General features: G+C 45.0%; 53 protein-coding genes (1 of these 53 running past the window's edge). 27 read left to right on the plus strand and 26 right to left on the minus strand.

All coding sequences use genetic code 11. The annotated features are described in order from the left end of the window. The first annotated feature begins 176 nt into the window (after nucleotides 1–176). From FHQ23_RS07540 to FHQ23_RS07575, 8 genes are all read left to right on the plus strand, one after another. Complete coding sequence (locus FHQ23_RS07540; RefSeq protein ID WP_139613773.1) at nucleotides 177–968, plus strand: MIP/aquaporin family protein; 792 nt, start codon at nucleotides 177–179, stop codon at nucleotides 966–968. A gap of 28 nt (nucleotides 969–996) precedes the next feature. Continuing rightward, entirely contained in the window at nucleotides 997–2,505 is a 1,509-nt protein-coding gene (gene glpK / locus FHQ23_RS07545; RefSeq protein ID WP_139613774.1) for a glycerol kinase GlpK, read from the plus strand. Nucleotides 2,506–2,541: 36 nt separating this feature from the next. Then, nucleotides 2,542–2,754 (plus strand): YgjV family protein, encoded by a 213-nt coding sequence (locus FHQ23_RS07550; protein WP_139613775.1) that lies wholly within the window; start codon nucleotides 2,542–2,544, stop codon nucleotides 2,752–2,754. A 227-nt stretch (nucleotides 2,755–2,981) separates the two neighbouring features. Then, complete coding sequence (locus FHQ23_RS07555) at nucleotides 2,982–3,563, plus strand: LemA family protein (protein WP_139613776.1); 582 nt, start codon at nucleotides 2,982–2,984, stop codon at nucleotides 3,561–3,563. A gap of 15 nt (nucleotides 3,564–3,578) precedes the next feature. Further along, nucleotides 3,579–4,034: a TPM domain-containing protein gene (locus tag FHQ23_RS07560; protein ID WP_139613777.1), complete on the plus strand. Its 456-nt coding sequence runs from the start codon at nucleotides 3,579–3,581 to the stop codon at nucleotides 4,032–4,034. Next, nucleotides 4,031–4,825 (plus strand): TPM domain-containing protein, encoded by a 795-nt coding sequence (locus FHQ23_RS07565; RefSeq protein ID WP_139613778.1) that lies wholly within the window; start codon nucleotides 4,031–4,033, stop codon nucleotides 4,823–4,825. The genes FHQ23_RS07560 and FHQ23_RS07565 overlap by 4 nt, the downstream gene beginning before the upstream one ends. A 125-nt stretch (nucleotides 4,826–4,950) precedes the next feature. After that, the gene (gene grxD, locus FHQ23_RS07570; RefSeq protein ID WP_139608378.1) at nucleotides 4,951–5,289 is read left to right on the plus strand and encodes a Grx4 family monothiol glutaredoxin; all 339 of its coding nucleotides are present in this window, start codon (nucleotides 4,951–4,953) and stop codon (nucleotides 5,287–5,289) included. 179 nt (nucleotides 5,290–5,468) lie between these two features. Continuing rightward, nucleotides 5,469–7,652 carry a Tle-like phospholipase domain-containing protein gene (locus tag FHQ23_RS07575; protein ID WP_139613779.1) on the plus strand — a complete coding sequence of 728 codons (2,184 nt, stop codon included), beginning with the start codon at nucleotides 5,469–5,471 and terminating at the stop codon, nucleotides 7,650–7,652. Between the two features lie 67 nt (nucleotides 7,653–7,719). Here FHQ23_RS07575 and rnb read toward each other — a convergent pair whose 3' ends face one another. From rnb to FHQ23_RS07605, 6 genes are all read right to left on the minus strand, one after another. Beyond that, on the minus strand, nucleotides 7,720–9,687 hold the full coding sequence (gene rnb / locus FHQ23_RS07580) for an exoribonuclease II (RefSeq protein ID WP_139613780.1): 1,968 nt from the start codon (nucleotides 9,685–9,687) through the stop codon (nucleotides 7,720–7,722). Nucleotides 9,688–9,760: 73 nt separating this feature from the next. Further along, entirely contained in the window at nucleotides 9,761–10,549 is a 789-nt protein-coding gene (gene fabI / locus FHQ23_RS07585; protein ID WP_139613781.1) for an enoyl-ACP reductase FabI, read from the minus strand. A 139-nt stretch (nucleotides 10,550–10,688) separates the two neighbouring features. Next, entirely contained in the window at nucleotides 10,689–10,967 is a 279-nt protein-coding gene (locus FHQ23_RS07590; protein WP_139613782.1) for a hypothetical protein, read from the minus strand. An 11-nt stretch (nucleotides 10,968–10,978) separates the two neighbouring features. Then, nucleotides 10,979–11,371, minus strand: a complete 393-nt coding sequence (locus FHQ23_RS07595; protein WP_176552278.1) for a phage holin family protein — start codon at nucleotides 11,369–11,371, stop codon at nucleotides 10,979–10,981. A gap of 62 nt (nucleotides 11,372–11,433) precedes the next feature. Then, nucleotides 11,434–11,745, minus strand: coding sequence for an ElaB/YgaM/YqjD family protein (locus FHQ23_RS07600; protein ID WP_132967453.1), 312 nt, complete (start codon nucleotides 11,743–11,745; stop codon nucleotides 11,434–11,436). Nucleotides 11,746–11,853: 108 nt separating this feature from the next. After that, nucleotides 11,854–12,609 carry a Nif3-like dinuclear metal center hexameric protein gene (locus tag FHQ23_RS07605; protein ID WP_139613827.1) on the minus strand — a complete coding sequence of 252 codons (756 nt, stop codon included), beginning with the start codon at nucleotides 12,607–12,609 and terminating at the stop codon, nucleotides 11,854–11,856. Nucleotides 12,610–12,830: 221 nt separating this feature from the next. On the opposite strand from FHQ23_RS07605, the gene FHQ23_RS07610 reads away from it, so the two are divergent. After that, on the plus strand, nucleotides 12,831–12,989 hold the full coding sequence (locus FHQ23_RS07610) for a DUF1328 domain-containing protein (protein WP_139608386.1): 159 nt from the start codon (nucleotides 12,831–12,833) through the stop codon (nucleotides 12,987–12,989). A 65-nt stretch (nucleotides 12,990–13,054) separates the two neighbouring features. On the opposite strand, the gene ssb is transcribed toward FHQ23_RS07610, so the two are convergent. Further along, entirely contained in the window at nucleotides 13,055–13,555 is a 501-nt protein-coding gene (ssb, locus tag FHQ23_RS07615) for a single-stranded DNA-binding protein (protein WP_139613784.1), read from the minus strand. Nucleotides 13,556–13,722: 167 nt separating this feature from the next. On the opposite strand from ssb, the gene uvrA reads away from it, so the two are divergent. Next, on the plus strand, nucleotides 13,723–16,554 hold the full coding sequence (uvrA, locus tag FHQ23_RS07620; RefSeq protein WP_139613785.1) for an excinuclease ABC subunit UvrA: 2,832 nt from the start codon (nucleotides 13,723–13,725) through the stop codon (nucleotides 16,552–16,554). A 168-nt stretch (nucleotides 16,555–16,722) separates the two neighbouring features. Here the strand turns inward: uvrA and FHQ23_RS07625 are convergent, their stop codons facing one another. Further along, nucleotides 16,723–17,301, minus strand: a complete 579-nt coding sequence (locus FHQ23_RS07625; RefSeq protein WP_139613786.1) for a TetR/AcrR family transcriptional regulator — start codon at nucleotides 17,299–17,301, stop codon at nucleotides 16,723–16,725. 245 nt (nucleotides 17,302–17,546) lie between these two features. On the opposite strand from FHQ23_RS07625, the gene FHQ23_RS07630 reads away from it, so the two are divergent. The 6 genes from FHQ23_RS07630 to FHQ23_RS07655 all read left to right on the plus strand — a co-directional run bounded on the left by FHQ23_RS07630 (nucleotide 17,547) and on the right by FHQ23_RS07655 (nucleotide 25,170). After that, a complete protein-coding gene (locus FHQ23_RS07630) occupies nucleotides 17,547–19,580 on the plus strand; it encodes a TonB-dependent receptor (RefSeq protein ID WP_139613787.1) in 2,034 nt (677 codons plus the stop codon). 2 nt (nucleotides 19,581–19,582) lie between these two features. Continuing rightward, nucleotides 19,583–21,370, plus strand: a complete 1,788-nt coding sequence (locus FHQ23_RS07635) for an ABC transporter ATP-binding protein (RefSeq protein ID WP_139613788.1) — start codon at nucleotides 19,583–19,585, stop codon at nucleotides 21,368–21,370. Then, nucleotides 21,367–23,154 carry an ABC transporter ATP-binding protein gene (locus tag FHQ23_RS07640; RefSeq protein WP_139613789.1) on the plus strand — a complete coding sequence of 596 codons (1,788 nt, stop codon included), beginning with the start codon at nucleotides 21,367–21,369 and terminating at the stop codon, nucleotides 23,152–23,154. Before FHQ23_RS07635 ends, FHQ23_RS07640 begins: the two co-directional genes overlap by 4 nt. A gap of 3 nt (nucleotides 23,155–23,157) precedes the next feature. After that, nucleotides 23,158–24,375, plus strand: a complete 1,218-nt coding sequence (locus FHQ23_RS07645) for an MFS transporter (RefSeq protein ID WP_139613790.1) — start codon at nucleotides 23,158–23,160, stop codon at nucleotides 24,373–24,375. A 158-nt stretch (nucleotides 24,376–24,533) separates the two neighbouring features. Further along, nucleotides 24,534–24,767, plus strand: a complete 234-nt coding sequence (locus tag FHQ23_RS07650) for a type II toxin-antitoxin system Phd/YefM family antitoxin (RefSeq protein ID WP_139613791.1) — start codon at nucleotides 24,534–24,536, stop codon at nucleotides 24,765–24,767. A gap of 19 nt (nucleotides 24,768–24,786) precedes the next feature. Further along, the gene (locus FHQ23_RS07655) at nucleotides 24,787–25,170 is read left to right on the plus strand and encodes a type II toxin-antitoxin system VapC family toxin (protein ID WP_267963661.1); all 384 of its coding nucleotides are present in this window, start codon (nucleotides 24,787–24,789) and stop codon (nucleotides 25,168–25,170) included. Nucleotides 25,171–25,218: 48 nt separating this feature from the next. Here FHQ23_RS07655 and FHQ23_RS07660 read toward each other — a convergent pair whose 3' ends face one another. The 9 genes from FHQ23_RS07660 to FHQ23_RS07700 form a co-directional block, all read right to left on the minus strand. Next, complete coding sequence (locus FHQ23_RS07660) at nucleotides 25,219–25,911, minus strand: aspartate/glutamate racemase family protein (RefSeq protein WP_139613793.1); 693 nt, start codon at nucleotides 25,909–25,911, stop codon at nucleotides 25,219–25,221. A 15-nt stretch (nucleotides 25,912–25,926) separates the two neighbouring features. After that, the gene (locus tag FHQ23_RS07665) at nucleotides 25,927–26,259 is read right to left on the minus strand and encodes a c-type cytochrome (RefSeq protein WP_139610784.1); all 333 of its coding nucleotides are present in this window, start codon (nucleotides 26,257–26,259) and stop codon (nucleotides 25,927–25,929) included. Nucleotides 26,260–26,305: 46 nt separating this feature from the next. Beyond that, entirely contained in the window at nucleotides 26,306–26,785 is a 480-nt protein-coding gene (locus FHQ23_RS07670; protein WP_139610778.1) for a TlpA family protein disulfide reductase, read from the minus strand. Next, nucleotides 26,782–27,486 carry an ABC transporter ATP-binding protein gene (locus tag FHQ23_RS07675; RefSeq protein ID WP_139613794.1) on the minus strand — a complete coding sequence of 235 codons (705 nt, stop codon included), beginning with the start codon at nucleotides 27,484–27,486 and terminating at the stop codon, nucleotides 26,782–26,784. The genes FHQ23_RS07670 and FHQ23_RS07675 overlap by 4 nt, the downstream gene beginning before the upstream one ends. Before the next feature lie 41 nt (nucleotides 27,487–27,527). Beyond that, complete coding sequence (locus tag FHQ23_RS07680) at nucleotides 27,528–28,643, minus strand: ABC transporter permease (RefSeq protein WP_442805399.1); 1,116 nt, start codon at nucleotides 28,641–28,643, stop codon at nucleotides 27,528–27,530. 1 nt (nucleotide 28,644) lies between these two features. Then, nucleotides 28,645–29,973 (minus strand): ABC transporter permease, encoded by a 1,329-nt coding sequence (locus tag FHQ23_RS07685; protein WP_139613796.1) that lies wholly within the window; start codon nucleotides 29,971–29,973, stop codon nucleotides 28,645–28,647. 2 nt (nucleotides 29,974–29,975) lie between these two features. Further along, nucleotides 29,976–31,397: a Fe-S-containing protein gene (locus tag FHQ23_RS07690; protein ID WP_139613797.1), complete on the minus strand. Its 1,422-nt coding sequence runs from the start codon at nucleotides 31,395–31,397 to the stop codon at nucleotides 29,976–29,978. A gap of 110 nt (nucleotides 31,398–31,507) precedes the next feature. Then, a complete protein-coding gene (locus FHQ23_RS07695) occupies nucleotides 31,508–32,035 on the minus strand; it encodes an iron transporter (RefSeq protein ID WP_139613798.1) in 528 nt (175 codons plus the stop codon). 18 nt (nucleotides 32,036–32,053) lie between these two features. Beyond that, a complete protein-coding gene (locus FHQ23_RS07700; protein ID WP_139613799.1) occupies nucleotides 32,054–33,985 on the minus strand; it encodes an FTR1 family iron permease in 1,932 nt (643 codons plus the stop codon). 469 nt (nucleotides 33,986–34,454) lie between these two features. On the opposite strand from FHQ23_RS07700, the gene FHQ23_RS07705 reads away from it, so the two are divergent. Then, nucleotides 34,455–35,666, plus strand: coding sequence for an aromatic amino acid transport family protein (locus FHQ23_RS07705; protein ID WP_139613800.1), 1,212 nt, complete (start codon nucleotides 34,455–34,457; stop codon nucleotides 35,664–35,666). Nucleotides 35,667–35,750: 84 nt separating this feature from the next. Here FHQ23_RS07705 and FHQ23_RS07710 read toward each other — a convergent pair whose 3' ends face one another. Further along, nucleotides 35,751–36,677 carry an NAD(+) kinase gene (locus FHQ23_RS07710; protein WP_139613801.1) on the minus strand — a complete coding sequence of 309 codons (927 nt, stop codon included), beginning with the start codon at nucleotides 36,675–36,677 and terminating at the stop codon, nucleotides 35,751–35,753. A gap of 177 nt (nucleotides 36,678–36,854) precedes the next feature. On the opposite strand from FHQ23_RS07710, the gene grpE reads away from it, so the two are divergent. The 4 genes from grpE (at nucleotide 36,855) to FHQ23_RS07730 (ending at nucleotide 40,260) form a co-directional block, all read left to right on the plus strand. Then, on the plus strand, nucleotides 36,855–37,442 hold the full coding sequence (grpE, locus tag FHQ23_RS07715) for a nucleotide exchange factor GrpE (RefSeq protein WP_139613802.1): 588 nt from the start codon (nucleotides 36,855–36,857) through the stop codon (nucleotides 37,440–37,442). A gap of 157 nt (nucleotides 37,443–37,599) precedes the next feature. Beyond that, a complete protein-coding gene (locus tag FHQ23_RS07720; protein ID WP_139609132.1) occupies nucleotides 37,600–38,091 on the plus strand; it encodes a CvpA family protein in 492 nt (163 codons plus the stop codon). 38 nt (nucleotides 38,092–38,129) lie between these two features. Continuing rightward, nucleotides 38,130–39,644 (plus strand): amidophosphoribosyltransferase, encoded by a 1,515-nt coding sequence (gene purF, locus FHQ23_RS07725; RefSeq protein ID WP_139613803.1) that lies wholly within the window; start codon nucleotides 38,130–38,132, stop codon nucleotides 39,642–39,644. Then, entirely contained in the window at nucleotides 39,634–40,260 is a 627-nt protein-coding gene (locus FHQ23_RS07730; protein WP_139613804.1) for a UbiX family flavin prenyltransferase, read from the plus strand. The genes purF and FHQ23_RS07730 overlap by 11 nt, the downstream gene beginning before the upstream one ends. Here FHQ23_RS07730 and moeB read toward each other — a convergent pair. Further along, the gene (gene moeB / locus FHQ23_RS07735) at nucleotides 40,257–40,979 is read right to left on the minus strand and encodes a molybdopterin-synthase adenylyltransferase MoeB (protein ID WP_139613805.1); all 723 of its coding nucleotides are present in this window, start codon (nucleotides 40,977–40,979) and stop codon (nucleotides 40,257–40,259) included. The genes FHQ23_RS07730 and moeB overlap by 4 nt on opposite strands. A 13-nt stretch (nucleotides 40,980–40,992) precedes the next feature. Next, entirely contained in the window at nucleotides 40,993–42,225 is a 1,233-nt protein-coding gene (gene moeA, locus FHQ23_RS07740; protein WP_176552279.1) for a molybdopterin molybdotransferase MoeA, read from the minus strand. Between the two features lie 143 nt (nucleotides 42,226–42,368). On the opposite strand from moeA, the gene folE reads away from it, so the two are divergent. The 4 genes from folE (at nucleotide 42,369) to mreD (ending at nucleotide 45,912) form a co-directional block, all read left to right on the plus strand. Then, nucleotides 42,369–43,025: a GTP cyclohydrolase I FolE gene (folE, locus tag FHQ23_RS07745; protein ID WP_132967482.1), complete on the plus strand. Its 657-nt coding sequence runs from the start codon at nucleotides 42,369–42,371 to the stop codon at nucleotides 43,023–43,025. A gap of 228 nt (nucleotides 43,026–43,253) precedes the next feature. Next, nucleotides 43,254–44,306 carry a rod shape-determining protein gene (locus FHQ23_RS07750; RefSeq protein WP_132967502.1) on the plus strand — a complete coding sequence of 351 codons (1,053 nt, stop codon included), beginning with the start codon at nucleotides 43,254–43,256 and terminating at the stop codon, nucleotides 44,304–44,306. 74 nt (nucleotides 44,307–44,380) lie between these two features. Next, complete coding sequence (gene mreC, locus FHQ23_RS07755; protein ID WP_139612316.1) at nucleotides 44,381–45,424, plus strand: rod shape-determining protein MreC; 1,044 nt, start codon at nucleotides 44,381–44,383, stop codon at nucleotides 45,422–45,424. Next, a complete protein-coding gene (mreD, locus tag FHQ23_RS07760; RefSeq protein WP_139613807.1) occupies nucleotides 45,424–45,912 on the plus strand; it encodes a rod shape-determining protein MreD in 489 nt (162 codons plus the stop codon). Before mreC ends, mreD begins: the two co-directional genes overlap by 1 nt. Nucleotides 45,913–45,941: 29 nt before the next feature. Here the strand turns inward: mreD and FHQ23_RS07765 are convergent, their stop codons facing one another. The 5 genes from FHQ23_RS07765 to sucA all read right to left on the minus strand — a co-directional run bounded on the left by FHQ23_RS07765 (nucleotide 45,942) and on the right by sucA (nucleotide 52,800). Continuing rightward, nucleotides 45,942–46,454, minus strand: coding sequence for a ClbS/DfsB family four-helix bundle protein (locus tag FHQ23_RS07765; protein WP_139613808.1), 513 nt, complete (start codon nucleotides 46,452–46,454; stop codon nucleotides 45,942–45,944). Between the two features lie 91 nt (nucleotides 46,455–46,545). Then, nucleotides 46,546–47,415: a succinate--CoA ligase subunit alpha gene (gene sucD, locus FHQ23_RS07770; protein WP_139613809.1), complete on the minus strand. Its 870-nt coding sequence runs from the start codon at nucleotides 47,413–47,415 to the stop codon at nucleotides 46,546–46,548. After that, nucleotides 47,416–48,582 (minus strand): ADP-forming succinate--CoA ligase subunit beta, encoded by a 1,167-nt coding sequence (sucC, locus tag FHQ23_RS07775; protein ID WP_132967486.1) that lies wholly within the window; start codon nucleotides 48,580–48,582, stop codon nucleotides 47,416–47,418. A gap of 105 nt (nucleotides 48,583–48,687) precedes the next feature. Beyond that, a complete protein-coding gene (odhB, locus tag FHQ23_RS07780; protein WP_139613810.1) occupies nucleotides 48,688–49,908 on the minus strand; it encodes a 2-oxoglutarate dehydrogenase complex dihydrolipoyllysine-residue succinyltransferase in 1,221 nt (406 codons plus the stop codon). A gap of 66 nt (nucleotides 49,909–49,974) precedes the next feature. Then, nucleotides 49,975–52,800, minus strand: coding sequence for a 2-oxoglutarate dehydrogenase E1 component (gene sucA, locus FHQ23_RS07785; protein ID WP_139613811.1), 2,826 nt, complete (start codon nucleotides 52,798–52,800; stop codon nucleotides 49,975–49,977). A gap of 366 nt (nucleotides 52,801–53,166) precedes the next feature. On the opposite strand from sucA, the gene FHQ23_RS07790 reads away from it, so the two are divergent. After that, nucleotides 53,167–54,450, plus strand: a complete 1,284-nt coding sequence (locus FHQ23_RS07790; protein ID WP_139613812.1) for a citrate synthase — start codon at nucleotides 53,167–53,169, stop codon at nucleotides 54,448–54,450. A 173-nt stretch (nucleotides 54,451–54,623) separates the two neighbouring features. Here the strand turns inward: FHQ23_RS07790 and dksA are convergent, their stop codons facing one another. Next, entirely contained in the window at nucleotides 54,624–55,073 is a 450-nt protein-coding gene (dksA, locus tag FHQ23_RS07795; protein WP_132968186.1) for an RNA polymerase-binding protein DksA, read from the minus strand. 367 nt (nucleotides 55,074–55,440) lie between these two features. On the opposite strand from dksA, the gene FHQ23_RS07800 reads away from it, so the two are divergent. Further along, nucleotides 55,441–57,671: the 5' portion of a DNA internalization-related competence protein ComEC/Rec2 gene (locus FHQ23_RS07800; protein ID WP_139613813.1), read on the plus strand. The gene runs 166 nt beyond the window's last position; only the first 2,231 of its 2,397 coding nucleotides appear in the window; the start codon lies at nucleotides 55,441–55,443; the stop codon falls past the right edge of the window.

The following is a 57,671-nucleotide window of genomic DNA, read 5'->3' on the forward strand; positions in this document are numbered from 1 at the left end:
GACCCTAGTAACCAAGTGAAATTATTATTGAATAAATAGTTTGAGGTTCATCACAAACTGATAACAATACCCTTTCTAAAAATAATAATATTCGCTAGATTATCGCTAAATTTTCTAAAAGGAAAATTTATATTGTTCGTTTGGTGATTGTTTTACTAGCGTATGGAGAGATTCAAATGGAAAGATCGCTTAAAGCAGCTTGTATTGGTGAGTTTTTAGGAACTGGGCTGTTGGTTTTTTTTGGTGTAGGCTGTGTGGCTGCACTCAAAGTAGCGGGTGCAGGATTCGGGCAGTGGGAAATCAGTATCATGTGGGGGATGGGGGTCGCTTTAGCCGTTTATGCGACTGCAGGGGTTTCAGGCGCGCATTTGAATCCGGCAGTGACGCTTGCGTTATGGAAATTTGCTTGTTTTGATGGCAAGAAAGTGCTGCCTTATATCCTGTCACAAATCGCCGGGGCCTTTTGTGCAGCAGCTATGGTGTATTTTTTATACCGTAACTTATTTATTGAATGGGAAACAGTCAATAATATTGTGCGCGGCAGTCAGGAAAGTTTAAGCTTAGCCGGTACATTTTCTACCTATCCGCATCCGCAGCTTGGCTTTATACAAGCATTTGCGGTAGAAATGGTGATTACCGCCGTGCTGATGGCGCTGATTTTAGCCTTAACCGATGATGGTAACGGGTTGCCAAGAGGCCCGTTAGCGCCGTTATTAATCGGGATCTTGATTGCGGTTATCGGTGGTTCGATGGGACCGTTGACTGGGTTTGCGATGAATCCGGCACGGGATTTTGGTCCAAAACTGTTTGCTTATCTGGCGGGTTGGGGTGACATTGCTTTCACCGGCGGACAGCCAATTCCGTATTTTATTGTGCCGATTGTGGCACCGATTGTCGGTGCGTGGATTGGTGCATATGCTTATAACCGATTGATTAATAAAAATTTACCTTGCAATTGCAAAAGTTGATTAACCTCTCTATAACAAGGATTCGATTATGACTGACAAAAAATACATTATTGCCCTAGATCAAGGCACTACCAGTTCCAGAGCGCTGATTTTAGATCACGATGCGAATGTGGTGAGTGTGGCACAGCGTGAATTCACTCAGATTTATCCTCAAGCCGGCTGGGTGGAACACAATCCGATGGAAATTTGGGCAACGCAAAGTTCGACATTGAATGAAGCGGTAGCCATGGCAGGGATCACCTCGGATATGATCGCTGGTATTGGTATTACTAACCAACGTGAAACCACGATTGTGTGGGAAAAAGAGACGGGCAAACCGGTGTATAATGCGATTGTGTGGCAGTGTCGTCGCACCGCAAAAATTTGTGAACAGTTGAAAGCCGAAGGGCATGAAGAGTATATTAAAGCCACGACCGGTTTGGTGGTTGACCCCTATTTCTCCGGTACTAAAGTGAAATGGATCTTGGACAACGTTGAAGGCGCACGTGAAAAAGCTGAAAAAGGCGAATTACTGTTCGGCACCGTGGATACTTGGCTGGTGTGGAAATTGACCCAAGGACGGGCGCATGTTACTGATTATACCAATGCGTCGCGCACCATGTTGTTCAATATTCATACTATGCAATGGGACGAAAAAATGCTGGAAATTTTAGGCGTCCCTCGTTCAATGTTGCCTGAAGTGAAAAAATCCTCAGAAATTTACGGCGAAACCAATATTGGCGGGAAAGGAGGTGTGCGGATTCCTGTGGCAGGAATGGCAGGCGATCAGCAAGCCGCACTTTACGGGCATTTGTGTGTGAAAGCCGGTATGGCAAAAAACACTTATGGCACCGGCTGTTTCCTGCTGATGAATACCGGTGACAAAGCGGTGCGTTCGCAAAACGGGTTGCTGACAACAATTGCCTGTAATGCCGACGGTTCGCCGTGCTACGCACTGGAAGGCTCGATTTTTATGGGCGGCGCCTCGATTCAGTGGCTGCGTGACGAACTGAAAATTGTGCATGACAGCTACGATTCCGAATATTTTGCGCAAAAAGTGCCGGACAGCAACGGCGTTTATGTGGTTCCGGCATTTACCGGCTTGGGCGCACCATATTGGGATCCGTATGCGCGAGGCGCGATTTTAGGGCTTTCCAGAGGTGCGAACCGCAACCATATCGTACGCGCCACGTTGGAGTCGATCGCTTATCAAACCCGCGACGTGTTGGACGCCATGCAATCGGATTCCGGTGAAAATTTGCAAAAACTACGGGTTGACGGCGGCGCCACTGCAAATAACTTCCTAATGCAATTCCAATCTGATATTCTTAACACCCTTGTTGAACGCCCAAAAGTGAAAGAAGTGACCGCACTTGGTGCGGCGTATCTGGCGGGATTGGCAACGGGCTTCTGGAAAAATCTGGATGAATTGAAAGATAAAGCCAGCATCGAACGGACTTTTGTACCGGACGGCTGCGAAGAGAAACGTGCGCGACGTTATAATGGTTGGAAAAAAGCTGTGAAACGTGCGCTTGCTTGGGAAAAAGAGGAAGCGTAATCAGCTTCCCATTACTATTAATAATAAGAGAAAATTATGCCATCAATTGATATTTTGGGCTATATTGCAACCGCCTTTGTTGCCGGTTCGTTTTTATTAAGCTCGATGTTACACCTGCGAATCGTCAACTCCATTGGCGCAATGTTATACATTGTGTACGGCGTGTTGATCGCTTCTACGCCGGTGATTTTATTGAATGTGTTTATTACCGCAGTAAATGTTTATCAGATTGTTAAACTGAAACGTTGATAATAATTTGCATCAGTGTGTCAAGAATTAACCTCGTTGTCGTGTTTGGCAACGAGGTTTTTCTTTTTTCAAGTTAAGGAAAGAATAAACGATAAACAAATTTGCAATTTAGTAACATTTCTTAGACAATAAATCGTTTTTACACAGCGGATAACCGCTCAAATACAGCCTTTGATTGACAAAGTTTGTGAAATCAGGGTGTTATACAACGTTTAAAGGAAATTATCATGAAAAAATGGATTGCGATTATTATTGTTGCCGTGATTGCCGGTTTTACATTAATGAGCAGCTACAATGGTTTAGTGCGTGCCGAGGAAGAGATTGATTCTGTTTGGGCAAATGTGGAATCATCTTATCAGCGTCGTGCTGATTTGATTCCGAATATTGTCAACACCGTACAAGGACAGGCGAATTTTGAGCGCGACACCTTAACCGGCGTGATCGAAGCCCGTGCCAAAGCGTCACAAACCAAAATTGATCCGACCAATATGACACAGGAACAATTAAACGAGTTCCAACAACAACAAAATTCAGTTGGTTCAGCATTGTCGCGTTTGTTGGTGACCGTAGAGCGTTATCCTGAATTGAAAGCGCATGAAGGTTTTATGAATCTGCAAGCGCAATTGGAAGGCACCGAAAACCGAATTAATAAAGCGCGTAATGATTTCAATGCGGCAGCAAAAACCTATAACAGCTATGTGCGTCAGTTTCCGACCAAATTTGCTGCGATGATTTTTGGTTTTAAAGATAAGCCGTATTTCCAAGCGGCGGAAGGCTCGCAAAACGCGCCTACAGTCAACTTTAATTAAAAGTGCGGTAGCATTATGCCACTATTTGCCAAATCTGCTATTGACAGCAACTTGGTCGAATCTGCCATTCAGCAACTGGAATTGCAGACTTCGGCGGAAGTGCGGGTGTATATTGAAAAAAATGCCAAGCTAAAGGCGCTGACCCAGCGTGCCGATCCGATAGTCGCCCGTGCCGAGCAGCTTTTCAACCAGCTGGAAATGCAAAAAACGGCGATGAATAATGGGGTGTTGATCTATGTTGCTTTGAAACAGCGCCAATGTGCGGTGATTGGTGATAGCGGCATTCACCAGTATGTTAGCAATGATTTTTGGCAACGCTGCTGTGATGTGATCACGGCACAGGCGGCACAAGGCAATTTGACCAAAGGGATTATTGCGGCGTTATATTTGCTGGCGGAAAAATTGTCACTCCATTTTCCACGTCAAGCGGACGACATTGATGAATTGCCGAACGAGGTGATTATACGATGAAACGGTTATTTTCACGTTTGCCGCATTTGCTGACCGCACTTTGCTTGTTTTTCAGCCTGGGTGTGCAAGCCGTCGAATTGCCGCCATCGCCGAATCCGTTTCGTTATGTTAGCGATTACACCAATGTACTGACGGCGGCGCAGCAAAATGTGTTAGAAAGCAAATTGGCAGCTTACGCTAAAGAAACCAGCTCACAAATTGCGTTGGTGATTCTGCCGACGGTCGGCGATAACGAGATCGCTGAATTTGCATTTGCCTTGGTTGATAAATGGGGGATTGGACGCAAAGGGCTGAATAATGGCGTGTTAATGTTGATTGCGCTCAACGATCGCAAAATCTTTATCGCACCGGGACAAGGACTGGAGGGTGCGCTGCCCGATGCGCTGTTGTCACAACTGATTCGCAATGAGATCACCCCGTATTTTAAACAAAATAATTACTATCAAGGCATCAATAATGGGCTTGATGCGATTATTGCCGCCAGCAAAGGTGAGTATGCGCCACAAGTAGTTGAACGGGAGACAGAACATGACTGGATCCCAGTGGTGTTTGTGGTGATCTTTATCTTGTTCGTACTGTTTGGCAGAATAAGTGATAGTTATGTTACACCAACCAATAACCATACTATCGGGCGCAACGGACAAGTGTTGCGTCGCAGCCGCAACCGCAGTGGCGGAGGGTTCGGTGGCTTCGGCGGTGGTTTTGGAGGCGGAAGCGGTGGCGGCTTTGGCGGAGGTGGCGGTTTCGGCGGCGGCAGTTCCGGCGGTGGTGGCGCCGGCGGCAGTTGGTAGTTGCCTATTAATAATAGAAAAGAGGTAAATTAAGTTCCTGTTATTGAGTTCAAAGCGAGCTGTGATACAATCAGCCATCATTCATTTACAAGCAGGGAATCTCCCTGCTTTTTACTGAGGTCAGTATGGAAACATTAGATAAGATCAAACAACAAATCAGCGAAAACCCGATCCTTCTGTACATGAAAGGCTCACCAAAATTTCCATCGTGCGGTTTTTCCGCACGCACTGTGGAAGCCCTGATTCATTGCCAAGTTCCGTTCGGTTATGTGGATATTCTGCAAAACCCGGACATCCGTGCCGAATTGCCAAAATACGCCAACTGGCCGACATTCCCACAATTATGGGTGGAAGGTGAATTGGTCGGTGGTTGCGATATCGTGATGGAGATGTTTCAACAAGGCGAATTGCAACCGATGCTAAAAGAAGTTGCTGCCAAACACGCTGAAACGGAACAAGCATAGTTTCTTTTGAAGATTCAGACCGCACTTTGAGTTCGTGATCAACGAATCTCAAGTGCGGTTTTACTAGAATTTAATCACGCATTTAACTATCACACTATTTACAAAAAAATGATTGTGATCAGTAAATTTCCTCTTGTAAGATAGTTGCCAATTATTATTTGATCTATAAGGAAAATAAGATGGCTACAATCTTAACCAGCTCAACAAGCAGTGCTATTTCGACTTTAGAATATGCAATTCTGGCAGCAAATTCGAATGTAATTGCCCGACATGACAACAACCGTTTTATTTTACCACCGGAATGGCAATCGCTAGACAAGGCGCTTTCTAGCAATGTACCGTTAACAGGTAATCTTGGGTATGTACAAAATACAGCGAGTGGCTTTGAAGCAAAAGCCTATATGAAGGATGATCAAATTGTTATCGCTTTTGCCGGTACTAATGTCGGGGATTTAAAAGAGTGGGTTGCCGATTTTCAGATTGCACTTGCGGGCAAGGCACATCAACAGATTTTTGATGCAGCAATATACTATAAAGAGATCGTTTCTAACTATCCTGATAAAACGGTCAGTTTTACCGGGCATTCACTTGGTGGTGGATTAGCAGCATTAGCTGGCGTATTTTTTGATAAAACGGCAATAACGTTTGATCCAGCACCATTTAGATTGGCAGCAACGGAAGCAATAGCAAAAAAAATCGCAATGGTGTTAAGACAACTTGGTTATGAAGAAGATCGAGATTTAAATACTTATCATACGGTAGAGAAACCAATTGCAGATGTTTCTGAATTATTAGGGCAACTGTTTAGTGCGCTGGTGCTGAATACCGCAACCTTTCCGACAAAAATTCGGGGCGAAGAAAATATTCTTGCCTACGCCTTGAGAGGAGAGTTTTTAACAGATGGAATTCCGTTTTTAACGCAAGGATTGGCTGCCTTGAAAATTGCCGGTGAATTTAATGTCGTTAAAGCGGATCAAGCGGAGCTGACACTTTCTACCTTTACCTATCATGGTTTAGAACTGCTCGTGTTACCGATGATAGCACCTAAAATCAGTCTATTATCACGCCATTTCACAGAAATTTTTGCCAATTTGGAAAATTATGAGCCTTCTCATTATGCTAAAGATAAAACAGCAACATTAATTCGATTTATCCAACAAGAAGTCAGTCATCTTGTGGAAGGGAAAAACTACAGTTTTTTAGGCGCTTTTGCCGATGATATTGAATTGGTGGTCAATTCGGTTAATAATTTAGAACATAATTATATGCTGTCTCATCCAAAATTGCGTAGTGCGCTGTTGAATTTGGTGATTGACTATTATTACCATATTCCCTTAGGAGAGCAAGTCGGGTCGTTCTTTGAAATTCGGCATGATGCGCTCTATTTTTCAACGGCTGACACCGCTAGAAAAGCTTTGATTAATGAATTTATTAATGAATTAGCTATGTTAAATTTCATTGAAAAGGGCACGTTACTGGCGGATTTGCGTTCTGGCGATCATGATGACTGGATTATCCATAATCATACCGAACAAGGGATGTTTTTCACTGAAACTCATTTGACATCTAATAATATTATTATTGGTAGTAAACATGATGACAATATAAATGTTGGTAGTGGCGATGATATTATTTTTGCCGGACAAGGAAATGATGTGATTAACGGTGGTATCGGGGCAGATTATATGTATGGTGGTGCGGGTAACGATATTTATTATGTCGATAATCATGGTGACCGGATTATTGAAGGGGTTGCACAAGGGGATGATTTAGTAAATAGCAGCGTCACTTATACTCTAGGTCAACATTTGGAAAGATTAACATTGATTGGTGATAAGTCCATCGATGGATATGGTAATCTGTTGAATAATACTCTGATTGGCAACCAAGGCGATAATATTTTAGATGGAGGATGGGGAAACGATAAACTATATGGTGGTGCTGGTAATGATATTTTGATAGGTGGGCAGGGTAATGATTTATTAGATGGTGGCGAAGGCAATGATATTTTGCAGGGGGGAGTCGGAAATGATTCTTATGTTTTCGGTTTTAATTCTGGTCGGGATTTAATTAAAGATTATGATTTTTTTGCGGGTAGAGATGTTTTGCGTTTTACCGATGTAAAGGTTGAACAATCTTATTTTTTCAGAGAGAAAAATGATTTAGTGGTAGCACTGCGTGGCTCATCAGACAGTATCAAAGTTGAAGATTGGTTTAAACCTGTAATGGGATATGCCTATCAGATAGAAGCTTTCCAATTTCTTGATCTAACCCTCAGTAATAAAACTGTTAGTCAAATTGCCGCTAAAAATTATACACCTTTGCCGGATTATTATGATCAGCCAGTCAACTTAATTGCTTAAAATTATTATTGATTTTTTATATCGTAGCCCCATACGGTAACATATGGGGCTGATTTTTTATTGTTAATTATAATAACACTACATTCCCAATCAAACTGCGGGTGATGACATTCACCTCCACTAGCTTAATCTGCACCTGATCGCCGATTTGGTAGGCTTTTTGATCTTTGATATACAGTGCCAGTTCGTCGCTGTTGATGCTGGTCTCCTCTTTTTTGTCGTGTAGGGTCGAGATTGGCACAAATACGCTGGCGCCGTTGTCGAGCAACTGTACCCGCAAGCCGCCACGGCTGACATCTTGTATCTCTGCACTGAAAATGGGTTGTTGTTCCACCAATGGCGCAAAATACAGGCTGTAGAGCCAATCGGCAATATCACGTTCCACCATACGGTTTTGGCGACGAGCTTCTTGCAAGCGAGCCAGAATGTCATCGGCGGGCTTGACCGCACTTTGATTCAACAAACACTGTTTGATAATGCGGTGATTCACCATATCCGAATATTTGCGAATCGGCGAGGTCCAAGTGGCATAAGCCGGCAGCCCCAAGCCAAAGTGCGGCGCGGCTTCGGCTTTGAATTCGGCAAAGGTCAGGAAACGACGCAGACGCATTTCCAAAAAGCTGAAATCATATTGCTCAATATCATGGCGCATTTGGCAGTAGCCGTTGAGCGTGGTCAGGTTTTCAACCGAATAACGTTGCGCCAATTCGGCATGGTTGTCATCATTGGCAAGGGTTGCCAGTAAGAAATCATGTGCCGCCTGTTGAAATTTCGGATCGAAACCGCTGTGGGTGTTGAAAATACCGCACTTTGCCTGTTGATCCAAATACTGTGCTGCACTGGTGTTGGCGATAATCATCGCTTCTTCCACGATCTGGTTAGCAATGCGGCGGTGTTTGGCGTGAATAGCTTTCACTTTACCGTCTTGCTCCAGTTCAAAACTGTAGTCTGGGCGTTCTTTAAACAGCAGGGCGTGTGTTCTGCGCCAATCAATGCGCGCAAGGGCAAATTGGTGTAGTAACTCGATCTGTTTGGCGATTTTCTCATCGTTTGGCTGCCAGTGGTTTGCCACTTGCTCCAACAGATCGGAAACTGCATCATAATCCAATTTGGCTTTAGATTCGATCCACGCTGCGCTAAAGTGCGGTTCACCAGTGATTTCACCGTTGCGATCGGTTTCAATGGTACAAACCAACGCCGGGCGTTGCTGTTGCGGCACTAGCGAACAGAGTTCGTCCGACAGTTCGCGCGGTAACATCGGAATGTTGAAACCCGGCAGATAGTTGGTGAAACAGCGTTGTCTGGCATCTTGTTCAATTTGTGAATCTAATGGAATATAGGCGGTCGGATCCGCAATCGCGACCCACAATTTCCAGCCGTTATTGGTCGTTTCAATATATAACGCATCGTCCATATCTTGCGTCGAGGCGGCATCAATCGTGACAAAATCCAATCCGGTCAGATCCTGACGAGGCAGGCTTTCATCCAGTTGGTAAGATTCCAGCCCCGCAACCGGTGTGCGAGGTTGTTGGTGACGGGCGAGGGTGACCCACCAAGGCGCAAAATGATCATCGGCACGGCAAATAAATTGGCTGACTTTGGCGAAAAAAGTGCGATCGTCACGCAGCGGATGTTTCTGCAATTCAGCCACTACCCAGTCGCCCTCTTGCAATTCTTCATTGATGTCAGCGGCTTTGACCGCATTGATCAGATTATTGATATTGGGATGATCGACCACTAATAGCAGTTTTTTTTCTTTGTTAAACCGCACTTTGGCAATAAAGCGGGTCAGCATCGGCTCAATCAGGGCTTCCGGTTCGGCTTGTTCTTTGTCGCCGTTGGTTTCGATAACAGCACTGATTTTATCGCCGTGCATCACTTTTTTCATGGCAGGCGGGGTGATGAAATAGCTTTTCTTGTCGCACTCTAAAAAGCCGAAACCTTTTTCATTGGCTTTGACCGAGCCTTCGACACGTGGTTTGCTCTCACGCATCTGCTGTTTCAATTGGCTTAATAACGGATTGTTTTGAAACATCTTTTTTCCTGTTTAGCATTCATAAAAACGGGCGGATAGTTATCCGCCCTGAGTATAATCTTACTTGATGATATTATTGCGCTTCTAATTCGTTCATCGCAGCAATGTTGAAGCCGCCGTCAACGTGCAACACTTCGCCGGTCACACCGGAAGCCAGATCGGAACACAAGAATGCCGCACTTTTGCCCACATCTTCAATCGTTACGGTACGACGTAATGGCGTGACCGCTTCGCAGTGTGACAGCATTTTCTTGAAGTTTTTGATTCCGGAAGCCGCCAAAGTGCGGATCGGACCAGCGGAAATTGCATTGACACGAATGCCTTCTTTGCCCATTGCGTTCGCCATAAAGCGCACATTGGCCTCCAAAGAGGCTTTTGCCAAGCCCATTACGTTGTAGTTCGGAATGGCGCGTTCTGCCCCCAAGTAAGATAAAGTGACTAGACCGGCACCCGGATTTAACATTGGACGTGCCGCTTTTGCCATTGCCACAAAGCTGTATGAGCTGATATCGTGTGCGATTTTGAAACCTTCACGAGTCACGGCATTTACATAGTCACCGTCTAATTGGTCACCCGGTGCAAAGGCAATTGCGTGTACAAAACCGTCAAATTTATCCCAGTGTTTGGCTAATTCTTGGAAGCAGTTGTCAATATCAGCATCGCTGGCAACATCGCACGGGATAACGATAGTGGAGTTGAAATCTTTGGCAAACTCTTCCACACGCGATTTTAATTTCTCGTTTTGATAAGTGAACGCCAGCTCCGCACCGGCTTCAAACATGGCTTGTGCGATCCCGTAGGCGATTGAACGATTGCTGGCAACCCCAGCAATTAAAATACGTTTATTTGTTAAAAAACCCATAGAACTGTTTCCTATTTAATATAAAAGAATCATTGATATGACATGAACCAGCAAATTATACCCTTTCCACCGGCTCCACGCTAGAAAAAGCACACAGAAAAGTGACCTAGGGTGATTACTCTTTAAAATAAAGTGGTGATTAATCGTTTGTCTGATCTGAATTATGTTTAAGTGCTAGAAATGAAGCGATGCCGATAGCCGGTAATATTAGCCATTTGCTGCGCCCTAACAATAGGCGGGTGGAGAGCGAGATCAGCGAAGAGCGGATAATCGGGTGTGAAATGCTTTTTAAATAGTAGAACGGCTGCCGGATTTCACGCCGTGTTTGTTGGGTTTGCAGGTTAAACTTCTGGCGTAATACTTCGCCTTTTAGCAGCAACAGCTCTTTTTCCAATGCTTTATCTTGAGCGGATGACATAGACCGATCTCCTAATTATGCTTTGCGTTGATACTCTGTCTGATGGCGGCAATATCGAGTTTGAGTTCTTTTAGTGTGGAATCTAAAAATCCACGTTGTCGACGGATAGTGCGGATGATTAAGGCGGCTAAAACCATGACTAATAACAGGCAGCCGACACTGATGGAGGCAAAAACGCTGAATTTGTAGGGTTCGGGGAGCCAGGCGTTTAAGGCAAAGAATAAGCTGAATCCGGCGAACAGCAGCAGCAAAAAGCCGCACAGAGATAAAATCAGGATAAAAATAAGCTGTTCTTTTTGTTCATTAAACTCAAGTTTTGCCATTTCCAACCGTACATTCAGTAATTCCAGTGCGGTGATCAGACTATTTTTTATACCGGATTTAATTTTAGTGATCGTTTGCATGCTATCTCCCATATTAAGAAATATCGGGAAGCTGACTGGGCAGCTTCCACATATGCTCCGAATTATTTACGGTTGATAAGTAAACCGGCTACAAATGCTACACCGGCTGCAATCCCAATCGCTTTATATGGGTTATCTTGAATTAAAGCATCGGATTGCTTAGCCGCTTGCCGAGTTTTGGCAGAGAATTTTTCCTGTAAATCATCTAACTGCTGGCGATAGCTACCGGATTTTTCTGTCAGCCGTTTTTTCAGCTTTTTGAACTCATCGGCACTGACGTCTTTGCCTTCGTCAAATAATTCTTCAGCAGTTTGTAGAATATCTTGTAATTCGGAAAGTAGTTGTTCACGTTTGGTATCAAAATCATTACTCATACTATTTTCTCCATTTGGTTGATATTAACGATGGTCAGGTTTTATCCTAAGCGATTGTTTTAATAAAATCAAAGCGGAATCATGAAATTTACAAATTTACGTAGTCGATCACGCTGGATTATCGATGTCTTTAAACGCCACATTCAGCTTATACTGCTGTGCTAACCATTCACCGAGGGCTTTAATGCCACAGCGCTCGGTAGCGTGGTGTCCGGCAGCATAAAAATGGATGCCTTGTTCACGTGCAGAATGGATGGTGCGTTCCGACACTTCGCCGGTGATAAAGGCATCAATCCCTTGTGCAGCGGCGAGATCGATATAATCTTGACCGCCGCCGGTGCAGATAGCAATGGTACGAATTTTATCCGGTGCATTATCACCACAGTGCAGTGGTTCACGTTGTAATGCAGTGCGAATGCGCTCAGTCAGTTCTGTTGCTGAAAGTGCGGTTTGCAGCTCACCGTAAATTGGAATCGACACCGCACTTTTTTCAAGTGGTTGTAAATTTTTAACATTCAACATTTGTGCTAATAAGGCGTTGTTGCCTAAAGTGGGGTGAACATCAAGCGGTAAATGGTAGGCGTATAAATTAATCTCATTCACCAGCAAGGTGCGAATTCGTTTGCCTTTCATGCCACGAATTAAAGGCGATTCGTTTTTCCAAAAATAGCCGTGGTGCACTAGCAGCGCATCAGCTTGCTGTGCCACCGCATAATCCAACAGGTCTTGGCAGGCGGTTACACCAGTGATGATTTTCTTGACCGCACTTTTGCCTTCCACTTGCAAGCCGTTAGGGGCGTAATCGGTTATAGCTTCAATATTAAGTTCTTGATTTAAAATGCGTTCTAAGTCCAAGTTATTTATTGTTGTCATTGTTGATCCTCAAATTGAAATAATATGCTAAGCAAAGCACACAAGGTATTTTCTTGGTATTACTATAGCATAACTGGCGTAAGGATTTGCTATCATGCAGATTTTTATGCTATATCTATTAGAGTCATGCTGTAATCCAACTCTATGATGGTATGATGGCGCGACGATTCATTTTGACCTTATACAAGTTAACCTTATACAAGGAGAATGATATGTTACATTACTCAGTGATCTTTTTTATCATCGCATTAATTGCGGCAGCGTTAGGATTCGGTGGTATTGCGGGAAGTGCGGTTGGCATTGCGAAAATACTGTTCTTTGCTTTCCTGATCTTAGCCGTATTGTCTTTTCTTTTTGGTAGGAAACGCTAGGCACCTGCCGAAACAATATTTTCAAAGCAGGTGCTGGATCTTATTCAATAGATTTTAGCTAAGCGTTAGAACGGAATATCATCATCAAAATCAATTGGCGGTTCTGGTTGAGCCGCTGGTTTTGTTGTGGTTTGTTGAGCCGGGCGAGAAGCCGGAGCTGCATAAGACTGCTGCTGTGACGCATAACCGCTGCTTTGTTGTGGGGCATAGCCACCACTTTGGGCACGATCGCCACGCGAATCTAACATTTGCAGACTATCGCCTTGAATTTCGGTGGTGTAGCGGTCTTGACCATTTTGATCTTGCCATTTACGGGTGCGTAGGCGACCTTCAACATAGACTTTGCTACCCTTGTGCAAGTATTCGCCAGCAATCTCGGCTAGGCGACGGTACAGCACGATACGGTGCCATTCAGTGATTTCACGCATTTCACCGCTGTTTTTATCGCGCCAAGATTCACTGGTTGCAACGCTGATGTTGGCAACAGCTTCGCCGTTCGGCATAGTACGGATTTCCGGTTCGTTACCTAAGTTCCCGACAATAATAACTTTATTTACACCTGCCATAATATCCTCTTGTTTTCATATTTTGATAGCGAGTTTGATAGGGCTCTATGTTGCCTGAAAATGAAAAAAAAATCACCCTTTAAAATAAAAAATATACTGGATATTTACACAGTTTTTTTATTTGTGCGATAATCATTCCAAATTGATAAAGTAATCGAGATAAAACTATGGATAAAATTGAGGTTCGTGGCGCTCGTACCCACAACTTAAAAAATATTGACTTGACCATTCCGAGAGAAAAGCTGGTGGTGATTACCGGGCTTTCCGGCTCAGGTAAATCTTCTTTGGCGTTTGATACGTTGTATGCGGAGGGGCAGCGGCGCTATGTTGAATCACTGTCGGCATATGCGCGACAATTTTTGTCATTGATGGAGAAGCCGGACGTTGACCATATTGAAGGTCTGTCGCCGGCAATTTCGATTGAACAGAAATCGACCTCGCATAATCCGCGTTCGACGGTCGGCACCATCACCGAAATTTATGACTATTTGCGCTTGCTGTTTGCTAGAGTCGGCGAACCGCGCTGTCCGACTCACGATGTACCGTTGACGGCGCAAACCATCAGCCAGATGGTCGACAAAGTGCTGGAGCTGCCGGAAGGTAGTCGGATGATGCTGTTGGCGCCGGTGGTGAAAGAGCGCAAAGGCGAGCATGTCAAGTTGTTGGAAAATATTGCCGCACAGGGCTATATTCGTGCCAGAATTGACGGAGAAATTTGTGATCTGTCCGATCCGCCGTCGCTGGAGTTACAGAAAAAACATACCATCGAAGTGGTGATCGATCGTTTCAAAGTGCGGTCAGACTTGGCGAGCCGTTTGGCGGAATCATTTGAAACCGCACTTGAGCTGTCTGGCGGCACGGTGGTGGTGGCGCCGATGGAAGGAAAAAATCTTGAAGAGCTACTGTTCTCGTCCAATTTTGCTTGTCCGCATTGTGGCTATTCGGTGGCGGAGCTGGAACCGCGTTTGTTTTCGTTTAATAACCCAGCAGGCGCTTGTCCGAGTTGTGACGGCTTAGGGGTTCAGCAATATTTTGATGAAAAACGGGTAATTCAAAATCCGTCAATTTCACTCTCCAGCGGTGCGATCAAAGGCTGGGATAAACGGAATTTCTACTATTTTCAAATGTTGAGTTCGTTGGCAAAACACTACGCTTTTGATATCAATACCCCGTTTGAACAGCTGCCGCCGAGTATTCAAGATGTGGTGCTGAACGGTTCCGGCGATGAGGAAATCGAATTCCAGTATGTGAATGATCGTGGTGATATCACCCTGCGTCGTCATCCATTTGAAGGTATTTTGAATAATATGGCGCGTCGCTATAAAGAGACCGAATCGAATGCGGTGCGTGAAGAGCTGGCAAAAAATATCAGTACTCGCCCTTGTACTTCCTGTGGCGGTTCACGTTTGCGGACTGAGGCGCGTCATGTTTTTATCGATCAATTTAATTTGCCGAATGTGGCTGAACGCAGCATTGGCAATGCGTTAACTTTTTTTGAAAATCTACAACTCCGTGGACAACGGGCGCAAATTGCCGAAAAAATCTTAAAAGAGATTAAAGAGCGGTTATCATTTTTAGTGAATGTCGGTTTGAATTACCTTTCGCTTTCCCGTTCGGCAGAAACCCTGTCCGGTGGTGAGGCACAGCGGATTCGGTTAGCAAGCCAAATCGGTGCGGGCTTGGTCGGGGTGATGTATGTATTGGATGAACCTTCAATCGGGCTGCACCAGCGGGATAACGAACGTTTACTGAAAACGCTGATTCATCTGCGAGATCTAGGCAACACAGTGATTGTAGTAGAGCATGATGAAGATGCGATTATGGCAGCCGATCACATTATTGATATCGGACCGGGCGCCGGCGTGCATGGCGGTAAAATTGTCGCCAGCGGTACAGCACAGGAGTTGATGCAAAATCAAGCCTCACTCACGGGTAAGTACTTATCTGGTGCCGAAAAAATCGACATTCCCAAAAAACGCACCAAGATCAATAAAGCGAAGTGGTTACATCTGAAGGGCGCAAGTGGCAACAATTTAAAAAATGTCGACTTGGCGATTCCGGTTGGTTTATTCACCTGTATCACCGGTGTATCAGGTTCAGGTAAATCAACCTTGATCAACGATACTTTATTTCCGTTGGCGCAAAATGCGTTGAATAGAGCAGAAAACACTCAAGTTGCACCTTATGAGAGTATTGACGGATTAGGACACTTCGATAAGGTGATCGATATTGACCAAAGTCCGATTGGGCGTACGCCCCGTTCCAATCCAGCGACGTATACCGGGCTGTTCACGCCGATTCGTGAGCTGTTTGCCGGTGTGCCGGAGGCGAGGGCGCGCGGCTATAATCCGGGACGATTTAGTTTTAACGTACGCGGTGGGCGCTGTGAAGCCTGTCAAGGCGATGGCGTGATTAAAGTGGAAATGCACTTCTTGCCGGATGTGTATGTGCCTTGCGACCACTGTAAAGGTAAACGCTATAACCGTGAAACTTTGGAAATTCGCTACAAAGGCAAAACCATTCACCAGATTTTAGAGATGACGGTGGAAGAGGGGCTGGAATTTTTTGCAGCGGTGCCGATGATTGCACGTAAACTGCAAACCTTAATGGATGTCGGCTTATCCTATATTCGTCTGGGGCAATCGTCTACGACGTTATCAGGCGGCGAAGCGCAGCGGGTGAAACTGGCAACCGAACTGTCGAAGCGTGATACCGGTAAGACGCTGTATATCTTAGACGAGCCAACCACCGGCTTGCATTTTGCGGATATTAAACAGTTGTTGGGCGTATTGCACCGCTTGCGCGATCAAGGCAATACCATTGTGGTGATTGAACACAATTTGGATGTGATTAAAACCGCAGACTGGATTATCGATCTTGGTCCGGAAGGCGGTGATGGCGGTGGGCAAATTATCGCTGAAGGCACGCCGGAACAGCTGGTTAAAAATACCGAATCGCATACGGCAAGATTTTTGGCACCAATTTTAGCCAGAAAATAGCAAAGTGCGGTTTAAAGTGCGGTTTATAGGATAATTCAAGTTCAAAAGTTGGACATATAGTTAAATCGGTTAATTCCCACCGCAGCTGACATCGGTATTGTTGGCTACGGTGTTTACCGTCAAAAAGTTGAACATTAACAGACTCTAATTTGTTGGTTTTGAATAGTGTTATTTTTCTTTTTTATAAGCAAGACCGTACATCATCAGCTGCAAGGCGTCAATGTTCAGCTGGTGTTCTTTGCCCCGATATAAGTTGCAAAGCTGTGGATCGGTTCGTAGTTCATCAATTTTGCGGGTGAACACGCTGATTAGCGCGATCGGAAAATCTTGTTGGATAATTCGTTTAGTTTGTAATTGTTGAAAAAAATGAGACATAAAACGGTATTTTTCTTGCTCCATTGTGGTAAAAAAAGACCGAATTTCTTCATCTGAATGGTATTGAAAATCCGCCTGCATGGGCTGCGAGTACAGCCCATTCAGCGCCTCTTCCTGCATTTTAAAAATTTGGCTGATGATAGTTTCCAATGATATTTCTTGTTTTAAAAAATCCAAGAACCGCAATCGCACCTCTTCTTTTTGCTCAAATAGTAACTGTTTAAGCAGCGCTTTTTTATTTTTAAAATGTTTATAAAATGTCACTCGGCTGACTTTTGCTTGTTGACAAATTTCATCGACAGAAACCCGTTTCCACCCCTGTTGTGAAAACAGTTGAAGTGCGGTTTGTTGTATGACAGCGGATTTGCTCATTGTTGGGTGTCTCTTAGTAATTTGTGTTATCTGATAGTAGTAAGCATAATTAAAATAGGGTTTTTAAGCAAATTAATCATAAATACTATCTATTATCATTTGCATTATATTAACTGATAATTTATATTAACAAATATTGGATTTTTTGACTAATTTTGTAAACCTGGATTGCGTCAATATTTATCAATCCAACTTTCCATTAATGTTTAACCCTATTGATCAAATTCAGAAATCGGAGGTCAGTTATGCTTTTCCGTTTAACACCCTGCGCCCTTGTCGTCAGTGGCTGTATTTTTGCCTTAAATAGTCCATCGCTTTTTGCCGCTGTTTCTACAACAGAACAACAGTTAGACGAGATTATTGTTTCCGGTGAAAAATCGGAACGATCAAAGTTTGAAACCAGTGCTAGCATTGATGTCGTCACTGCCAAAGAGTTGCAGCAAGCTGGAGAAATCACCTCTACCACGGATCTGCTAAAGCAAACAGTGAATATTTTAGATACCGGCTTGGGTAATGATTTGCCGACAGTGCGAGGAGTGGATGGCTCTGGACCAGCAACCGGGGCTACGGCATTTTTTGCCGGAACTCGCCCCCGTTTAAATATGTCGATTGACGGACGCACCTCGACTTATAATGAATTGGCATTCGGCACGAAATCGTTGTGGGATATCAAACAAATCGAAATTTATCGTGGCGCGCAAAGTTATGCACAGGGACGCAATGCGATTGCCGGTGCAGTAGTGATGACCTCAAATGATCCGAGTTATGAATGGGAAGGGGCGGCAAAATTGAATGTTGGTAGTCAGAATACCCGTCAAACTGCTGCCATGATTTCAGGACCGTTAATCCGCGATGAGCTTGCTTTCCGCTTGAGTGTGGATCAACAACAACGGGAGAGTTTCGTCAATTTAATCTCTTATGAGCCGGTTGGTAACCCGCGTTGGTATAAAACCACGACCGCACGCGCTAAGTTATTATGGACACCGTCGGCATTACCTGATTTTTATAGCCGTTTGACCTTAAATCATATTGATTCCAAAGCGCCGCAAAACGAAGCCGGTAATCAACCTGTCAGCAATATGCGTTTTACGCCACAACGTCCGGTTTTTGAAACGGGATCAACCAGCGGAATTTGGGATATCGGTTGGCAGCTGTCAGATGTTTGGAAATTTGAAAATAAATTCGTTTATTCCAAATATGATAACAACCGTTTGGCATTACCGGCGCCGACAGGCGCACCGGCTACGTTAGAGGGACGAGAGTTACAGCTTGAACCGATCGTTAAATTTAAAACCACAGACGGCAAATATTCAGGTTTGATCGGATTATTTTATTTTCAAGCTAAACAAGATGAAACGGTTGATATTCGTACATTCCACAATGTATTCAAAGATAAAACCAAAACCAAAGCGATCTTTGCAGAAACCACTTACGCACCTAATCCGCATTTCGATGTAACACTTTCTGCCCGTTATGAACAGGAACGCCACCAACGCCACGGCGGTAGTGATTTATTTCGCATTAACCTTGATAAAAAGCACAGTATTTTCCTACCTAAAATGGATTTAGGCTGGAACCTTGATGAAAAGCAACGTTTGGGCTTCAAGATTGGGCGCGGCTATAATCCTGGTGGAGCAGGGGTAACTTTCGCCAGCCCGTTTACTGGTTATGAATACGAAGCGGAATATGTTTGGAATTACGAGCTTTACCATCGCTGGAATAGTCCGAATAGTGATTTTTCTTTAAGCAGCAATCTTTTCTACAATGATTATAAAGATATGCAGTTGCCTTATTATTTATCTGCAGATTCGGTGGTGATTCGTAATGCCGATAAAGTGATCACCTACGGTATGGAAACAAATGCCGATTGGCAAGTCAGCGATAATTTAAATCTCCATGCCGCCGTTGGTTTGTTGAAAACCAAGATTAAAAAATATCCGGATAGCGGTATTCAGGGAAATAAACTGAGTCGCTCGCCAAGTTACACCGTCACGTTAGGTGGGCGTTACCATTTTCTCAATCATTGGGAATTCGGGGGAAGCGTCTATTTTGTTGATGATTATTATTCCAATGCGGATAACAGCAGTATCGGCAAAATCAAAGGCTATTCTCAAGTCAACGCCTATCTGGCGTATAACTTTAAACAGGGGCGTGTGATGTTGTATGCCGATAATGTGTTTAATGCGCGTAATGATATTTTTATGCCGACCACAGATTGGGGCGAAGCGTTTAAATTACAACCGCGCGTCATCGGCTTATCGACGGAAGTGAGATTTTAGCCATGGGCATTGGGATTAAAGAAACTGGGCAGGCACAGATTTGCCGACCGGTTGCCGCTCAATTACGCTGGTCAATGGGATTGGCATCTCTCGCCCAACTGCTGAAGTTAAGCATTTGGCTGGTGATGATTCAGGTGGTTTATCTTGCGGCACATAACAGCGGTTTTCCGTTTGGCTGGCTGTTGCTGTTATTGGGGCAGACGATTGTGTATTACACCTTGAAAATCAAGGCACATGATCAATCGCATTATGCCGCTTTTCAATTGGAAAAATTGCTGCGCCAACGTTTATCTCGCAAGATCAGCGAGTTGCCACTCGGCAAAGTGCGGTCAATCGGCTCTGGCGCATTGGCAAAAGTGTTGTTGGACGATGTGCGTGAGTTGCATGCTTTTGTTGCCGATGCCCCGCCGTTAAAGGCGGAAGCTTATACCACACCGATTTTCGTTTTGGCAGCATTACTGGTGTTGGATTGGCGCTTGGGCTTGATGGTTTTGGGTTTTGCGTTATTGATGATGTTGCTGTTGAACGTGTTGTTTTCACGCGGAAAATTGTTTCGTCGCCAATATGGTGAAGCCTTGGCGAGCATCAACGGTGCGATTATCGAATATGTACAGGGCATGAGTACGATCCGCACGTTTGATGCCGGCAACAGCTCCTACGGGCGTTTTAAAACCGCACTTAACCGTTTTAATGCGGTGATGGTTAACTGGCTGAAAAGAGTCGGCTTTGCCACTCGCTTGGCGCGGAGTTTGTTTACCCCAATGCCGATGATGATCTTTTTGATTACTATCGGGGTTTATCTGCATAGCCTAGCACTGCTGTCGTTGTTCAGTCTGTTTGCTTTTTTGATTTTGGCTGCGGGATTGATTGAAACCATGCATCCGTATATGGGCTTATTTAATCTGCTGGAAAAATCCAGAGCGGCAATCGAGCGGATTAACGAGCTGGAAAATATGTCAACCTTGCCAATCAGCCCAAACCCACAAAAACCAAGCCGCTATGATATTGAGTTTGATCAGGTCAGCTTTAGTTATACAGCACAAGATGAAGCCGTGCTAAAACACCTGGATTTGAAGATTCCCGAACAGAGTTTTACCGCGATTATCGGTGCTTCCGGCTCAGGAAAAACGACCTTAATCAACTTACTACTGCGTTTTTGGGATGTGAGTTCCGGCAGTATCAAGCTGGGCGGCATTGATATTAGGCAGATTAACCCGCACGATTTGATGACTCAATGTTCGGTGGTGTTTCAGGATAATTTTCTGTTTTCTTGTTCGATTGCGGAAAATATCAGCTACGGACTGGATAATGTTGAACCGCAAGCCATTATTGACGCGGCAAAAAAAGCCCATATTCACGATTTTATTATGAGCTTGCCACAGCAATATCAAACCCCGGTCGGTGAGCGAGGGCAGTTGCTTTCTGGTGGGCAAAAACAACGATTGACCATAGCCAGAGCCTTTTTGCAAAACCGCCCGATTTTAATTTTGGATGAGCCGACAGCATTTTCTGATGCTAAAAATGAAGCCAATCTGGTGCAGGTGTTTAACGAGTTAATGCGTAATAAAACCGTGATTATGATTGCTCACCGATTATCTTCGATAACCTCAGCCGATCAAATCCTATATATGGAACACGGTAGAATTATTGCGCAAGGTAATCATCATGATTTGCTGAAAAGCGCTTCGGCATACCGCACTTTATGGCAAGAGTATCAACAAGCACGCGCTTGGTCATTGCCTGCACAAGCTTCATCTGCCACCATTTTATCAGCTACGGAAAACCTATGACGCCACAAACTTATTTTAATCAAGCCACACAACATACTAAAGGGCTGTACTTAACCTACAGCCACTTATTGCAAATGGCAGGCAGCCAGAAAGGGAAATTGACCGTTTGTCTGATCTTGTCGGCACTATCAGCGCTCGTTTTTGGTATCAGTATTGCACTGTTATATCCGTTATTTAGTGCGATGGAGCAGGATAATACGCCTCAAATTCAATTTTATACCGCAGTGGTGTTGCTGTTATTAGTCTTGAGTATCGGCTTAAGAATGGTTGCCGACGGCTATGATACCAAAGGTTATGCCAACTTGGCGGTGTATCAATTGCGCTCGTTGTTGGGTGATAAATTGCGCAAAGTGCCGCTGGCGATCTTGAGTGATTTCCGTTCAGGGGAGCTGAATTCAGTGTTGGTGCAGAGTGTGAATGAAGCCGCCGCCTATGCTTTCACCCTAATGACCACGATTATTTATGCCATCACGATCCCACTGGCGACCGCACTTGCCTTGCTGTTTTTCGACTGGCGCTTCGGCATGGTGATTTTGATTGTTTTTCCGCTGACGATTCCACTGTATTTATGGCGGCGCAAGGCATTTCGGCGTGGTTTCAGCATTCTGGCGGAAGCTAATGAACGTTTAAAAGGTGAAGCGGTGGAGTTTATTCAGGGCTTAGAGGTGCTGAAATCGACCGCACAACTGCATGATAAAATCAGTCGTTTTGACCAAGTGGCGCAAGATGTAGCAGTGATCCAGCGGATCGGCACTAAAAAAGGCGAGATTCCCAACTTAATTATCACTGCAACCGTACAAATCAGCTTGTTGATTATTCTGATTTTCGGTTTGATTTGGACCGGTAACGGCACAGCCAGTTGGTTGTTGTTGGCAACGGTGATGGTGATGATCGCCAGAGCCGCCGATGTGCTGAATTTTTTTGTACAGATGACCTCATTACTGGAAATTTTTGTCATTAGTTGTGAAAAACTAGATGCGATGATGCAGCTGCCGGAACTGGAAGAGAGTGAAAGTGCGGTGCTGCCGGATAAGCATCATATTATTTACCACAATGTCAGCTTTGCCTACCCGAATCAGCCGGAAAAGGTATTAAAAAATATCAACTTGCAGATTGCGCCAAACAGTTTCAATGCCTTTGTCGGTAGCAGCGGTTGCGGCAAAACCACCTTGCTGCGGCTATTACTGCGCTACGCCGATCCCGCTAGCGGCACGATTAGTATTGGCGGTGTTGACATTCGTCAATTAAGCCAAGCACAATTGATGAGTATGATTTCAGTAGTGTTTCAAGATGTGTATCTGTTTCAGGATACGATTCTCAATAATATCCGCATGGCAAAACCCGATGCCGACGACGAAACGGTGATTGCGGCTGCCAAACAGGCGCAATGTCATGATTTTATCCAACGTTTACCACTGGGATATCAAACACCGATAGCCGATATCGGCAGCAACCTGTCCGGTGGCGAAAAACAGCGTTTGGCAATTGCAAGGGCAATTTTGAAAGATGCACCGATTCTGATTTTGGATGAACCGACTGCGGCACTGGATACTCACAATGAATTGGCAGTGCAAAAGGCACTGGACAAATTGGTGAAAAACAGAACAATTTTGGTGATTGCTCACCGCTTATCCACCGTGGTCGGTGCACATCAAATTTCCGTATTGCATAACGGACAGATCAGTGAGCAGGGAACACATTCGCACTTATTGCAAATCAACGGGCGCTATGCAGAGTTTTGGCGTTATCAACAACAGGCTGAAATGACAGCAGAACGAGCATAAACAATGGAACAGCGAACCTTAACGTTGCAGGATTGGGCACTGTTGATCAGTAGTGCCACCTTTAAAACCAGTATTATCGGCTTTTATCTGATCGCCTTGATAACCATGTTGAAAGATCAGGGCTTCACGCTTAATCAATTAAGTTGGATCTACATGCTGGCAGGCATTGAAGCCGCCGCTTGTATTATTTCGCCGCTGATCGAACGCTTTTCGTTTAAACGTTTCGGACATTTTAAAAGCTGGCTGTTTCTGTCTAATTTTGTGATGCTACTGAGTTTTACCAGTTTATATTTTATCCAGCCACAGCAACATTTTATCGCACTATTGTTGGTATGCGCAGTATTTAGCTTGATGAGCCTATTTTTTAGCTGTGCGACATTAGGCTTAACCTGCTCATTATTGCCATTTAAAAAACGTGGTTATGGGGGCGCAATTCAAGTTGCTGGCGCCCGAATCGGAAAAATGATCGGCGGCGGACTGGCTCTGTTTCTATATCAACATCTTGGCTGGCATTCGGCGATCAGCTTGATGGTGGTACTGTCCCTATTATTTGGTTTACAACTGCTATTTTATACTGAAATGGCAGGAAATAGTGAGCAGGCTGAAAAAGTGCGGTTCTGTTTTCTGTTTAAACGTTTTATCAAGTTTTGGCAACGCCCAAATGTTGGTTATCATTGGTTAATATTACTGTTTTTCTCCTGTATTCCCAGCGCATTAGTGGCGACCACGTTTATTCCACGCCTGAATGAATTGGGCTGGCAGCCACAAAACATCGGCTTGCTACTGGCCATTATTATTCCGTTGATCTGTATTGTTATTCTGCCGTTATCCGGCTATTTTTTACAAAAGTATCAACGTTTTCAGGTCATCAATACCATTTTACTGATACAAATTTTGCTGGTTGCTATGTTCTGTTTTAGCGAGCAGTTGATCCGTCTTGATCAACATTTAATTGTGTTGCCGATTGTACTGCTGAGTGTGGCATACAGTTTTATGCTACCGATTATCCTGACAATGTTGATGGATAAAGCAGATTCCAAACTGGTAACGCTAGACACTTCACTACAATATACCATCGTATTATTGGGCGCTTATCTGGCGGGTTTTAGCGCACTGCGGATCGTCAGCTTCGGTGGCTACACCAGTGTTTACCTGCTTGCCACCGGGTTTACGCTACTGATTTGGTTAATGGTATGGCTTAAAAGATCGGCGTATGTTTAGTGAGACTTGAAAGTGCGGTTTTGCGGTATATGTTGTTTGATTTTTGTACTTTTGCTTGCATTTCAGTTTAAAAATTGCTTTACTGGGCTAACTGGGCTAACTGGGCTAACTGGGCTAACTGGGCTAACTGGGCTAACCCGATATTGGAGGGGGAGATAATGCAAATTAATATTCATGAAGCAAAAAGTAATCTAAGCCAATTAATCCAATCTGCGCTTAGTGGTGAAGAGGTGATTATTGCTAAAGCCGGCACACCATTGGTAAAAATGGTTGCCATACCGACAAAAAAAATACGTCATCCGGGGGCGTTAAAAGGAAAAATCACCTTGGCTGATGATGTATTGCTGCAAGAAGATACTGAACTAACCGCACTTTTTGAACAGGGACTTTGAACAGGGACTTTGAGCAGAGATGATGAAACGATTTTTGTTAGATACCCATGTTTTAATTTGGTGGTTGCAGGATTCGCCCAGATTAGGACCACGAAGTAGAGAACTGATTAGTAATAGCCAGGTTTATCTCAGTGCCGCCAGTATCTGGGAAATCGCCATTAAAATGCAGAAAGGACTATTGCCTTTGCCTGAAACTATTTTTGAAGTCATTGTTGAGGAAGAGTTCGAAAAATTAAATATTACACATTTCCATGCTGAGCAAGCAGGAAAACTGCCTGCTTATCATAACGATCCCTTTGATAGAATGCTGATAGCGCAAGCACAAGCTGAAGGTTTAATTTTTATTACTGCTGACGAAAAAATTCCACAATACGGAATTCAATTACTAAACCCAGCTACCTGATAAAAAATACAAAGTGCGGTCAATGTCGAACTGCACTTTGTGTAATTGTTATTCTCCCAAAATAAAATCAACTGCGGCTTGGGTATGTAGTGCGGTGCTGTCGAAAATGGGGAGTAGGGAGTTTTCTGCATTGATCAGCAGGCAGATTTCAGTGCAGCCGAGGATCACCCCTTGTGCGCCTTGTGTTTTAAGATCGTGAATAACATTCAGATAATAGTCGCGTGAAGTGCGATTTATTTGGTTTAAGCATAATTCATCAAAAATAATGCGATGAATTTCTGTTTGTTGTTCATCATTTGGCACGACCAATTGAATACCGAATTTTTTAATCCGATCATCATAAAAACCATCGCTCATAGTAAAACGTGTGCCGAGTAGGGCGATTTTAGTCAATCCGGCTTGTCGAATTGCAAGTGCGGTGCTATCAATGATATGCAGTAATGGGATTTGACAGGCGGTTTGAATCTGCTCGGCAACTTTGTGCATCGTGTTTGTCGCTAAAATAATGGCTTGTGCGCCCATGTTTTCTAATATTACCGCACTTGCTGCCAATATTTCTCCAGCCTGTTCCCATTGATTGTTTTTTTGTAACTGGACAATCGTTTCAAAATCAACGCTGTGTAATAGCAGATCAGCACTGTGGTTTTTGCCTAAGCGCTGGTTGATGCTGCGATTGATTTGCGAGTAGTAGAGTAAAGTGCTTTCAGGGCTCATGCCGCCGATAATCCCGATTTTTTGCATAACATTCTCCTGCGGTTATTTTCCTAAGGTTTCAATATACGCCGCTAGATTTTGCATATCCTGTTCAGTTAAACGGGCTTTCACTGTGTTGCCGCCGCCGTCGATTTCGCCATTTTTGCGTTTGTGCAGTGCGCTGGCAATCTCTGTCGCAGGCAGTCCGGCGATGATGGCGGAGCTGTTGAGTGCTTGTTTATCGGCATTGCGACCGTGACACATGGCACACAGCTGTTGATATTGGCGTTTGCCTTTGGCGATGTCGGCGTCAGCAATCGCACTTTGCGCCGTCAGTAACGCAAGAATAAACGAACATAAATGTTTAAAAGTAAACCGCACTTTAGTAACCTTCATCAAAATAAATCTTATAGCTCAAATTATAAATAAACATCAACCGATCCTAGTTTCCAAACAGCGCACTAACCCGTTCGTGATCAAAGCCTTCCATGCGTTGTTGCAACACGCCATTGGTGGCGATTAGAAAGGACGTTGGGGTGCCGACCACTTGATAGCGTTCAGCGGTAATCCCCAGTTGATCTTTCACAACGGGTAAGGTAATGCCACGCTGTTTAGCAACAGCAGCAGTGTCGGCATCTTTTCCGTCGATATTGATCGCCAGAAAATCCAGTTTATCCGGTTGCGCTTGTTGTAAGCGTTGCAATTCTAGCATTTCGGCAATACAACCACCGCAGCTTTCTGACCAAAAGGTGATAAACAACGGCTTTTGCTTGATCACATTTTCCAGTTTCACGGTTTCTCCATTGAGGCTGAATGTCGCGAGCTCCGGTGCAGGTTTGCCGAGCGTTGCCGATTGTGGTTCGCAGGCACTTAATAATAGACATGCCAAACTGAATGTAAGCGTGTTGAGTAGTGATTTCATAAATTGCCTTTAATGTTTAATGGTTGCTTTATGTGTTGCTCTTCGTGTAAAAATTTGCCGTGTTGTAGGAAAATAGTGCGGTGTGCCAGCTTGCCTAATTCCGGATTGTGGGTGACCATCACAATGGTACGTCCTTGTTGATTCAGCTCAGTCAACAGCTGCAAAATCAAGCGTTCGTTAGTTTCGTCCAAGTTGCCGGTTGGTTCATCGGCGAAAATTACCGGCGGACGGTTGACCAAAGCGCGCGCGATACAAACCCGTTGCTGCTCGCCGCCAGAGAGTTGGCTGGGCAGATGGTTGATTCGATGCGCTAAGCCGACTTGATTCAGCACCGCTGTTGCCGATGGTTCATCGGTGACGCTGTGATAGTGTTGTGCCAACATCACATTTTCAAGTGCGGTCAGATAGGGAATTAAATGAAACTGCTGAAACACCAAACCGATTTTTTCGGCACGAAAGCGTTGCCGTTGCTCTTCGTTCAGCTTGGCGGCATCAACACCGTCGAGAATTACCTTGCCGTCACTGGCGGTATCTAAGCAGGTGAGAATATTCATTAAAGTGGTTTTGCCGGAACCGGAAGCCCCCATAATCGCCACAAATTCGCCGGCGGCAATTCGAATATTAATATTGTCAAGTGCGGTCACTTGTCCGAAGCGTTTGACCAAATGTCGGGTTTCAATCACCCAATTTTTCTCGTTCATACTTTTCCTTGTTATTCGCCTTTTAATTATTCGCCTTTTAATTATTCGCCTTTTAAGACGTTGGCGGTTTCAATTTGTAACGCGCGTCGGGTCGGCACAATCACTGCTAATAGGGTGACGATCAATGAGAGCAGCAGTGTGATCGGAATCACTGGCAGCCGTAAATCAATACTGGATTTAAACACGGCAATGCCCAAAATTTGCGCGAGAATATAGCCTAACACCAAGCCGACAATAGTCGCAAACAGTGCGATCAATAGGGTTTCAGTGGTGATTTGTTTGATAATGTCACGGCGTTTGGCGCCGAGCGCTTTTTGCAATGCGAACTCTTTGGCACGCTCGGCGATGATCGCAATTAGCGTGGTGTTGACACACAATGTCGCCAGCACCAAGATCACTAACGAAATCAAGCCCATCAAGCCTTTGATCTTATCCAAAATCTGCCCTTCGGAAGCTGAAACTTTGCGAATCGGGCGAATTTCCAGCTCAGGATATTGCTGACGCAGTTGCTCGGCAAACTGTTCTACTTGCCCTTGTTCGTTTTTAACGCTCAATAGTGCATAGCTGATCTCGTTCGCTTTGTTCAGCCACTGTTGTGCGAACTCCAGATTGACGATCAGCATATTGTCGGTGGCATCACCGGCTTCGATAATCGCTTTAATATTAAATGGCTGTTTTTGCTGCTGATCGTTGCTTAACGTAATACTATCGCCAACATTTAAATGCAGCCGTTCTGCTAACGTTTTGCCGATCATCACGTTGCGCTGATCAAAATTGACCCCGATTTGCTGCCCGTTTATTTGCCAGTAAGGCGCAAGGGTCGGCATGGTGTCAAACCAAACGCCCATAATCACGATTTTTTCTAGTTCGCTACGGGTGATGCCGTATAAGTAAGGGCCGGCAGCATTGAGTAATCCTGGTGGGGCTTGTTGGATAATCTGCTCGAATTGTGCTTGGGGCATCATGTTTTGGTGCGGCGAACCGATATAAAAATTGGCGCCGAAAGTGCGTAACTCTTGGCTCATTTTGCTGTTAATATCAAAATAGACCGCCGACATCGCAGTGACAATCGCCGCACCGACGGTTAATGCCGCAAAGATAATTGCAACCCGTTGCAAGCGTAATCGCAGCGCACGCAACACTAATTGCCAAAACATGTTAGCGCCCATACAGCACCTCTATCGGATAGAGTTTAGCGATGCGGTGTGCTGGAAACCATGTGCCGATGAGTGCGATCAACACCGACAAAAATAGTACGCATGGCACCACAATCCAAGCAAACGACAGCGGTTGCCCGAACAGTGCATCGCCGATGACACCCGCCAGCCCCCAACCTGCCAAGCAACCAAGTAGTCCACCGAGAATAGCGCTGAGAGTCGCTTCGCTGTAAAACAGCAGATTAATTTCAGTTTGATCTGCCCCCAATGCTTTCATCAGCCCAATCTCTTTGCTGCGTTCAATAATATTACTGGTCATCAACGAGGCAATGCCCATGGCTGAAGCCAGCAGTGCAGCCAATGTCACCACCGCCAACAGTAATTGAATTTTTTCAATCACCACGCCTTCGGAGGCTGCCACTTGCCAAATCGGGCGAACGACAGCACCAGAAACCGCTTCTTCCAGTTGATGAGCAATCGAGGAGACATAAGCGGTGCAGTACCAACGGTCATACTCTTCCGCATCCAATGCTTCCAGATTTTCGCGTGCTTTACGCGACAAATCATTTTCCGGCACGGTTAATGCTGAAACTCTTACCGACTGCACTTTGCCATGCAGATTCAAGCTGTTTTGCACCGCTTGCAATGGCACAATCAATTGATTTTCTTCATTGCCGCCGCTAGATAAGATGCCACTGACTACCACGTTTAAAAGTGCGGTCGGTTTATCGGTGAACGGTATTAATTGCAACCGATCACCAATATGAATGTTGGCATTGGCGGCAAGTTGGCGACCGACTAAGGCTTGAGTGGGTGTATTGACCGCACTTTTATCACTGTCATCAGCCCATTTACCTTCTACTTGCCAGTATGGACTGATGATTTTTTGTCCGGTGTGGTAGTCAGGGTCGTCCGGAATGCCGATTGGATAATCAAAAAACGTGCCTAACACGCTAATATCCTGCTGCGCCGTTTGCCCGTTATGGCTGATCAGCTCAAAAGGGGCATTCAATTGTGGTGCAAAACCGACAATATTGTTGCCCCAAAAGATGTCTTTAATATTCGGCAGTTCTTTTTCATCTAAAAAATCTTGTCCTAGCAACAGATTTTCCCGTTCTTGATCCACTTGCGGCAGTGCCGCTTGAGCAGCAGGCTCGATCAAAATATTGGCGCCGTAGGATTTCAGCTCTTTTGCCATTTTATCGCCAATATCAATCGACACCGCTAACAGTGCAGAGACCAACCCTGCTGCCAGAAAAATGGTAAAAATCGCTAAGAATTTGCGACGCAGTCCGTGTTTCCAAGATTGCAGCAACATACGCAGCAGCATGGCTATTCCTCCGTCGATTTGCTTTGGTTGTGTTCGGTTAAATAACGTTCGGGGCTGTCACGGAACTGATTCAGGTTCTGCTGCGAAGCAAAAAAGTAGCTTTTGCCAGCATAACTGTATTTGAACTTGGCTTCGGTATTGATCAGTTTAGTGCCATCTACCGGATCAATTACGTCCAATTTGACGATGGTTGAAAAGTAATTTAAGCCCTCTTCCAAACTTTTTTTGTCGATAATCACCTGAGTTTCGGTTTGTTGCCAACCATTAATCGGCACCGGATTGCAGCCGCCAGGCTTGCCGATCGACGGAATAAACATATGCACGCCGCACGCCACGCAAACCACTTGGTTGCCTTGCATCACATAGCCTTGGTCGCCGCACAGCAAGCAGGCATCGAATACCACACCCAAACTGAGCCGATCACTCAAGCGGTTAATGATAAAGAAACGTACGGCTTTGCCTTCATCCGAAATCCAGACGAAGCGGTGTAATTTGCCGTCGCTGACCTGCTTGATATCGATGTGAATCTGATCATTGTCTGACAATGTCACCGGAGTGGCTTCTGAGAGGCGTGGCGGTTGTGAAGCAATGTTATCCCAATAGCATTGCGCGCTAATAACGATTAATGCCAAGATTAAACCGGACAGTGTAATCCGTCTTGCTTGGCGAGAAAGTGCGGTTTTTTGACGTTTCTCGATTAAGTCGTGCTGTTGTTTAACCACGCGTTGGCGCGGGGTTTGCACTTTAATCCAAAACAGCAGGGTTATCCCCAAAATGATGATTGCGATTAAATAGTTATTATATAACGTTAAATTCAGGGTTTTAGCGACAAAGCTCAGCAACCCTTTATCCAAATCTACCAGTTGCAATTTGATCAGCGATAGTAAAATTTGCCCACTCAGCGGCAGCAGTAACCAAAGGATCAGTAACACGATAGTCAACATACGCAAATAGTATAGTGTATTTTGGCTTTGTGACAACAGAGTGGCAATCCAGTTTGCGGCGAGCAGGCAAAGCAGAAGTGCGGTTGCGATGGTAAACAGGTTTAAAATAAAATCGGTGTTGATGATTTCAGTGGTGGTGATGGCACTGAGATTCGGATTTTGCGCCCAAAAAATACCACAAAATAGTAATAATCCGATTTGAGCCAAGTACAGCAGAGCTCGGTGATTGAGTGCTGCGGCGATCAGGCTAAACAACAACGCAGCGGCGTAGAACAGTGATAATACCAACTTGAGGCTTTGGTTGGGGGGGAGTAGCTGCCATAGCAGAAAACCGACACAAAGTGCGGTCAACGAAAGCCAGTGCAAGGCTTTATCCGGAATATTGCGCTGTGCCGGCCACAGTTGACTTGCCCACAGTAGTCCGCTCAGCAGGCTAAACGGCAGCAGTAATTGCAAAACAGATGTAAAAAAATAGCTCATTCCAACAACCTTATTGATATTTTTAAACCCGCTTGAGCTTGAGCCATCAAACGGGTTTAAAAACAAAAATATGCCACGTCGAGTAGCGATGCGGCAAAGTGCGGTTATGCTTAATTCAAACCGGTATATTTAAATTCAAAAGCGGCATCAAACGGTTTCCACCAACGACCAACGCCAGTTTCGCTATCGGTGTGGCGATGTAATCCGGCTTTTGATGGTGGCTCAATATGATAAGTGACTTTATAGTTGCCAACGCCCATCATTTTGATATTCGCTCCGTAGTGTGGACCATCGCCGGCAACCATTGGCATGAACGTGCCTTGTTGTTTTTCGCCGGTATCCAGATTTTCCAACGTATAATTAATGGTCAAATACGGCATCCATTCGCCAGCGCCGAAGCCATTTTTATTGCCTTCAATCGCATGAATATCCGCTTCCAAGTGAATATCGGATTTGGCAGCAGGCAAGCCCATGCCACGTGGTTCCATGTCTATCGGCTGCAAATAGACTGCTGCAATCTCCATTTCGTTCATGGTAATCGGTTCTCCTGCCGGATACTCTTTAAATGCCAGCGCAGAGGAAGCTGAGAAGATACCGGCTAACAGAGTAGCAGCGATGAATGTTTTCTTGAAATTCATAAAATACCTCTAAAAAGTTTAGTGTGAAATATCAGTTAACGCTTGTTTTTTAGCGGCGCTCTTCATATAAAACAGGGCGAAGATAGCGGCTAAGATTAACACGGCTTGTGGAATCAAGGTTTCTAGATAAGGATAAATTCCAAGCCAGGCGATTTCAGGAAAACCGGACAGCAGAGTGGGCTGTATCAGTTTTCCTTCGATTAGCTCCAATACGCTTTTGCCGGCAAACACAAATGCCATCAAATACATAAAACTGCCGGTTAACATAAAAAACGGTTTTAGCGGCAGTTTTACAACGGTAAAACGCATAATAAAATAGACAATTAACAACAATACTACGCCAACGATAATTCCGCCTAACAGATATAAATAACCGTCGGCAGATTGAATATCTCCCACTAATGCGTAGTAAAACAATACGGTTTCCGCCCCTTCGCGATAAACCGCCAAAAAGCTGGTCAGCCACAGCCCGATGAGTGAGCCGGTGGTTAAAGAAGTTGACAGCTTGCCTTCCAGATAGCGTTTCCAATTTTGCGCTTCCACCTTTGACAGCAGCCAATAGCTCATCATAAACAGCATGATCACGGCAAAAATCATGGTGATCCCTTCCAGTAATTCACGGTTAGCGCCAGAGTTTTCAAACAGCAGTTGGAAAATAAAGGCGGTAATCACACTGGCAATCAGGGCGATAATCACCGATTGACGAATCACCGGCAGTTTGTCTTGATGCTGGTTTTTCACCAGATACGCCACAATGGCCGCCACAATCAGCAACGCTTCCAAGCCCTCACGCAGCATAATCAACAGGCTATACACAAAAATGGACCATGCGTTGTCATTTGTTTGTTGCAACAGCCCGACCGCACTTTGCAACTGTTGCGATAAACCATTGGCTTGTTGTTGCAGGTTTTCGAGTGGTTGTTGCGCTTTCATTTGCCCTACCAAACGCGTGAAAAACCCTTCCAGCGTGGTTTTCAGCTGGCTGTCGCGCGAGCCGACGCTGCTTTCCATGCCGGAACTTTCGAACACATCAAAATAAGTGTCCTGCACCGCAATGATGGCATCGTCGCGTTTGCCCTGTTGATAGAGCTGAAGCGCTTGCTGAATGCCGTGATTCACGTCGGTGGCAATCTGTTGCCAATTTTGTGAATTGTTCGTTTGTGGTTGTTCGCTGGCGATTGCTTGCAGCTGTTGTGCTTGTTTGGTGATCGGCAGATTCGGCAGTTGTTCTTCAATGTCTTGCAACAATTGAGTGCTTAAATAGCCTAACTGGGTCAGATTATCGGCTTGCTGTGTCGCTTTGATTAAATCGTAGAATTGTTGGTTGAGGGCAGAGGATTGGCTGGAAGAGCGGTTTTGGCGAATCGCCATTTCCATTTCAGAGTTTTTGTAGCCCTCATACTGTGCCTGTTGCACCGATTTTTTGGCAGCATCTAAATCCCCATTTTGATAAGCGGTGATGGCTTCAGCCAACCGATCGTCGATAATTTGGAAACTTTGCTGCCAATATGCTGCAATATCACTGTTTTGGTAGGTACTGTGTTGTGCTTCGGCAGCCAGTTGATGTCCGTCGTTCAGCACAGATTCTAGTTGATTCAATTCATTTTTCAGCCAGTTAATTTTGCCAGCGATCACCGATTCGGGCTGATTCTCGGTGATCATTTTGCGTATTTCGCCAAAAGTCGCTTCCAATTGATAGCTTTTTTGCGCTGAAATATTGATCCGAATCGGTCCTTCCAGATTTTCAAACACCTCGAAATACGCCATTTGCACCGCACTTTTGGCTTGATTTTGCTCGCCTTGTTGGTATAGCGACAACGTGTTGTCCAAACGCTGTTCAATATCTTGGATATAGCCTTGATAGCGGTTGTCTGCAGCAGGCTCTGCTACTACGTTGAACGCAAGCGATAGAAGGATGGTCAGTAATAAAGAGTTGAGTTTTTTTAACATATTATTAACGCGAGTAAAAATGAGAATTTTTATCATGGTTGTGCGACTAATTATGAGCTGATCGGATTTTATTTCAAGCGGATTTTTAATAATATTTGCGCTAACGCAAAAAATATTGCTTCAGTAAGTGTGTGCTGCATGATCGGCGCTGTTTTATCCGAAAACAACCGTGATGAATGCCATTTGTCAGCATTAGCATAAAAGTGCGGTTTCGAACACATGAAACTGGAATATAATCAAAAATAGCAGATTTTTTGTTAGATAATCTTCACTGTTACAACAAAATCTTGCTCGAAATCACAAAATTAAGATTTAATTATTGCAATGCTTGCGCTTTTACGGTCTTTCGAGTATCTTACGCCGCACAATAACGAGTGCTATCTCAATAGCCATATATTTGCTTTCCGAGTAGTGCCCATCCATATGGGCACTTTTTTTATTCAATAAGTCTGAAATTTGAGAAAATCGCGTGAAAAACAAAACCTTAGGCGGCACATTATTGGTCGCAGGAACTACCATCGGTGCCGGTATGTTGGCGATGCCGATCACCTCCGCCGGTATGGGCTTCAGCTTTACTATCATTTTGTTGTTGATCCTGTGGCTACTGCTTTCTTATAGTGCGTTGCTATTCATTGAAGTTTATCAAACGGCTCGGATCGATGACGGTTTAGCAACATTGGCAGAACAATACTTCGGCGCTTTCGGACGAATTATCTCAACTTTATCGCTGCTGATTTTTATGTATGCGATTTTGTCTGCCTATGTTACTGGTGGCGGTTCGCTGATCAACGGTTTGTTGTCGGCAGGATTGGGATATGATACCGGCAAGCTCAGTATTATTTTGTTTACCGTAGTATTGGGCATCTTCATTATTATCGGCACATCGAGTGTTGATGCGGTCAATCGTTTGTTCTTTTTCAGTAAAATCGCTGTTTTTCTGTTTGTGCTATTAATGATGTTACCGCGTGTTTCGATGGACAATTTAATGGCAATGCCGATTAACAATGCGCTGATGTTATCAGCCGCCCCGGTGTTTTTCACCTCTTTTGGCTTCCATGTGGTGATCCCAAGCATTGTGAAATATCTGGAGGGGGATATCAGACGGCTGAGAATTGCTATATTAGTGGGCACCGGTATTCCACTGTTTGCGTATTTATTGTGGCAGCTTTCCACTCACGGCGTATTGAGCCAAAGCCAATTTTTGCAGATTTTACAGCAAGATCCCACCTTAAACGGCTTGGTGAATGCAACGCGTGAAATCACCGGTAGCACGGTGTTGAGTGAAGCGATTCGAGTATTCTCATCGTTGGCGTTGATTACCTCATTTTTAGGGGTGGCATTGAGTCTGTTTGACTGTTTAAAAGATCTGCTTAATCGAGTCAAAGTACGCTCAAATCGCGCTTCATTGGGTTTATTAACATTCTTGCCGCCACTGGTGTTTGCGCTGTTCTATCCTGAAGGTTTTATTATGGCACTCAACGGTGCCGGGGTGATGTTTGCTTTTTACGGACTGGTGTTGCCGGTCGGTTTGGCTTGGAAAGCACGACGCCAGTCACCTAACTTAGCGTATCGGGTATGGGGTGGCAATCCGTCGCTGCTGTTTGCCTTATTATTGGGTATATTGATTATTGCAATTCCATTTTTGGTGGATAAAGGCTATTTGCCACATGTGATTGGTTAGGTAATCGCTTAGCAATAAAATCAGTAACAGCAAGTGCGGTGGCGTCAGGCAACCGCACTTTTGCATTGAATGCCTTGCAAAAGATTAAAACAGTTTTTGTAGCCAACCTAATTTGGCACTCAGCACATTAAAATAGTTGTAGTCGTTCAAATGTAGCAACCGTAGCGTATCTTGGCTTTTACGCACGATGATTTTGTCGTCCGGTGAAAAGGCGTGCGCCACTTGGCTGTCACAGCTGATTTCCAGCTGACGCACTGTATATTGGGCAAAGCGCAGCGAAATCACACTGTTGCCGTCGATCACTAACGGGCGCGAAGAGAGGGTGTGTGGAAACATCGGCACTAAGGCGATGGCGTTGAGCTGTGGGGTCAAAATCGGTCCGCCGGCAGACAACGAATAAGCGGTTGAGCCGGTCGGCGTTGAAATGATCAAACCGTCGGAACGTTGCGAGAACGCAAATTTGTCATCAATATACACTTGAAAATCGATCATATGCGCGATTTTTGCCGGATGAATCACCACCTCATTGACGGCATTATTCAGATTAATCAACTCATTATCACGTTCGACCATCGCTTCCAGCAGAAACCGCTCTTCGATAAAATACTCGCCTTCTTCCAAACAAGAGTGTAGTTGCGAATAGGCATGTTTCGGATCAATATCGGTTAAAAATCCCAAATGTCCACGATTAATACCGATGACAGCGATGTCGTAGCGTGCCAAAATCCGTGCAGTACCTAGCATATTGCCGTCACCCCCGATTACAATCGCCAAATCTGCTTTTTCACCAATTTGTTCAATCGGGGCAATATGTTCCTCAGGAATCGAGAGATCTTTGCCGATATCTTTTTCCACCAACACTTGGTAGTGCCGTTCACTTAACCATTGGTAGATGTTTTTGTGCATTTGCAGCGCATTATCGTTTCTCGGTCGTCCGACCAAGCCGATGGTATGAAAGTTACGCTTGCCTTGTTGGGGTGCATTGGCGCTTGAAGAAAAAGAATTGTGCATTTATTTTGCTCGTAAAAAACAGTAACAGACATAAAAGTCAGATAGTGCTTGAAATCGTCATTTTAAACCCTATATTAACAAAAAGAGTTACAATTGAAAGCACTATTCACCGGATAAAATTGAGCTAAAGTGCGGTTTTTTCGGTAGAATAAGTAAATTTGATTTATTTCAGTCTGTATGGAGAAAAAAATGTCTGAGTTAGCCGAAGAAAAAGATCTAGAAACGACCATCGAAGACGCTGCGAAAGCAGAGGAACAATTACCGGAAGTGACGGGTGATCCGTTAGAAGAGGCGATTGCACGGGTTCAGGAGCTGGAGGAGCAACTGGAACAGAGCGATAAACGAGTGCAAGATGTCCAACTGCGTAGCCGTGCCGAGATAGAAAATATCCGTCGCCGTGCAGAGCAAGATGTTGAAAAAGCACATAATTTCGCCTTGGAGAAATTTGCTAAAGAACTCTTGGAAGTGATTGATAATTTAGAACGTGCGCTTGACTTAAACACCCAAACCATCGGTGACGATGCGGGTAAAGCCATTTTTGACGGTGTTGAACTAACCTACAAATCGTTATTATCGACGGTGAATAAATTCGGCATTGAAGCTGTCGGTGCAGTGGGTGAAACGTTTAATCCAGAGTTGCACCAAGCAATTTCGATGCAGCCGAGTGAAGGGTTTACCACGAATCAGATTACACAAGTGCTACAAAAAGGTTACTTGTTAAACGGAAGAGTTATTCGTCCGGCAATGGTGATGGTTGCAGCTTAGGTGTGGCTTAACCACCCATTTTTAAGTAACAGGCGGGATTTTCCCGCCTTTTTGCTGCATGTAAAATTTTGCTACGCAAAGCTTGTCTTTTTTTGTACAATAATCCGTCTTGACCATAATGAATGGCTAATTTCTTTTATTTCCCAAGAGTTGTTACATGATTGATTACATCATTATCGGCATTATTGTTTTCTCTTTAATCGTCAGTTTATTGCGTGGTTTTGTGAGAGAGGTGATGTCGCTTGCCAGCTGGGTGGTTGCGTTCATCGTTGCCAGCCGTTTTTATCCCTATCTTGCCAGTATGTTGACCCAGATAGAATCTGAAAATATTCGTATTGGCGTTGCCGTTACCATTCTGTTTATCTGTAGTTTGATTGTTGGCGCAATTATTAATTATATTATCGGTCAATTGGTGGATAAAACCGGACTCAGCGGCACCGATAGGGTGCTGGGTGCTTGTTTTGGCGTACTGCGCGGCGTATTAATTGTTGCTGCGTTACTGTTTTGTGCGGATACTTTTACCAGTTTTGGGCAATCTGAACTGTGGAAAAGTTCAAAATTAATACCGCACTTTGGCTTTGTGGTAGAGTGGTTCTTCCAACAATTGCAACAAAATTCTTCATTTTTGACCCCTAACTTTAACCGTTAACGGATCCCTTGGGACGAACTGAAAAGGACAAACAAAACATGTGTGGAATTATTGGCATTATTGGGCAAACACCAGTTAATCAGGCTATTTACGACGGACTGACCGTGTTGCAACATCGTGGACAAGATGCTGCTGGGATTGTCACTGTAGACGATGAAAATCGCTTTCGATTACGTAAAGCCAATGGTTTGGTGAGTGATATTTTTCAACAAATCCATATGCTGCGGTTGCAGGGCAATGCCGGAATCGGGCATGTTCGTTACCCGACTGCCGGCAGTTCCAGCGTTTCGGAAGCGCAGCCGTTTTATGTCAATTCACCCTACGGGCTGACATTGGTACACAATGGCAACCTCACCAACTCCGATGAACTAAAACAGACATTGTTCACCTTAGCCCGCCGCCATGTTAATACTAATTCCGATTCTGAAGCCCTGCTGAATATTCTTGCCTATCATTTAGATTACAGCGCCAGTCTGGATTTGCAAGCGGAGGACATTTTCAACGCTATTCGCAAAACCCATGCAGATATTCGTGGTGCGTATGCCTGTGTGGCGATGATTATCGGTTTTGGCATGGTTGCCTTTCGTGATCCTTATGGCATTCGCCCACTGGTGTTGGGCAAACGGAGTTTAGATAACGGGATAACAGAGTATGCTTTTGCATCAGAAAGCGTAGCGTTAGATGCGATTGGTTTTGAATTTGTGCGCGATGTTAAACCGGGCGAAGCGATTTATGTCACTTTCGACGGTCAGTTTTATTCTGAACAGTGTGCGGCCAGTCCGGATTTGTGTCCGTGTATTTTCGAATATGTGTATTTTGCCCGTCCAGACTCCTGTATTGATGGTGTGTCGGTGTACGCTGCCCGAGTGCATATGGGGGAACGTTTAGGCAAGAAAATCGCTAAAGAGTGGCAAGGATTGGAGATTGATGTGGTGATTCCGATTCCGGAAACGTCAACCGATATTGCATTGCGAATTGCTCGGGAATTGGACGTGCCGTATCGTCAAGGTTATGTTAAGAACCGTTATGTCGGGCGAACGTTTATTATGCCGGGGCAAGAGCAGCGCAGAAATTCCGTGCGCCGCAAATTAAATACCATTTCTTCTGAATTTAAAGGCAAAAATGTGCTATTGGTGGACGATTCAATTGTGCGCGGCACGACTTCAGAACAAATTGTTGAAATGGCACGTCATGCCGGTGCCAAAAAAGTCTATTTTGCGTCAGCGGCACCGGAAATTCGCTACCCAAATGTGTATGGCATTGATATGCCTGCTGCAAGCGAGCTGATCGCTTATAATCGTAGCGTCGAACAGATTGCCGAGCTGATAGGGGTTGATCGTTTAATTTTCCAAGACTTACAAGATTTGATTGAATCGGTGCAGCAAGAAAATCCATCGATTCAGCATTTTGATGCGTCGGTGTTTACCGGTGAGTATATTACCGGCGATGTGTCTAAAGCGTACCTGGACAATATTGCCTTTGCTCGTAATGATAGCGCCAAACAGCAGCAGGCAAAAGATGCGACCAACCTTGAAATACACAATGAACGATAACAATCTAAGCCGTAATGTGAACAGTAAGCAGAACGAAAAAAAATCGCGCTTGATTGTTGCTATCAGCGGCGCATCGGGGGCGATTTATGCGATTCGGCTGCTGGAAGTGTTGCAGCAAAGCGAAATTGAAACCCATCTGATTATCAGCAATGCGGCGCGACAAACCATTGCGATGGAAACCGAGTATAGCGTGCAGCAAGTGCGGCAACTCGCTAGCGTGAACTATGATATTCGTGATATTGGCGCGGCGATTTCCTCCGGCTCATACCGCACTTTGGGCATGGTTATCGTGCCCTGTTCGATCAAAACCTTATCGGCAATTGCCCACTGTTACAGTGATGATTTGATCAGCCGTGCTGCCGATGTGTGTTTAAAAGAGCGCAAGCCGCTGCATCTATGCGTGCGTGAAACGCCGCTACATTTGGGGCATTTGCGTTTGTTGAGCCAAGCCGCAGAAATCGGCGCCCAGATTACGCCGCTGATGCCTGCGTTCTACCACCAGCCGAAAACCATCGATGACATTATTAATCAAAGTATTAATCGACTGCTCGACCAGTTTGAAATTGAGCTGCCGCAGGATTTATTTCAGCGTTGGTGTGGAAGCATCGCCAATTAAGCCGGCAATTTCAGCTCTCGTACCGACATGGTTAAGCCATCGATCAGCAACAAGCGTCCACACAGGTTTTTACCGATATTTAACCGCACTTTGATCGCTTCTAGCGCCTGAATCGAACCGACAATACCGACGACAGGCGCCATAATTCCGGCTTCGACGCAGCTGAGTGTACTGTCGCCAAATAATCGGCTCAACGTGCGGTAAGTTGGCGTGTTCGGTTGATAACTGAACACTGAAACCTGCCCTTCAAAACGGATGGCTGCGCCAGAGACCAACGGAATTTTATGCTGTTCACAACAGCGATCTAGACTATTACGGATATCTACATTGTCAGTACAATCCAAAACAACATCAAACTGAGTGACAACGTCACTTAATTCAGCTTCGCTCAATTGTTTATCAATGGTTTGAATCTCAATATGTGGGTTGAGTTGCTGCAATGCCAGCTGTGCCGACCGCACTTTGGGCATCTCCAAGCGGCTGTCGTTATGCAGCACTTGGCGTTGCAGATTCGACAGCGACACAATATCAAAATCCAGCAGCGTCAAATGCCCAACCCCTGCCGTTGCCAGGTATTGTGCTGCCGCACAACCCAAACCACCTAAACCGACAATCAGCATTCTGCTGTCTTTCAGTGTTTCTTGCCCGTCAAAATCAACGGCTTTTAAGATGATTTGGCGGTTATAACGCAGCGTTTCCTGATAGCTTAGCTCGCTCATGCTTCATCGCCTTTTAGTTTAATGTGGTGTCAAAAGGTTCAATGATCACGTGTTCGCCGATTGCTACATTGCCACGTTCGCGTTCTAAAACGATAAAACAGTTGCTGGCGACAAACGCACTGAACAAATGTGAGCCTTGAAAACCAACAGCGCGTACTTCAATTTGTCCATCATCATTGACATGGTAAAATCCGCGCTGAAAATCCAAACGCCCGACCGCTTTTTTTAACGGTGCGCTGCTGATGGCTTGCAGTTGAATCGGCTTTTGCCACTGGCTGAAACCGCTTAAACGGGCAAGAACCGGCTGAACCAATTGGTAAAACGTCACTAGCGCAGAAACCGGATTGCCGGGCAGTCCGCAGAACCAAGCGTTTTCTAATTTACCGAACGCAAATGGTTTGCCCGGTTTTATCGCTAATTTCCAGAAGTTGACTTGTCCCAGTTTTTCCAGCACGGTTTTGGTAAAATCGGCTTCACCAACTGAAACGCCGCCGCTGGTGATCACCAAATCCGCTTGTTGCTGCGCCTGGTTGAACTTTTGTTCAAATAACGCTTCATCGTCAGGTAAAATACCGTAGTCTAAAATTTCACAGCCCCATTTTTGCAGCATTAATTGCACTGCAAATCGATTGGTATCATAAATTTGCCCAGCCTTGAGCGGTTTACCGACGCTGATTAATTCATCACCGGTAGAGATCAGCGCCACTTTGACTCGTTTAAATACCCGAAGTTGTTCGATACCAAGTGAAGCCAGCAACGGCAGCGAAACTGCGGTCAATTTCGCCCCTTGTTGCAAAACCACTTCGCCACGTTTAACATCTTCACCCTCCCGACGGATATTTTGTCCGGTTTTGATTGCAGCTTTGACATCTGCGTTAAACCGCACTTTGCCGTCGGCATCAATTTCAGCCTGTTCCTGCATAATCACCGCGTCACAACCGAGCGGAATCATGGCACCGGTCATGATTCTGACCGCACTTTTGGCTGGTAAATCGGCGTTAAACGGTGTTCCGGCAAAACTTTTTCCGGCAATCGGTAATGGTTGCCCATCTGCTAAATCTGCGATTCGTACCGCATAACCATCCATGGCGGAATTGTCAAAACTCGGTACATTAATCGGCGAACAGATATCTTCGGCACAAATGCGGTTTTGTGCTGCCATCAGCGTCAATATTTCAGTTTGGCCGGCGTCTGGTGCAGGGAGAGCATTCAACATTTGTTGTAAGGCTTGATCTAACGAGAGCAAGTTATTCATTTTAATCCTCTATTTCTTTAATAGTTTTATAATTCCGATATTTGGGTTATTTTAGCTTAAATTCCACATTCTTGCATTTGCCTATTAAGTTAACTTTGCTAGAATAACAAACTTGATTTTAACTGGAGTAATAAATGAGCAACATTTCTGCTGAAGCCGCCAGAGTGCGTGATGCCTTGATAGCAAAAGGCATCGAAACCCCGATGAAAAGCGTCGCCTTAAGTTTAAATGAACGTCGCAAACAAATTGAGAGTCATATGCGTGAAGTGATTCAACTGATCGGCTTGGATTTGAGCGATGACAGTATTGAAGAAACGCCGGGTAGAATGGCTAAAATGTATCTCGATGAAATCTTCACTGGCATGGATTATGCCAATTTTCCTAAAATCACCACGATTCGTAACCGTATGAAAGTCAGTGAAATGGTGTTGGTGAACGACATCACGCTGACCAGCACCTGCGAACACCATTTTGTTACCATCGACGGGCAAGTTTCGGTGGCGTATTACCCGAAAGACTGGGTGATCGGCTTGTCTAAAATCAATCGAGTGGTCTCTTTTTTGGCGCAACGCCCCCAAGTGCAAGAACGCTTAACCGAGCAGGTGTTGACCGCACTTCAGGCAATTTTGCAAACAGATGATGTGGCAGTTTATGTTAAAGCGACCCATTTTTGTGTCAAATGCCGCGGTATTAAGGATACTAATAGTTACACCGTCACATCAGCGTTTGGTGGCGTATTCTTAGAAGATCGTGAAACCCGCAAAGAGTTTTTGGGATTGATTAGTAAATAAAACAATTAGATAAAATGCAGAAGTGCGGTTCTGAATTGTTCAAAAAATGGCTGTCGCTTGACCGCCATTTTTTTATGCTGTTATAGGCGTCAGAAAGATTGCTGCTGCCAACATGTACGCTATCGGCAATATTGTGATTTCAAGTTGTGGAATTAGTGGTTTTTTGGTACATTTAGCACAATTTTTTCGCCGTTCTCGGCTCAACCCTCTTTATCTTACATCGGAATTATTATGTTTAAAAAAATTCGTGGTCTGTTTTCTAACGACCTTTCTATCGATCTCGGCACGGCTAACACACTTATTTATGTTAAAGGGCAAGGGATCGTTCTGGATGAACCTTCAGTGGTGGCGATTCGTCAAGATCGTGCCGGCTCACTGAAAAGTATTGCGGCAGTCGGGCGTGAAGCCAAGATGATGTTGGGACGCACGCCAAAAAGTATCGCTGCGATTCGTCCGATGAAAGACGGCGTGATTGCTGATTTTTTCGTCACTGAAAAAATGTTGCAATATTTTATCAAGCAAGTTCATCGTAACAATTTTATGCGTCCTAGCCCGCGCGTTTTAGTTTGTGTGCCTGCTGGTGCAACTCAAGTTGAGCGCCGTGCGATTAAAGAATCGGCAATCGGTGCCGGTGCGCGTGAAGTTTATTTGATCGAAGAGCCGATGGCAGCGGCAATTGGCGCTAAATTGCCGGTGTCTACTGCAACCGGTTCGATGGTAATCGATATTGGTGGTGGTACGACTGAAGTGGCGGTGATCTCGTTGAACGGTGTGGTGTATTCGTCTTCGGTACGTATCGGCGGCGATCGGTTTGATGAGGCAATTATTGCCTATGTTCGTCGCACATTTGGCTCTTCAATCGGTGAGGCAACGGCAGAACGGATTAAGCAAGAAATCGGTACTGCATATATCGATGAAGATGATGAAATCAAAGAGATTGAAGTTCATGGACATAACCTGGCTGAAGGTGCGCCACGCAGCTTTAAACTGACTTCACGCGATGTGTTGGAAGCGATTCAACAACCGCTAAGCGGCATTGTGACAGCGGTTCGTACCGCACTTGAGTCCTGCCCACCGGAATTGGCGGCAGATATTTTTGAACGTGGCATGGTGTTAACCGGCGGTGGTGCTTTGATGCCGAATATCGACAGACTGTTGTCGAAAGAGTCCGGTGTGCCGGTTATTGTTGCTGAAGATCCGTTGACTTGTGTGGCACGAGGCGGTGGTGAAGCGTTAGATATGATCGATATGCACGGTGGCGATATTTTCAGCGATGACTAATCGTTGAAACACTCTTTTTTTCACAAGTGCGGTTTTAAGCCTATTAAAACCGCCACTTTTTAGAGTAAAGCGCAATGAAACCTATTTTTTCTAAAGCTCCCCCTTTAGGAATTCGTCTTATTCTGGCGATTGTTGCATCGATTTTATTGATGATCAGTGATGGCCGCAGCAGTGGTATGATTCAGGTGCGTAGCCTGATGGAAACCTCTATCAGCGGTCTGTTTTATTTTGCCAATATTCCCCGTTCAGTGCTGGATGGCGTATCTGATAACCTTGCCGACACCTCTAAACTACAAATCGAAAACCGAGTGCTGAAAGAGCAGCTAAGGGAAAAGAATGCCGATCTGTTACTGCTGGATCAACTCAAAGTCGAAAATCAACGCTTACGTTTGCTGCTCAATTCGCCGCTACGCTATGATGAATATAAGAAAATTGCCGAAGTATTGACCACAGAGTCAGATATTTATCGCCAGCAAGTGGTGATCAACCAAGGTAGCCGTGACGGTGTGTTTGTCGGACAGCCGGTGATTGATGAAAAAGGTGTGGTGGGGCAAGTCACCTCCGTGGGCGCAACCACTAGTCGAGTGTTGTTGATTACCGATGTTACGCATTCGATTCCGTTGCAGGTGCTGCGTAACGATGTGCGTTTGATTGCCAGCGGAACCGGACGTGGCGATGAGTTGCAACTGGACAATGTACCACATTCGGTTGATATTGTGAAAGGTGATCTACTGGTGACATCAGGCTTGGGCGGGCGCTTTCCGGAAGGTTATCCGGTTGCTATTGTCGATTCAGTCTCAACCGATAAACAGAACTATTTTGCGGTGATTTCAGCCAAACCGCTGGCATCGTTGGAGCGCTTGCGCTATTTGCTGCTGCTGTGGCCGGTGAATGATGAATTGCACCGACCACAATCGCTTTCGCCGGAAGATGTGCGCAATACGGTGCGTCAACGGCTATCAACTCGACAAGATGAACTGCTGGCACCGGACAATAATAAAACTGTCAAAGAGCAAATTGATGGGAATTCGTCGCAAGAACCCGCAGCAAACGAAGAGTTGGCACCGGCAGATGCCAATCAACAGCAACAAGATGCATTGACAGAGGGCGCTCAGTAATGAAAGGCAATTGGATTTTGCAACTGTTAATGGTGGTGTGTACTTTTTTGGTTGCACTGGTAATGGAAATTACACCATGGTCAGCTGAATTTCAAGGTTTGCGCCCCTCTTGGTTAGTGTTGGTGCTATTGTATTGGGTGTTGGCGATTCCGAATAAAATCAGTATTGGATATGCGTTTGTGGTTGGGTTGATTTGGGATCTCAGTTTAGGTTCGATCCTCGGCGTACATGCCCTGATATTATCGATTTTTGCTTATCTGATAGCCTCTAACCATTTGATATTACGTAATCTATCGCTATGGTTGCAAAGTATGTTGGTTGTGATAGCCGTGGTGGTTATTCATATTAGTATTTTCTTAATCGAACTGTTTATGCACAGTGCCGATTTTAGCGCACAAGAGCTGCTGGGCGCAGTTTTCAGTGGCGTATTATGGCCTTGGGTCTTTTTATTGCTGCGAACCTTAAGGCGTAAGTTTAGTTTGCGCTAGAATAGACATCATATTCATGCAAAGTGCGGTTAAACCGCACTTTGTCGTTTAAACTTCCGGATTTTATTGCGCATATTTTTCATCGGCGATGAACTGTTAAACTGTATCATCCTGCCAAGAGTCCATTGCTTGTACCAACTTTCCCCATAGAGCTGCTGATTGTCTAGTGATTCAACGAGATCGATCAGCGCTTTGCTGGTCGTAATAAACTCTTGCAGTAAATCGTTATAATCCCAATTCTGATATTGTTGATAAAATTTGTTTGCCAGTTTACCCAATTCATTCCATTTATAACCGCTTTCGGGAAAGTCAATCGGTTCATCTCGTTGTTTTTTACAGTACCATTTTAAAACTAAATTTTGCCAACCAATCAGGTAGGCAAGGGTGTCGGCAACACTAATCTTTGTGCCTTTACTACTGCCTTCAACACCAAGTTGCCGGGCACATTCAAGGTCGAAAGTGCGGTATTCTTGCAGGATCTTGTCGAAAGCCTGTTGAATTGCAGCTAACAATTCGGTTTTATTTTGTGGTACGGATGTCATTGCGGGCTCCAAAGATCAACGCATCTTGTGATGGCGGATAAAAAAGACCTGTTACATTGAATTGTAACAGGTCTTTTTTGAAGCAATTGAATTATTTGATCACTTTTAGCAAGGCTTCGCCGATATCGGCTAAGCTGCGGACGGTGGTGACACCTGCGGCTTCCAACGCGGCAAATTTTTCATCAGCCGTACCTTTTCCGCCACTGATGATCGCACCGGCGTGTCCCATGCGCTTGCCTTTTGGGGCGGTGACACCGGCAATATAAGAAACTACCGGTTTGCTGACATGTTTTTTAATATAGGCGGCAGCTTCTTCTTCTGCAGATCCGCCAATTTCGCCAATCATCACAATAGCTTCGGTTGCCGGATCTTGCTCAAATAGCGCTAGAATATCGATAAAACTGGAACCCGGAATTGGGTCGCCGCCGATGCCGACACAGCTTGATTGCCCTAAACCGCAATCGGTAGTCTGTTTTACCGCTTCATAGGTGAGTGTGCCGGAGCGTGACACAATGCCAACTTTGCCTTTTTTATGGATATTGCCCGGCATAATACCGATTTTGCATTCATCTGGGGTGATCACACCGGGGCAGTTAGGTCCGATCATGCGTACACCGGTCTGATTCAGTTTTTGTTTTACGGCTAACATATCCAGAGTTGGTATGCCTTCGGTGATACAGACGATCAATTGAATTCCAGCATCAATCGCTTCCAAAATCGCATCTTTACAGCCAGGAGCAGGCACATAAATCACACTCGCAGTGGCGCCGGTTGCCTGTACTGCTTCAGCGACAGTATTAAAGACAGGCAATCCTAAGTGGGTGGTGCCGCCTTTGCCGGGAGACGTGCCGCCGACCAATTGGGTGCCGTAGGCAAGTGCTTGTTCAGAGTGGAAAGTGCCTTGTCCGCCGGTGAATCCTTGACAAATAACTTTAGTATTTTTATTAATTAAAATAGACATTTATTTGCCCTCCGCTGCGGCAACCACTTGTTTGGCGGCATCTGTTAAACTGTTGGCGGCAATAATATTCAGACCGCTGTTGGCTAAAATTTCGCGTCCTAGCGGCGCATTGTTGCCTTCAAGGCGAACTACGACCGGAATTGCCACACCGACTTGATTGACGGCATCAATAATGCCGTTGGCGATTAAGTCACAACGTACAATTCCGCCAAAAATATTCACCAATACCGCTTTTACCGCACTATCAGACAAAATAATTTTAAATGCTTCGGCAACCCGCTCTTTGGTCGCACCGCCGCCGACATCTAAAAAGTTCGCTGGTTGTCCGCCGTGCAATTTGATAATATCCATGGTTCCCATCGCCAAACCGGCACCATTGACCATGCAGCCGATATTGCCGTCCAATGCCACATAATTCAATTGCCATTGTTCTGCCAATGCTTCGCGCGGGTCTTCTTGGCTTGCATCTTGCATTGCTTGCAAATCAGGATGGCGGTAAGAGGCGTTGCTGTCAGTGACGATTTTGGCATCTAAACAGAGCAGTTGATCGTTTTCCAAAATCACCAACGGATTGACTTCAACCAAAGCCAAGTCTTTCTCAACAAACAGCTTGGCAAGTTGGGTGAAAAGGTGGGTGAATTGTTTGATTTGATCGCCTTGTAAGCCTAATTTAAATGCTAATTGACGCCCTTGAAACGGCATGCCGCCCAACAGCGGATCTAGACTGATTTTATGCAGTAACTCAGGAGTTTTTTCAGCAACTTCTTCAATATCCATACCGCCTTCAGTTGATGCCATGACCACAACGGTTTGCGAACTGCGATCCAAAACCGCACTTAGATATAACTCTTTTTTAATCGCAGAACACTGCTCAAGATAGATGGTGTTGACCGGTTGGCCGTGTTTATCGGTTTGAAAAGTTACTAAGCGTTTGCCAAACCACTGTTCGGCGAATGCGTTGATTTCGGCTTCACTTTTTACCAATTTTACACCACCTGCTTTGCCGCGACCGCCTGCATGAACTTGGCATTTGGCAACCCAAGTATCACCGCCTAATTTTTTGGCAGCTTCCAGTAATTGCTGGCTATTTTGACAGGCGTAACCGGTTGGAACGGGAATGCGGTAATCAGCAAAGATTTGTTTACTTTGATATTCGTGCAAATTCATTATTTGTCCTTGTCACAACGATGGATTATCGGGTTAATGTGGCGGAGAATCGCCGTTTATTAACAGGGCAGATGCTATCCGCCCAGATATTGTTATTACCAGTGGTTAAATTTCCAATAGAATACGGGTTGGGTCTTCCAGCAACTCTTTAATCGTGACCAAGAAGCCGACGGATTCTCGACCATCAATTAAACGGTGGTCATAAGACAGGGCAAGGTACATCATCGGGCGGATCACCACTTGTCCGTCGAGGGCAATCGGGCGATCTTTAATCGCATGCATACCCAAAATTGCGCTTTGCGGTGGATTGATAATCGGGGTGGACATCAACGAGCCAAACACACCGCCGTTAGTGATGGTGAAGTTGCCGCCCGTCAAATCTTCCACTGTCAGCTTGCCGTAACGTCCTTTTTCTGCCAGTTCTTTGATTTGCTGTTCGATTTCGCCCATCGACAATTTATCGCAGTTTTTCAGCACTGGCGTCACCAAACCACGCGGCGTGGAGACTGCAATACTGATGTCGAAATAGTTGTGATAGACAATATCTTCACCGTCAATCGAGGCATTGACTTCCGGATAGCGTTTCAGTGCTTCAACCACAGCTTTGATGTAGAATGACATAAATCCTAAGCGCACATTGTTGCGTTTCTCAAATTTTTCGCCGTAATTTTTGCGTAGCTGCATAATTGGCGACATATCGACTTCATTAAAGGTAGTCAACATCGCGGTATTGTTTTTCGCGTCTAATAAACGCTCGGCAATTCGTTTGCGTAAACGGGTCATCGGCACGCGTTTATCACTACGGTTTGCTAGCGCAACCGAGCTGTCGGTGCCTTCTTTATGCACGGTGGAAGCTTGTTTGCTAAGGTGGGCATCAACATCTTCACGCGTGATACGCCCGCCAACGCCGGATCCTTTGATGTCGCTTGAGTCAATATTGTTTTCCGCTAGCAAACGACGTACCGACGGGCTGAGATTGTCGTTGGCAGCGTCGCTGTGTTCGGTGCTCAATACCGCACTTTGGCGTTCTGCCGGCGTGGATTCAGCGGTATTAACCGTATCTTTGGTCACTGTGCCGGCGGCTGAAACCGGCAACAGTTTACCTAGTAACTGGCTGCTGATCACTGTTGCGCCCTCTTCTTGCAGGATCGCTTCAACAACGCCATCTTCTGAAGCGGGCACTTCCAGCACCACTTTGTCAGTTTCAATTTCTACAATAATTTCGTCACGGGCAACCGTATCGCCCACTTTTTTATGCCAAGTTGCGACGGTGGCGTCTGCTACTGATTCAGGTAAAACCGGGGTTAAGATATCAATACTGCTCATATTTATTTCCTTTCAATATTTAATCAATTGTTCAATTAAGCATCTAAAATATTTGGTTGAATAAGCTTATTCAACAGTCAACGCTTCATCCACCAAGGCTTTCTGCTGTGCGTTGTGCAACGAAGCAAATCCGGTTGCCGGGGAAGCCGAAGCCGGGCGTCCGACATAATTCAAACTTGCGCCGGCAGGCAGCGAGGTTCGGAAATTATGTTGACTGCAATACCATGCCCCTTGGTTCAACGGCTCTTCCTGACACCAGATGAAATCTTTAACATGTTGATAAGGCTCCAAGACAGTTTGCATATCATCACTTGGATACGGGTAAAGCTGCTCGATACGAATCAAGGCAACATCGGTTTGTTGATTGGCACGGCGTTTTTCCAACAAATCATAATAGACTTTGCCGGAACAGAGTACGACACGCTGCACTTGTTGCGGATCCAAATCATCAAACTCTGCTAACACCGGTTGGAAAGTGCCTTCCAACAGTTCCGACATTTCAGAAATTGCCAACGGATGGCGCAGTAGTGATTTCGGGGTTAAGGCAATCAGTGGACGACGCATCGGGCGAACCATCTGGCGGCGCAGCATATGGTAAACCTGTGCCGGTGTCGAGGGCACGCAAACTTGAATGTTTTGCTCGGCACACAGTTGCAGATAGCGTTCTAGGCGAGCAGAGGAGTGTTCAGGGCCTTGTCCTTCGTAGCCGTGTGGCAACAACATGGTTAAACCGCACATTCTGCCCCATTTTTGTTCACCGGAGCTGATGAATTGGTCGATAACCACTTGCGCCACATTGGCGAAATCGCCGAATTGTGCTTCCCAAATGACTAAGGTTTTCGGATCAGAGGTGGCATAGCCGTATTCATAGGCTAAAACCGCTTCTTCAGACAGCACCGAATCCCATACCTCAAACCGTCCTTGTTGATTGTGCAGGTTAGCAAGCGGAATGTAATAAGTGCCGTCTTCTTGATTGTGCAACACCGCATGGCGATGGAAGAAAGTTCCGCGCCCGGCATCTTCACCGGACAGGCGAATCGCATTGTTATCATCCAGCAGGGTGGCATAGGCCATAATTTCCGCCATGCCCCAGTCAAACGGCTTTTCACCTACTGCCATCAATTCACGATCTTCGTAGATTTTTTTCACACGATTGTGTAGTTTGTGCGATTCTGGGTAGATACACACCTTCTTTGCCAAGGCAATAAACCGCTCTTTGTCAAACCGATTCTCGTAATGAGCAGTCCAATCGTGATCAAGATAGTTAATCCATTCCAATGAGTTGCGATCCAGTTCGCTCCACTCTTTGACGACACATTCGCCGTTATCTAACGCATCGCGGTATTCGTTCATCATCTCAAACGTTTGATCATCATTTAGCACCCCTTCGGCAACTAAACGATCGGCATACACTTTGCGTGGTGTCGGGTGTTTTTTGATTTGTTTATACATCATTGGTTGGGTTGCGGACGGCTCATCAGCTTCATTGTGCCCATGCCGACGGTAAGAAACTAAATCAATGAAAATATCATTTTTAAATTTAGCACGATATTCAACTGCCATTCGAGCGGCATAAATCACGGCTTCCGGGTCATCACCATTGACATGAATCACTGGCGCATCGACCATTTTGGCGATATCGGTACAGTATTCGGTAGAACGTGTATCACCGGTATATGAGGTGGTGAAACCGATACGGTTATTGATAACGACACGGATTGTGCCGCCGATAGTGTAACCGCGAGTAGCTGACATATTCAGGGTTTCCTGTACGATGCCTTGTCCGGTGACGGCAGAATCACCGTGCACGGTGATCCCCCACACTTTATTGCGCTCACTGTCTTGCAAGCGGGTCTGGCGTGAACGGACAGAACCGATTACCACGGGGCTGACGATCTCTAAATGTGATGGGTTAAACGCCAATGATAAGTGAACTGAACCATTATCAGTCATAAAATTAGAAGAAAAACCTTGGTGATATTTCACATCGCCGGTGCGATCATGGTTACTGTGTTTTCCGGCAAATTCGTCAAACAACTCCGCCGGTTTTTTGCCCAGTACATTAACCAGCATATTTAACCGTCCGCGGTGCGCCATACCCATCACGATATCTTTAGCGCCAAATTTACCGGCGTGACGGATAATCTCTTTCATCAGTGGAATAAAGGCATCGCTGCCTTCTAAAGAAAAACGCTTGGCGCCGGGAAATTTAGCCCCTAAATAACGTTCTAAGCCTTCTGCGGCAGTCAGTTCTTGCAGATAGGTTTTTTGTTCTTCTGGGCTGAACAGCGGTTTATTTAGACGCGCTTCCATTTTTTGCTGCAACCAGTCACGCACTTCAATATTGTGCAGGTGCATAAACTCTAGCCCGATAGTGCTGCAATAGGTTTCATGCAATTTTTCAGAGAGTTCGCGTAGTGTGATGTTTTCACGATCATACACATATTTGCCGATATTAAACTCTTCGTCCAAATGTTTCTCTTCCAAACCGTAGAATTGATAATCTAGATTGGGTACCGAGAGACGCTTCCACATTTTTAATGGATCGAGGTCAGAACGCAAATGTCCACGATAACGGAAGGCGTTGATGTATTGCAAAGCCCGAACTAAGCGGCGGCTGGCGCTGGGATCAATAATCGTGTGTGTTCCGGTTTTATTGGTATTTTCTTTAGCGAGTTCACGGAAGTATTCGCGCACCGGCGCATGGGGTTGCTCGCTGACGGTTGGTTTGGGCCAACTGTCGAAAATCTGTTTCCAGCTGGTATCAACGCTCAAGGGATCTTTAAGATAGTCTTCATAGACTTGTTCTATATACGTTTGGTTGGCTCCGCCTAAGGCACTAGAGTCAACCCAATCCTGCATAGCATTCCGCAGGGAATGGTTTTGTCGCATAACTACCTGACCTTTCTTAAAATAAAATAATAGGATGACTATAATTTTGTGAGTAAATTGAATATTTTACCACTAACTTCACCGTTAACTGTAGGGTGAAAATATGCCATTTACAAGAAAATGATAAATTTTGTTGCGGGTTAAATTATACCTAAAAAATTTTTTTATAATGTGACCTAGCTAGTGTTTTTTACAAAAAAATAACATTTTATCTAAAAGGCTCTTTAAATTTATCGGTTAAAAGACTAAATTGGTGAAAATTCATTTTACAGTATCGCTTTATTTGTGTTAATAAATGAATCAGTTTTCACTATAAATGCGATCAAATAGATTGCCTTAACAAAAATGTAACAACAGGGAGTGATCATGTCAGAATTAAAAGCAACATTATCCATCAGTGATGGCCGTCAGCTTGAAGTGGATGTTCATCGTGCCGTCTTGGGGTATGATTCGATTGATGTTCAGTCATTAGTCAAAAATCAATTGTTTACCTATGATCCGGGTTTTATGTCGACCGCATCTTGCAAATCGGCGATTACCTATATTGATGGTGACGAAGGCGTGTTGTTGCATCGCGGCTATCCGATTGAGCAACTGGCTGAAAATGCTGATTATTTAGAAGTTTCATATCTGCTGTTATTTGGTGAGCGCCCGAACAAAGAACAATATCGTGAATTTGAAAGCAGAGTAAAAAAACATACCCTGGTGCACGAGCAGATTTCCCGCTTTTTCCATGGATTCCGTCGCGACTCGCATCCGATGGCGATTATGTGCGGCGTCAGTGGGGCGTTGGCGGCGTTCTACCATGATTCCACCGATGTTAACAATATCTATCACCGTGAACTGACCGCCTACCGTTTATTAGCAAAAATGCCGACCTTGGCAGCAATGTGTTACAAATATTCGATTGGTCAGCCGTTTATGTATCCGCAGCGCCATCTGTCTTTTTCCGGTAACTTCCTGTACATGATGTTTGCCACGCCGTGTGAGCCTTATGTGGTTAATCCGGTGTTGGAAAAAGCGATGGACAAAATTTTTATTCTGCATGCTGACCATGAACAAAATGCGTCAACATCAACCGTGCGAACCGCAGCGTCTTCCGGTGCTAATCCATTCGCTTGTATTGCAGCTGGCATTGCCTCACTTTGGGGACCGGCGCATGGTGGCGCCAACGAAGCCTGCATCAATATGCTGGAAGAAATTGGCAGTGTTGACCGGATTCCGGAATATATCCAGAAAGCTAAAGATAAAAATGATCCGTTCCGTCTGATGGGATTTGGACATCGGGTGTATAAAAACTACGATCCGCGTGCCAAAGTGATGCGCCAAACCTGCCACGAAGTGCTGAAAGAGCTGGATGTGCAAAATCCGTTATTAGATGTGGCGATGGAGTTGGAACGTATTGCTTTGAGCGATCCGTATTTTGTTGAACACAAACTGTACCCAAATGTTGATTTCTATTCGGGAATTATTTTAAAAGCCATTGGTATTCCGGTTTCGATGTTTACCGTGATGTTTGCGCTGGCAAGAACTGTCGGATGGATTGCTCACTGGAAAGAGATGTATAACCAAGGTGCAATCAAGATTGTCCGTCCGCGGCAGATTTATATCGGCCATCCACAGCGTGATTTTGACAAAATGGAGAAGTAAGCGGTATTCAAACCGCACTTTGCCTAGTGAAATAAGTGCAAAGAAAGTGCAATAAGTGCAAGGAAAGTGCAATAAGTGCAGTAATAGCGGTGGCAGCTGTGCCACCGTTTACAGACAAATGCAACACAACATTAAGGCGCAAATTTTATTGCGCCTTTTTTCTCACTGTCGTCTTATTTGGAAATTTGTTTCTCGCGAATTTCTGCCAGCGTTTTGCAATCAATACATAAATCGGCTGTTGGACGGGCTTCTAACCGGCGAATACCAATTTCTACACCGCAAGATTCGCAATATCCAAAATCACCGGTTTCCAATTTAAGCAGGGTATGGTCAATTTTTTTCAGCAATTTGCGCTCACGATCACGGTTGCGCAGCACCAGACTGAACTCTTCTTCTTGAGTAGCGCGATCGGCCGGATCCGGAAAATTAGCGGCTTCATCTTGCATCTGTGCCACCGTTTTTCCTGCTTCATTGACAATTTGTTCACGCCAGGCTGTCAGAATCTTTTTGAAATGAAGAATCTGTTTTTCATTCATATATTCTTCACCTTCTTGCTCTTGATAAGGTTCCACACCTGCCAATGACAAAAGACTTAAAGATGTTTTTGCAGCTACTGAACTCATGCTGTTCTCCCGTAGTGGGTAACCTCAATCGGCGTATGCTAAGCCGATATTACCCGATTATTTTAGTCGAAAATAAGAAGAAATTTAGATGATAAAAATTTCACGCCTTTTTAAAGGCGATATAAATAGCAGATGTTAAATCTTTTGGCAAATAAAATGCGGAATGTAGCGGTATGATTTTTGTTCGATTAGATAAAAATATTAAAAAACAACCAGTTAAAAAAGTAAATAAAATCCATATTTTGCGAGCCAGATCGCAAAAATAAAGTGGCCGTTTTGCCGATTGTGGTCTTTTCTTAAAAAATGGATAGGGCGCAAAGCTATCACGTAAAAATGCAGGGCTGAATGAGTTGAATGGGATAAATTATTGAAATTACAACATGTTGCTGTTTGTTGGCTGTTGAGCCTGACGCAGATCGTTTGGCTTCCGGCGGATTGGCTCGGTTATCATTGGCTATTGGCGGTGCTTGCAATATTGCCGTTAGTTTTGCTGTTTATTAAACGATTGCGTCGCCGATACCGCACTGGGTTGTGGTCGTTGCTTTTTATCTTGTTGAGCGCAGCTTATCAACAGCACTATATTACGGCAACATTAAGCAAGGCTGAACAAATTGTGGCGTTACGGCAGCAAAATATCAGCATAGAATTTAAAATCATCGCATTGCGTCAGATGCTGCCAAACCGTAGTGTCACGGTGGTGGCGCAAGCGGATTTAGCCGATCAAGGTTTGGGCAAAATCAAGCTCAATCTGAATTGGCAACTGGAGCATGCACCGCACTTGGGGCAGATTTGGCGTGCTAATCTGAAACTGCGTCCACTGAGTACTCGTTTGAACGACGGTGGATTCAACCGACAACGCTGGCTGCTGTCACAGTCGATTTTAGCCAGCGCAGTGGTGAAACAAGGGCAGTTATTAGACCAACAAAACAGTTGGCGACAGCAAAAATTGCTGAGTGTTTTGACAGAGACTGAAACACTGCGTTATCAAGGCGTTATTCTGGCGTTGGCATTTGGTGAACGAGGCTGGATGAATGCCGATGATTGGCAAAAATTTCGTGAAAGCGGCACGGCACACTTGATTGCAATTTCTGGGTTGCATATCGGTTTGGTCGCTTGGCTCGGCTGGGGCGTGGTGCGGTTGTTGCAATTGGGGCTAATTTATCTCGGTTTAAAAATACAGTATCTGACTTACCATGTTCCGTATCTCGGTGCTTTGTCGGCTGCGATTTGCTATGCTTATCTAGCTGATTTTTTGATTCCGACCCAAAGGGCGTTGTGGGCGTACTGTTTCTGGTTAGCTTTCATTTTTATGCGTATCCACCTACCTGCTTGGAAATTGCTGCTGTTGATTGTTGCTTGGTTAAGCTTGATTGAGCCGCTGAGTGTACTCAATGAGAGCTTTTGGTTATCCTGTGGAACGGTTGCGCTATTGTGTTGTTATTATCACTGCGTTCCATTAGCGCCGTTGTTACAAAAATGGCGCTGGAGCGGAAGGTCGTTAAAACAAGCCGTGCCGCCGTTGTACTGGCTGTGTGGCTTATTACATTTGCAATTTGGTTTATTACTGCTTTTTACCCCGTTGCAGTTGCTGCTGTTTAATGCGCTGCCAACCGGATCATTTTTGAGTAATCTGTTGCTGGTGCCATTTTTTAGTTTTGTCATCATTCCGCTGATTTTGTTGGCATTATTCAGTGGCGGTATGGTTTGGTCTTGGGTGGATAGCTTATTAGCACTAGCATTGCTGTGGTTAGACGCGTTGCCCAATACTTATTTGGCGCTTGCTGCCGATCAACAGTGGCTGATCATCACCGTCTGCCTGTTATTATTTCTACTCTTGTTAGGGTTAACAAGCCGATACCGTACATTGAATTCTACAACCAAACAAACCCAACAGCGTATTTCCGGGCGCAAGCCAGTCGCCATTTGCACCTTATTAATGGTGCTGTGTTGCAGTAAATTATGGGCTATCACCACATTTAAACCAGATTGGAAACTAGTGATGCTTGATGTTGGTCAGGGCTTGGCGGTGTTGATCATCACTGAGCAGTTTGCCACCCTGTTTGATACCGGGCAGGCATGGCAAGGCGGCAGTATGGCAGAGGCAGAAATCTTACCGTTCTTACGGCGCAATGGCTTACAGCTAGAACAATTGATCATCAGCCATGATGATAATGATCACGCTGGCGGCGCTGAAGTTCTGTTGAAGCACTTTCCAAGTGCGGTATTGTTCAACAGTTCTGAACGTGATTATAGCGCCAAGCAGCAACAGCCTTGTATTCAGGGACAAAGCTGGCAGTGGCGAGGGTTTTATTTTGAGGTATTTGCGCCATCGCAACTCAGCAAAATTGCCAAAAATCAGGATTCCTGTGTCTTGTTGGTCAGTCGAGGCAAAGTGCGCTTTGTACTAAGTGGTGATGCTTATCAGGCAACAGAAAACCGGATTGCGCCATCGATCGGCAGAGTTGATTGGCTGCAAGTCGGGCACCACGGCAGTAACACCTCCAGTGGTTGGCTGTGGCTGAAACATTTGCAGCCACAACTGTCGTTGATCTCCAGTGGTTTATATAACCAGTGGAATTTACCGCACTTTGCCACACA

The organism is Testudinibacter crocodili (assembly GCF_006228025.1).
Classification (GTDB): Bacteria; Pseudomonadota; Gammaproteobacteria; order Enterobacterales; family Pasteurellaceae; genus Chelonobacter.

Bases quoted from the DNA above. Each gene is read 5' to 3' on its own strand.
- FHQ23_RS07695 (WP_139613798.1), bottom strand. From the start codon at position 32,035: ATGAATTTCAAGAAAACATTCATCGCTGCTACTCTGTTAGCCGGTATC.
- FHQ23_RS07685 (WP_139613796.1), bottom strand. From the start codon at position 29,973: ATGCTGCTGCGTATGTTGCTGCAATCTTGGAAACACGGACTGCGTCGC.
- FHQ23_RS07565 (WP_139613778.1), top strand. From the start codon at position 4,031: ATGAAACGGTTATTTTCACGTTTGCCGCATTTGCTGACCGCACTTTGC.
- folE (WP_132967482.1), top strand. From the start codon at position 42,369: ATGAGCAACATTTCTGCTGAAGCCGCCAGAGTGCGTGATGCCTTGATA.
- purF (WP_139613803.1), top strand. From the start codon at position 38,130: ATGTGTGGAATTATTGGCATTATTGGGCAAACACCAGTTAATCAGGCT.
- mreC (WP_139612316.1), top strand. From the start codon at position 44,381: ATGAAACCTATTTTTTCTAAAGCTCCCCCTTTAGGAATTCGTCTTATT.
- FHQ23_RS07730 (WP_139613804.1), top strand. From the start codon at position 39,634: ATGAACGATAACAATCTAAGCCGTAATGTGAACAGTAAGCAGAACGAA.
- FHQ23_RS07595 (WP_176552278.1), bottom strand. From the start codon at position 11,371: ATGCAAACGATCACTAAAATTAAATCCGGTATAAAAAATAGTCTGATC.
- sucA (WP_139613811.1), bottom strand. From the start codon at position 52,800: ATGCGACAAAACCATTCCCTGCGGAATGCTATGCAGGATTGGGTTGAC.
- FHQ23_RS07560 (WP_139613777.1), top strand. From the start codon at position 3,579: ATGCCACTATTTGCCAAATCTGCTATTGACAGCAACTTGGTCGAATCT.
- moeB (WP_139613805.1), bottom strand. From the start codon at position 40,979: ATGAGCGAGCTAAGCTATCAGGAAACGCTGCGTTATAACCGCCAAATC.
- FHQ23_RS07660 (WP_139613793.1), bottom strand. From the start codon at position 25,911: ATGCAAAAAATCGGGATTATCGGCGGCATGAGCCCTGAAAGCACTTTA.
- FHQ23_RS07590 (WP_139613782.1), bottom strand. From the start codon at position 10,967: ATGTCATCCGCTCAAGATAAAGCATTGGAAAAAGAGCTGTTGCTGCTA.
- FHQ23_RS07555 (WP_139613776.1), top strand. From the start codon at position 2,982: ATGAAAAAATGGATTGCGATTATTATTGTTGCCGTGATTGCCGGTTTT.
- fabI (WP_139613781.1), bottom strand. From the start codon at position 10,549: ATGGGTTTTTTAACAAATAAACGTATTTTAATTGCTGGGGTTGCCAGC.
- uvrA (WP_139613785.1), top strand. From the start codon at position 13,723: ATGGATAAAATTGAGGTTCGTGGCGCTCGTACCCACAACTTAAAAAAT.
- dksA (WP_132968186.1), bottom strand. From the start codon at position 55,073: ATGAGTTCAGTAGCTGCAAAAACATCTTTAAGTCTTTTGTCATTGGCA.
- FHQ23_RS07665 (WP_139610784.1), bottom strand. From the start codon at position 26,259: ATGAAGGTTACTAAAGTGCGGTTTACTTTTAAACATTTATGTTCGTTT.
- FHQ23_RS07700 (WP_139613799.1), bottom strand. From the start codon at position 33,985: ATGTTAAAAAAACTCAACTCTTTATTACTGACCATCCTTCTATCGCTT.
- FHQ23_RS07790 (WP_139613812.1), top strand. From the start codon at position 53,167: ATGTCAGAATTAAAAGCAACATTATCCATCAGTGATGGCCGTCAGCTT.
- FHQ23_RS07710 (WP_139613801.1), bottom strand. From the start codon at position 36,677: ATGCACAATTCTTTTTCTTCAAGCGCCAATGCACCCCAACAAGGCAAG.
- FHQ23_RS07765 (WP_139613808.1), bottom strand. From the start codon at position 46,454: ATGACATCCGTACCACAAAATAAAACCGAATTGTTAGCTGCAATTCAA.
- sucC (WP_132967486.1), bottom strand. From the start codon at position 48,582: ATGAATTTGCACGAATATCAAAGTAAACAAATCTTTGCTGATTACCGC.
- sucD (WP_139613809.1), bottom strand. From the start codon at position 47,415: ATGTCTATTTTAATTAATAAAAATACTAAAGTTATTTGTCAAGGATTC.
- grpE (WP_139613802.1), top strand. From the start codon at position 36,855: ATGGAGAAAAAAATGTCTGAGTTAGCCGAAGAAAAAGATCTAGAAACG.
- FHQ23_RS07540 (WP_139613773.1), top strand. From the start codon at position 177: ATGGAAAGATCGCTTAAAGCAGCTTGTATTGGTGAGTTTTTAGGAACT.
- FHQ23_RS07650 (WP_139613791.1), top strand. From the start codon at position 24,534: ATGCAAATTAATATTCATGAAGCAAAAAGTAATCTAAGCCAATTAATC.
- FHQ23_RS07690 (WP_139613797.1), bottom strand. From the start codon at position 31,397: ATGAGCTATTTTTTTACATCTGTTTTGCAATTACTGCTGCCGTTTAGC.
- FHQ23_RS07630 (WP_139613787.1), top strand. From the start codon at position 17,547: ATGCTTTTCCGTTTAACACCCTGCGCCCTTGTCGTCAGTGGCTGTATT.
- FHQ23_RS07655 (WP_267963661.1), top strand. From the start codon at position 24,787: ATGATGAAACGATTTTTGTTAGATACCCATGTTTTAATTTGGTGGTTG.
- odhB (WP_139613810.1), bottom strand. From the start codon at position 49,908: ATGAGCAGTATTGATATCTTAACCCCGGTTTTACCTGAATCAGTAGCA.
- FHQ23_RS07625 (WP_139613786.1), bottom strand. From the start codon at position 17,301: ATGAGCAAATCCGCTGTCATACAACAAACCGCACTTCAACTGTTTTCA.
- grxD (WP_139608378.1), top strand. From the start codon at position 4,951: ATGGAAACATTAGATAAGATCAAACAACAAATCAGCGAAAACCCGATC.
- FHQ23_RS07635 (WP_139613788.1), top strand. From the start codon at position 19,583: ATGGGCATTGGGATTAAAGAAACTGGGCAGGCACAGATTTGCCGACCG.
- rnb (WP_139613780.1), bottom strand. From the start codon at position 9,687: ATGTTTCAAAACAATCCGTTATTAAGCCAATTGAAACAGCAGATGCGT.
- FHQ23_RS07575 (WP_139613779.1), top strand. From the start codon at position 5,469: ATGGCTACAATCTTAACCAGCTCAACAAGCAGTGCTATTTCGACTTTA.
- FHQ23_RS07610 (WP_139608386.1), top strand. From the start codon at position 12,831: ATGTTACATTACTCAGTGATCTTTTTTATCATCGCATTAATTGCGGCA.
- FHQ23_RS07720 (WP_139609132.1), top strand. From the start codon at position 37,600: ATGATTGATTACATCATTATCGGCATTATTGTTTTCTCTTTAATCGTC.
- mreD (WP_139613807.1), top strand. From the start codon at position 45,424: ATGAAAGGCAATTGGATTTTGCAACTGTTAATGGTGGTGTGTACTTTT.
- FHQ23_RS07550 (WP_139613775.1), top strand. From the start codon at position 2,542: ATGCCATCAATTGATATTTTGGGCTATATTGCAACCGCCTTTGTTGCC.
- FHQ23_RS07670 (WP_139610778.1), bottom strand. From the start codon at position 26,785: ATGAAATCACTACTCAACACGCTTACATTCAGTTTGGCATGTCTATTA.
- glpK (WP_139613774.1), top strand. From the start codon at position 997: ATGACTGACAAAAAATACATTATTGCCCTAGATCAAGGCACTACCAGT.
- FHQ23_RS07640 (WP_139613789.1), top strand. From the start codon at position 21,367: ATGACGCCACAAACTTATTTTAATCAAGCCACACAACATACTAAAGGG.
- FHQ23_RS07675 (WP_139613794.1), bottom strand. From the start codon at position 27,486: ATGAACGAGAAAAATTGGGTGATTGAAACCCGACATTTGGTCAAACGC.
- FHQ23_RS07600 (WP_132967453.1), bottom strand. From the start codon at position 11,745: ATGAGTAATGATTTTGATACCAAACGTGAACAACTACTTTCCGAATTA.
- FHQ23_RS07680 (WP_442805399.1), bottom strand. From the start codon at position 28,643: ATGTTTTGGCAATTAGTGTTGCGTGCGCTGCGATTACGCTTGCAACGG.
- FHQ23_RS07645 (WP_139613790.1), top strand. From the start codon at position 23,158: ATGGAACAGCGAACCTTAACGTTGCAGGATTGGGCACTGTTGATCAGT.
- ssb (WP_139613784.1), bottom strand. From the start codon at position 13,555: ATGGCAGGTGTAAATAAAGTTATTATTGTCGGGAACTTAGGTAACGAA.